Genomic DNA, 47971 nt, shown 5'->3' with positions numbered 1-47971 from the left:
GATATTAGGGTCTTTAATATCGAGTAGTTTTGTGATAAAATGTAATTGTTCCATATGATTCTTTCTAATGATGGTTTGGTCGCTTTTCATTATAGATCTTATGGGACTTTTTTCTACAACAAAATCGGCTCCATAATATCCATAGGGGATTTACCCACTACAAATATTATAGAGCCAAAAAAGTAAAAAGGGTAGTGAAACTCCTTGCTATACAGGGGATTAGCTACCTTTTGCTTGTTTTAGAAGTGCCAGTGTACTAGTCTAATTTCAGTATCATGTGAAATCAAAAAGAACATAAATTTCTGTTTCGGGAACATATAAATTATGGTTTTGTTTAGAAACTCTTCTATTGATTTCTTAGAATACAATAGTGCCTATAAGAACTGTTGAATTTCAAAGTATTTACTTGAACTATGATATGTCTGGAGTAGACTGTCAACAAAAGCTGCAGTATGATTGTTTTTGTCGCTTATATCTACAACCTCAAAACAGTAGCTTGAGCGGACTTTGTCAAACTTGGCTGAAACTTTCTATTTGCAGATAATGGTCTAGTTTGTTTTTTGAATGTTGATAAAGATAGAAAGGCAAGGCCATCTTGGCGGCAAAAGTGTCATCCTAGCTTGATTTACTGAATAAAATCCATTTCCTTTAGTGAAAATCGAAAAAACTTGTGTTATAATAAGGAAGATTAAAATGTGAAAAAAGGAGATTCCTAATGGGACGTAAATGGGCCAATATCGTAGCCAAGAAAACGGCTAAAGATGGAGCTAACTCTAAAGTATATGCAAAATTTGGTGTAGAAATCTATGTAGCAGCTAAGAAAGGTGATCCAGACCCAGAATCAAACACTGCTTTGAAATTCGTTATCGACCGTGCCAAACAAGCCCAAGTGCCAAAACACGTTATCGATAAAGCGATTGATAAAGCAAAAGGAAACACAGACGAAACCTTTACAGAAGGACGTTACGAAGGTTTTGGACCAAACGGTTCAATGCTAATCGTTGATACCTTGACTTCAAACGTCAACCGTACAGCGGCTAATGTCCGTGCAGCTTTTGGTAAAAATGGCGGAAACATGGGCGCTTCAGGTTCGGTTTCATACCTCTTCGATAACAAGGGTGTTATTGTATTTGCAGGTGAAGATGCGGACGCAGTCTTTGAGCAATTGTTAGAAGCAGATGTGGATGTGGATGATGTAGAAGCAGAAGAAGGAACAATCACTGTTTACACAGCTCCAACTGACCTTCATAAGGCTATCGTTGCCCTTCGTGAGTCAGGTATCGAAGAATTCCAAGTGACTGAATTGGAAATGATTCCTCAGTCAGAAGTAGAATTGTTAGGGGATGACCTTGAAACCTTTGAAAAACTTTACAGCGTTCTTGAGGACGACGAAGACGTACAAAAGATTTATACGAACGTAGACGGGTTCTAATTTAACCTAGAGAACATGATCCTAAGTGAAAAAATCACTTGGGATTTTTTAAATCAAAAAAATAGTTCTCTTGGAAACTTTCTTTCTTGACATCTCTTTTCAAAGTGGTAAAATAGTTCTCACGGAAACTTATTTAGTTCCTAGGAGAACTAAATGTGATGGTTAGAAAGGAGTTAGTATGGATAAACCGATGTTAGTCTTTAAGCGTTTTGGTCATCAGATTCACCTGATGGTGCAAAAGGAAGCCAAACGTTGTGGTATTGAATTTATGGGTGGGCCTCAAGGTCAGGTTGTTCGTTTTTTGGATAATCGTGAGAAAAACCAAGACTTGGTCTTGATTAAAGATATAGAGCAGGAACTCAATATTACCAAGTCTGTTGCTAGTAATTTGGTCAAGCGTATGGTGCAAAATGGTTTGGTGGAATTGGAGGCGAGTCCTAGCGATAAGCGGGCAAAATTTGTTCGTTTGACGGACAAAGCACGTTCTCAGATGCAAGAGGTTAAGGCCTTTTTTGAACGAATAGACAAGCAGTTGATGGAAGGCATTGATGAAGATGAATTACTGATTTTTGAGAAAGTCCTTGCTCAACTACAGGAAAATATCAAGAGAATAGGAGGAGATAATGAAGAAATTAGCCAAAAGAATTAGTAGAAAAGAATGGGGGATGATTTTACTAGCCATTCTCTTTACCTGCTTTTCGGTCTACCTAGAGTTGGAAGTACCGACCTATATCTCTAAAATCACTGATTTGCTTGGAACTCAGGGAACCAACTTGGATGAGTTATGGCAGCCAGCAGGTATGATGGTGGGAATGTCCTTTCTGGCCTTCTTGTCCGCAGTTGCAGTTGGATTTTTTGCGTCCAGAGTGGCCGCTTCTTATACTAGTAGGCTGAGAAGTGATATTTTTAACCGAGTTTTGGATTACTCGCAGACAGAGATTAAGAAATTCTCTATTCCCAGTCTCCTAACTCGTACCACCAATGACATTACTCAGGTTCAGATGTTGATTACCATGGGCTTGCAAGTAGTTACGCGTGGTCCGATTATGGCTATCTGGGCTATCGGGAAGATTTTAGGTCATTCAGAATACTGGCTCTGGGCCGTACTTGTGGCAGTGATTGTCAATGTTTTGATGACGACCGTTTTGATGACGCTAGCCTTCCCAAAACAGTCCTTGATTCAAAGTCTGACTGATAAACTGAACAGTATCACTCGTGAAAGTTTAACAGGTATTCGCGTTGTTCGTGCCTACAATGCTGAAAAGTACCAAGATGAAAAATTTGCAGCAGCAAATGATGAATTGACACGCTTGAATTTGTTTGTCAACCGTCTTATGGCTATTTTGAATCCTATCATGATGGGGATTTCAAGTGGTTTGAGTGTGGCGATTTACTGGATTGGAGCCTATGTAATCAACGATGCTGCTCCAACAGAGCGTCTGCCTCTCTTTAGTGACATGGTTGTTTTCATGTCTTATGCCATGCAGGTTGTCATGGGCTTCCTTCTCATGGGAGCACTTTTCATCGTTCTTCCCCGAACTCTGGTCTCTGCTAAGCGGATCAACCAGGTTTTAGATTTGCATTCTTCTATTCAAAACCCTGCTCAAGTGCAGCTGGCTGATGAAAACCTCAAAGGTCAGGTCGAGTTTAAGGATGTGACCTTCCGCTATGCGGCAAATTCGGAGGCGGTTATTGAGAATGTTAGCTTTAGAGCAGAAGCGGGTCAAACAGTGGCCTTTATTGGGTCAACTGGTTCTGGTAAATCAACTCTGGTCAATCTGATTCCACGTTTTTACGACGTATCAGTAGGGCAAATTCTGGTGGATGGTGTCAATGTTCAAGACTATGACTTGGAAGAGTTGCGCAACAAGGTTGGTTATATCCCTCAAAAAGCGGTTCTCTTTTCAGGCGATGTCAAGGGCAATTTAGATTTTGGACGCAGTCAAGAAACACCACTTAGTGAGAAAGCTATGTGGCAGGCTTTGGAGTTGGCCCAGTCTAAGAACTTTATCGAAGACAAGGAAGCTGGCTTAGAGTCAGAAGTGGCCCAAGGAGGAACCAACTTCTCAGGTGGTCAAAGACAGCGTCTGGCTATTGCGCGTGCCTTGGCTAGGAAGCCAGAAATCCTCATCTTTGATGACTCCTTCTCAGCCTTGGATTACAAGACAGACCGAGTTCTACGCCAAGAGCTAGCAGAGAAAACCAAGTCTATGACCAAGCTCATTGTCGCACAGCGTATTTCAACGATTATGGATGCAGATTTGATTTTGGTCTTGGATCAAGGAAAAGTCGCGGGACAAGGCACCCACAAGGAACTTCTAGCTAATAACGAAGTTTACCAAGAAATTGCCTATTCACAACTATCGAAGGAGGAATTGGAACATGGAAAATAAGAAAATGTCTCTCTGGAAACAGAGTAAACCCTATCTTGCAGGTCTCCAGTTTGCCCTTCTAATCGCCTCTCTAGCAACAATCGTATCCAATATCATTACTGTATATGGTCCAACCCGTATCAAGGAAATGACCAATATTATTGCCAGTGGTCTGGAAACAAGTGTGGATGTCGCTGCGGTTGCAGCTATTGGTGGTTTTTTGGCCGTGATTTATGTGATCGGACTTCTATCAAATTATTTACAGGCATTTCTGTTTACAACAGCTATTCAACGTTTTTCAGAGCGTTTGAGAAGAGCCATTGCAGAGAAAATCAATAGCCTACCATTGGGATATTTTGATGGACATTCTCAGGGGGATACCTTGTCTCGTGTAACCAATGACGTTGACACTGCAGCCCAGTCCCTCAATCAAAGTTTAGGAACAGTTCTCTCATCTAGTTTACTGGTCGTGGCGGTCTTAGTAACCATGTTTGGCATGAACTGGATTTTAGCCTTGGTGACGGTTGTTTCAACCCTTATTGGTTTTGCTTTCGTGTCTGTCTTTATGGGCAAATCACAGGGATTCTTTAAGAGTCAGCAACAGGATTTGGCAGCTGTAAATGGTTATGTGGAAGAAATGTACTCTGGTCATAATGTGGTGACCAGCTACAATGCTATCGAGAGAACGAAAGAAGAGTTTGCGAAATTAAACCATCGTCTGTATGACAGTATCTGGAAGTCTCAGTTTATTTCAGGGATTATGATGCCGATTATGGTGTTCATTGGGAACTTTAGCTATGCCTTAGTGATTATCGTTGGTGCAGCCTTAGCTCTGAATGGGCAGATTAGTATAGGGATTATCGTTGCCTTTATGGCCTACGTTCGTATCTTTTCTCAGCCTCTTTCACAAATTGCCCAAGGGATTACTAGTTTGCAGCAGGCTAGCGCAGCCATGAGACGTGTCTTTGAATTCCTAGCTGAAGAGGAAATGGAAGACGAATCCCATAAAGCAAGACAATTGAGCGATATGAAAGGTCAAGTAGTCTTTGATCGAGTCTCCTTTGGTTATACACCAGAGCGAACCATTATCCATGACTTTTCTGCGATTGCTCATGCAGGTCAAAAGGTTGCCATTGTCGGACCGACTGGGGCTGGTAAGACAACCATTGTCAATCTTTTGATGAAGTTCTATGAGATTGATAAGGGAAGTATCCGCATCGATGGTGTGGATACCAAAGAAATGAAGCGTTCGGAAGTACACGATGCCTTTTCAATGGTCTTGCAGGATACTTGGCTCTTTGAAGGAACCATTCGCGACAATCTTATCTATAACCAAAAGGGGATTAGTGATGAGCGCGTGATTGAAGCCAGCAAGGCTGTAGGGATTCACCACTTTATCATGACTCTACCAGATGGTTACGATACCGTCTTGGATGATACAGTGACCTTGTCTGTCGGGCAAAAACAACTCTTGACCATCGCTCGTGCTTTGCTGAAAGATGCACCGCTCCTAATCTTAGATGAGGCGACTTCTTCTGTTGATACCCGTACAGAGGAATTGATTCAGAAAGCTATGGATCGTTTGATGGAGGGAAGAACTTCCTTTGTCATCGCCCACCGCTTGTCAACCATCCGCAATGCTGACCTGATTCTTGTTATGAAAGATGGCAATATCATCGAGCAAGGAAGTCATGAGGAGCTAATGGCGCAAGCAGGCTTCTATGCTGACCTCTACAACAGTCAGTTTACAGAAGACGAAGCAGAAGAATAAATCGAAAGAAGGCTTGACGGCCTTCTTTTTCTGCACTATACTAGAAGACAAGTGCTTCCCTATAAGCAAAATTTGAGTAAATGATGAGAAAATATATGAAAAATTATCAAGAATGGTATGGCCACGTTGCTGGTAAGATTGAAAATAAGCCCTTTCTTCTGAGATTGTTAAGAATTTTCAATCAGTTCATGACAGTAGTTATGCCTATAGTTTATCTAACTTTATTAGCCACTACCTATCTCCAACAAGGATTTGGGAAACAGGTCTTGATGTATGTGTTTGTTCCTGCGGCAGGTTTTGTGATTTTGTCCTTTCTCCGTAAGAAAATCAATGCTCCTAGGCCTTATGAGGAATGGAATATTAATCCCTTGTTTGACAGAGATAGTCCTGGTCAGTCTATGCCCAGTCGTCATGTCTTTTCAGCAACCATTATCTCCATGGCTTGCTTACATGCTAGTCTATCGGTAGGTTTAATCTTGTTGATCTTATCAGCCATCCTCGGTCTAGTAAGAGTCCTAGGTGGTGTCCATTATCCCAAGGATGTCTTGATTGGTTATGCTTGCGGACTTGTGTGGGGTGTGCTTTTCTTTCTATTTTGACTTGTAAGTTAAGGTGATCTTAGAACCACTTACGGGTCTAAAGTAACCACTTGCTTTTTTGCTCTTGTTTTCTTATTTTACCTTTGATATAGTAGAGTCAGAAAGGAGATGGAATGAAGTTACGAATCGAAATTGACAGCAATTTAGAGGAAACTGAAATTGTCATCAAGGCAGCGACTTTGACGGATGAGATTGCGGATTTACAGCGCCTCTTGCAAGAGTCCAAGTCTCCTAGGTTGATTTTTTACAAGGGGACGGGTGAATACTACTTAGACTTGTCAGAAATTCTCTTCTTTGAGACGGAAGGTAGCAAGATTTATGCCCATACCCATAAAGATGCCTACGAGGTTCGGCTTAAACTCTATGAGTTGGAGTCTATCCTGCCCCGTTATTTCAGTCGAGTATCCAAGTCGACCATTACTAATATTCGGCAAATCTATTCGGTGGACAAGTCCTTTTCAGGAACGGGCACCATTTCCTTTTATCAGACCCACAAGGAGGTTCATGTCTCACGACATTACCAATCCCTCCTAAAAGAAAATCTAAGAAACATGAGGTAAGAACATGAAAAAGAAAGCATTTGGTATTGTGTTGCTTATTTTGGCGGCTTTAGTATTATTGCAGGGGAATTTTGGAATCCCTTCATTCGGTGGGCAAATTTGGCCCTTGCTTGGTATTGCATTTTTTGCCTATCAATCAGTTGGAGCTTTGTTGCGTCGTCACTTAACTTCAGCCTCTTTTACAGCTCTAGTAGCCTTAATGATTGCTAACCACTTTTATGGCATTTTACCAATTCCCAATCAGTCATTGTTCTGGGCAAGTATTTTAATCGTAATGGGTGTCAGCGCACTCACTCATTCTAACAGAACTTGGAATGGGAAAAAATGGTGGTATGATGGTAAAAAGACCATTCTTACAGATAAGGAAGTTGCTTTTGGGACTGGGACTTTCTACAAGCAAGAGCAAGAATTGGTAGAAGATCAAGTAGAAGTTGGTTTTGGCAATGCCAAGATATATTATGACAATGCAGAGATGTTGGGAGATAGCGCAACCTTGAAGATAGAAGTCGGTTTTGGGAATGCAGTTATCTATGTTCCTCAACATTGGGGAGTTGATTTAAAGGTAGAAACTTTCTGTGGCGTAGCCAAGGCAGATACTCCTCTAGCCCCAACCAGCAAAACCTTGATTATCCGTGGAGATGTGGCCTTTGGGAAGTTGGGAATTGTCTACGTTAAATAAAAAAATCTTCCAATTCCCTTGCAAAAATGAAGAAAGTGTGATAACATAGTACGGTATGTGGTGCTAGCACATCCGCTATATTAGATCTAATAGGAGGAAAACACAATGGCTAAAGTATGTTACTTTACAGGTCGTAAGACTGTATCAGGAAACAACCGTTCACACGCGATGAACCAAACAAAACGTGCCGTAAAACCAAACCTTCAAAAAGTTACTGTTCTTATCGATGGTAAACCTAAAAAAGTTTGGGCTTCAGCTCGTGCTTTGAAATCAGGTAAAGTTGAACGCGTTTAATAATAAAAGTAAAGGAGACCTTAGGGTCTTTTTTCTTTTATTACGGGTATAACATCATTTGAATAATAGAGTAAATATCCGCTGAGACAGTATTCTGCTTTTACACTTGGGCTGAAATATGATAAAATAGAGTATCAACTAGTTGAGGTAAAAAGGATGACTGTAAAAATTAATACAAAAGATGGTCAAATCGAACTAACAGATGAAGTGATTGCAACTATCGTAGGTGGTGCAACAACTGAGATTTTTGGTGTGGTCGGTATGGCTAGTAAAAATGCCCTCAAAGATAATTTCCAAGCCCTTCTAGGTAAGGAAAATTATTCCAAAGGTGTTGTTGTAAAGGCAGCCGAAGATGGCAGTATTGCAGTTGATGTATATACCGTGTTGAGCTACGGAACAAAGATTAGCGAAGTGTCAAAAAACATTCAAGAGCGTGTTCGTTTTAGTTTGGAAAACCAACTTGGAATTACTGCTCAGACTGTAAATGTCTACATTCAAAATATCAAAGTTGTAGGAGAATAACCGTGTCAAAAATTACTACTAGCTTATTTCAAGAAATGGTGCAGGCTGCATCAACTCGCTTGAATAAGCAAGCTGAATATGTCAATTCATTAAACGTCTTTCCAGTTCCAGATGGAGATACTGGAACAAACATGGGAATGACCATTGAAAATGGAGCTAAAGAAGTTGCAGACAAGCCAGCTTCTACTGTTGGAGAGGTAGCGAGCATTCTTGCCAAAGGTCTTTTGATGGGTGCGCGTGGGAACTCAGGAGTTATTACGTCTCAGCTTTTCCGTGGATTTTCACAAGCTATCAAGGATAAAGACGAGTTAACAGGTCAAGACTTGGCCCTTGCCTTCCAATCAGGTGTGGAAGTTGCTTATAAGGCCGTTATGAAACCAGTTGAAGGAACGATTTTGACAGTTTCTCGTGGGGCTGCTATCGGTGCTAAGAAAAAAGCTGAGCAAACAGATGACGCTGTTGAAGTCATGCGTGCAGCCTTGGAAGGTGCTAAAACAGCTCTAGCTAAAACACCAGACATGCTTCCAGTATTGAAAGAAGTTGGCGTTGTGGACTCAGGTGGTCAAGGATTGGTCTTTATCTACGAAGGTTTCCTTTCTGCCCTTACTGGCGAATATATTGCATCTGAGGACTTTGTAGCGACTCCTGCCAACATGAGTGAAATGATCAATGCAGAGCACCACAAGTCTGTAGCTGGTCATGTAGCGACTGAGGACATTACCTTTGGTTACTGTACTGAAATCATGGTAGCTCTTAAGCAAGGCCCAACCTATGCCAAAGATTTTGATTACGAAGAATTTCGTAACTACTTGAATGAGCTTGGAGATTCTCTCCTCGTTGTTAATGATGATGAAATCGTCAAAGTCCATGTCCATACAGAAGATCCAGGTCTTGTTATGCAAGAAGGTCTCAAATATGGTAGCTTGGTCAAGGTAAAAGTTGACAATATGCGTAACCAACACGAGGCACAGGTTGAGAAAGAAGCTGCTCAAGTTAGCAAGCCTGCTGAAGAAAAAGAGTATGCTCTGATTGCTGTGGTGGCTGGTAAAGGTCTAGCAGATATCTTCCGTTCTCAAGGTGTAGATTATGTTATCGAAGGCGGTCAAACTATGAACCCTTCAACAGAAGACTTTATCAAGGCTGTTGAACAGGTTAACGCTCGTAACATCATCTTCCTACCAAACAACAAGAACATCTTCATGGCAGCTCAATCTGCAGCAGAAGTTTTGGAGCAATCAGCAGTAGTGGTGGAAGCTCGTACTCTTCCTCAAGGTTTGACAAGTCTTCTTGCCTTTGATCCAAGCAAGTCAATCGAAGAAAACCAAGAGCGTATGACTGCTGCTCTTAGTGATGTCGTTAGCGGAAGCGTCACAACAGCCGTTCGTGATACAACCATTGATGGCTTAGAAATCCATGAAAATGACAATCTTGGTATGGTAGATGGGAAAATCCTCGTGTCAAACCCTGATATGCACCAAACCTTGACTGAAACCTTGAAACATATGTTGGATGAAGATAGTGAAATCGTAACCTTCTATGTCGGTGAAGACGGGAGCGAAGAACTTGCCAATGAAATTGCTCAAGAAATCGCAGAAGAATTCGAAGACGTTGAAGTTGAGATTCACCAAGGTCAACAACCAGTTTACCCATACCTATTTAGTGTGGAATAAGATTAATGAAGGACTGAGAAATCAGTTCTTTTTTTCTTTTTAAATAATGAAATCGGTATCTTTTAAATAAAAACCAAAATAACATTCATAAATAAACGTTAAAATAGAAAATTCAGAAAATTTCTTCTTTTGTCTTGAAAAATTTTGAAAAAGTGGTATGATAGTAACAAGTTATTTTTAAGAGGAAAGAAAGGGGAACAATGGAGAAAATCAGTTTAGAATCTCCTAAGACGGGGTCGGACCTAGTTTTGGAAACACTTCGTGATTTAGGAATTGATACCATCTTTGGTTATCCTGGTGGTGCGGTCTTGCCTTTTTATGATGCGATATATAATTTTAAAGGCATTCGCCACATTCTAGGGCGCCATGAGCAAGGTTGTCTGCATGAAGCTGAAGGTTATGCCAAATCAACTGGAAAGTTGGGTGTTGCCGTCGTCACTAGCGGACCGGGAGCAACCAATGCCATTACAGGGATTGCAGATGCCATGAGCGATAGCGTTCCCCTTTTGGTCTTTACAGGTCAGGTGGCGCGAGCAGGTATTGGGAAGGATGCCTTTCAGGAGGCAGACATCGTGGGAATTACCATGCCAATCACTAAGTACAATTACCAAGTTCGTGAGACAGCTGATATCCCTCGAATCATTACGGAAGCTGTCCATATCGCAACTACAGGTCGACCAGGCCCAGTTGTCATTGACCTACCTAAAGACGTATCTGCTTTAGAAACGGACTTCATCTATTTACCAGAAGTGAACCTACCAAGCTATCAACCGACTCTTGAGCCAAATGATATGCAAATCAAGAAAATCTTGAAGCAATTATCCAAGGCTAAAAAACCAGTCTTGCTAGCTGGTGGTGGGATTAGTTATGCTGAAGCAGCTACAGAATTAAATGAATTTGCAGAACGCTATCAAATTCCAGTGGTAACCAGTCTTTTGGGACAAGGAACGATTGCAACGAGTCATCCACTCTTCCTTGGAATGGGAGGCATGCACGGGTCATTCGCAGCTAATATTGCCATGACGGAAGCGGACTTTATGATTAGTATTGGTTGTCGTTTCGATGACCGCTTGACAGGAAATCCTAAGACCTTCGCTAAGAATGCTAAGGTTGCCCATATTGACATTGACCCAGCCGAGATTGGCAAGATTATCAGTGCAGATATTCCTGTAGTTGGAGATGCTAAGAAGGCCTTGCAAATGTTGCTGGCCGAACCAACAGTTCATAACAATACTGAAAAATGGATTGAAAAAGTCACTAAAGACAAGAACCGCGTTCGTTCTTATGATAAGAAAGAGCGTGTGGTTCAACCGCAAGCAGTTATTGAACGCATTGGTGAATTGACGAATGGGGATGCCATTGTGGTCACAGACGTTGGTCAACACCAAATGTGGACAGCTCAGTATTATCCCTACCAAAACGAACGTCAGTTAGTGACTTCAGGTGGTTTGGGAACCATGGGATTCGGAATTCCAGCAGCAATCGGTGCTAAAATTGCTAACCCAGATAAGGAAGTAGTCTTGTTTGTTGGGGATGGCGGGTTCCAAATGACTAACCAGGAATTGGCTATTTTGAACATTTACAAGGTGCCAATCAAGGTGGTTATGCTGAACAACCACTCACTTGGAATGGTTCGCCAATGGCAGGAATCCTTCTATGAAGGTAGAACATCTGAGTCGGTCTTTGATACCCTTCCTGATTTCCAACTGATGGCACAAGCTTATGGTATTAAAAACTATAAGTTTGACAATCCTGAGACCTTGGCTCAAGACCTTGAAGTCATCACTGAGGATGTTCCTATGCTAATCGAGGTAGATATTTCTCGTAAGGAACAGGTGCTACCAATGGTACCAGCTGGTAAGAGTAATCATGAGATGTTGGGGGTGAAGTTCCATGCGTAGAATGTTAACAGCAAAACTACAAAATCGTTCAGGAGTCCTCAATCGCTTTACTGGCGTTCTGTCTCGTCGTCAGGTTAATATTGAAAGCATCTCTGTTGGAGCAACAGAAGATCCGAATGTATCGCGTATCACCATTATTATTGATGTTGCTTCACATGATGAGGTGGAGCAAATTATCAAACAGCTCAATCGTCAGATTGATGTGATTCGCATTCGAGATATTACAGACAAGCCTCATTTGGAGCGCGAAGTGATTCTGGTTAAGATGTCAGCACCAGCTGAGAAACGAGCTGAGATTCTAGCGATTATTCAACCTTTCCGTGCAACGGTGGTAGACGTAGCACCAAGCTCGATTACCATTCAGATGACAGGAAATGCTGAAAAGAGTGAAGCTCTATTGCGAGTCATTCGACCATACGGTATTCGCAATATCGCTCGTACGGGTGCAACTGGATTTACCCGCGATTAAAAATCCAACTTAAATTTGTTAAACCAGCCTAAAAGGCAATAAATAATAGAAAAGAGAGAAAAACTATGGCAGTTCAAATGGAATACGAAAAAGATGTTAAAGTAGCAGCACTTGACGGTAAAAAAATCGCCGTTATCGGTTATGGTTCACAAGGACATGCGCATGCTCAAAACTTGCGTGACTCAGGTCGTGATGTCATCATCGGTGTACGTCCAGGTAAATCTTTTGACAAAGCAAAAGAAGATGGATTTGACACTTACACAGTAGCAGAAGCTACTAAATTGGCTGACGTTATCATGATTTTGGCACCAGACGAAATCCAACAAGAATTGTACGAAGTAGAAATCGCTCCAAACTTGGAAGCTGGAAATGCAGTTGGATTTGCCCATGGTTTCAACATTCACTTTGAATTTATCAAAGTTCCTGCAGATGTAGATGTCTTCATGTGTGCTCCTAAAGGACCAGGACACTTGGTACGTCGTACTTACGAAGAAGGATTTGGTGTTCCAGCTCTTTACGCAGTATACCAAGATGCAACAGGAAATGCTAAAAATATTGCTATGGACTGGTGTAAAGGTGTTGGAGCAGCTCGTGTAGGTCTTCTTGAAACAACATATAAAGAAGAAACTGAAGAAGATTTGTTTGGTGAACAAGCTGTACTTTGTGGTGGTTTGACTGCCCTTATCGAAGCAGGTTTCGAAGTCTTGACAGAAGCAGGTTACGCTCCAGAATTGGCTTACTTTGAAGTTCTTCACGAAATGAAATTGATCGTTGATTTGATCTACGAAGGTGGATTCAAGAAAATGCGTCAATCTATTTCAAACACTGCTGAATACGGTGACTATGTATCAGGTCCACGTGTAATCACTGAACAAGTTAAAGAAAATATGAAAGCTGTCTTGGCAGACATCCAAAATGGTAAATTTGCAAATGACTTTGTAAATGACTATAAAGCTGGACGTCCAAAATTGACTGCTTACCGTGAACAAGCAGCTAACCTTGAAATTGAAAAAGTTGGTGCAGAATTGCGTAAAGCAATGCCATTCGTTGGTAAAAACGACGATGATGCATTCAAAATCTATAACTAATTGATAGAAATTAAGGTGAAGGCGAGTTGGGGGACTAACTCGCTTTTATAATCAATTCATATCTCTTTTTAAGAGGATGGATTGCGATAGTATGAAATAGTCTAGGAGAAAAAGATGTTAAGTTCAAAAGATATCATCAAGGCTCATAAGGTCTTGAATGGTGTGGTCGTCAATACACCGCTTGATTATGACCATTATTTATCGGAGAAGTATGGTGCTAAGATTTATTTGAAAAAGGAAAATGCCCAGCGTGTTCGTTCTTTTAAAATTCGTGGTGCCTATTATGCTATTTCTCAGCTCAGCAAGGAAGAGCGTGAACGTGGGGTAGTCTGCGCTTCTGCGGGAAATCATGCGCAGGGAGTAGCCTATACTTGTAATGAAATGAAAATTCCTGCTACTATTTTTATGCCCATTACTACTCCGCAACAAAAGATTGGTCAAGTTCGCTTTTTTGGTGGGGATTTCGTGACCATTAAACTAGTTGGAGATACCTTTGATGCCTCAGCCAAAGCAGCTCAAGAATTTACAGTCTCTGAAAATCGTACCTTTATTGATCCTTTTGATGATGCCCATGTTCAAGCTGGTCAAGGGACAGTTGCTTATGAGATTTTAGAAGAAGCTCGAAAAGAATCGATTGATTTTGATGCTGTCTTGGTTCCTGTTGGTGGTGGCGGTCTCATTGCTGGGGTTTCTACCTATATCAAGGAAACAAGTCCAGAAATTGAAGTCATTGGAGTAGAGGCTAATGGAGCGCGTTCCATGAAGGCGGCCTTTGAAGCTGGTGGGCCAGTCAAACTCAAAGAAATTGACAAATTTGCGGATGGGATTGCTGTACAAAAGGTAGGTCAATTGACCTATGAAGCAACTCGTCAACATGTTCAAACCTTAGTAGGTGTCGATGAGGGATTGATTTCTGAAACCTTGATTGACCTTTACTCTAAGCAAGGGATTGTTGCAGAACCTGCTGGAGCGGCTAGTATTGCTTCTTTAGAAGTTTTAGCTGAATATATCAAGGGGAAAACCATTTGTTGTATCATTTCTGGAGGAAATAATGATATCAACCGTATGCCAGAAATGGAAGAACGTGCCTTGATTTATGATGGGATCAAGCATTACTTTGTGGTCAATTTTCCACAGCGTCCAGGTGCTCTGCGTGAGTTTGTAAATGATATCCTGGGGCCAAATGATGATATCACACGTTTTGAGTATATCAAACGAGCTAGCAAGGGAACAGGACCAGTATTAATTGGGATCGCTTTGGCAGATAAGCATGATTATGCAGGATTGATTCGTCGCATGGAAGGTTTTGATCCAGCTTATATTAACTTAAATGGGAATGAAACGCTCTATAATATGCTTGTCTGAGGACTAATAAAAAAATATCATATTATTTGCACAACTGATGTATAGGTGTTATAATGAGGGTGAAGAAAGGGGGCGATTCCTATGGACTTAGGAAATCTATCGTGCTATTTCTACTACAACTCACTATAGCACCTATTATTTTTGATTCTGTTTATATTAAGGCGCCAGAATTACTTACTATATAAGGAAATTTTTTGAAATCCCCAATTGTATAGATCTCTAATTTGAAATTTCTCTAAATATAATAGGAATCAGAAAAAATAATCAATGTTTATGAGATGGTTGTTAGGTGAGTCGGCTGAAAAAACTCGTGAGATAAACAATAGTGCTAGACATGAAATGGCAAGTGCTGCTGTTTTCAAATGACTAGCTGGGAAGCGGGTATGTAATCAGAAGGTGAAAGATTGGACAAAGTAAGTAGTACCGGTTGTAAAACGAATAAGATATAGATAAGGACAGGAAAGGAACCAAAGAAGGAGAAAGAAAAACGGAATGGTTTAGAGATAGTGTGGAGTGAAAGACTATCTTTAGTGGACTTGTTGATTTAAAAGGAATATATAGAATGAAATAGTAAATCCTGTCTATCCTATTGAGAAACTGGCATTCAGTATACATGAATATTTTTACAAGTTTAAAGTTTAATAATGCAATTGTTTTTTAGGAGCATACTAATGGGTTATAGTAAGCAAAAACCTATATATTATCGGCTTTAAAAAGGAAGTAAGAAGATTCTGGGTCATTTATTTTATTGAATATATGTTTTTTTATTGACAAAAGACATAAAAACGTATAGAATAATATAACGTAAAGAAGAAAATAGGAGAAGAACATGGCTAAGTCAAACTTTGAAAAAGTAGAAGCAGTTGTTGGCTGGGTTCGTGATAAGAAGATCACAGGCTACCGTATCTCTAAAGAAACGAATGCACGTGAAATGTCTATCATTGCTCTAGCGCAGGGTCGTGCAAAAGTAAAAAATATTTCATTTGAAACAGCTCTAGGTTTAATTGATTTCTATGAAAAAAATCATGAAAAATTTGAAGATTAATCTTTGGATAATGGCGGATTCTTAAATTGGGTCTGCCTTTTCATTTTTAGGACAGCAAAAAGACTGCACAATTGATGCAGCCTTTTCTTTTTATTTAAGATAACGTTGAAGAAATTCTTTTGTTCGGTTCTCTTTAGGATTGGTGAAGAGGTCTTCTGGTTTACCTTCTTCAGCAATAACCCCCTTATCCATAAAGATAACACGGTGTGAGACATCACGAGCGAATTCCATTTCATGGGTAACTACAATCATAGTCAAGCCTTCTTGGGCTAGTTCTTGCATGATTTTGAGGACCTCTCCAACCATTTCTGGATCGAGAGCTGATGTTGGTTCGTCAAAGAGAATAGCGTCAGGATTCATGGAGAGGGCGCGAGCGATGGCCACACGTTGTTTTTGACCACCTGAGAGTTGTTTTGGTTTGGCTTGCCAGTAGCGTTCACCCATGCCGACCTTTTCCAAGTTTTCTTTGGCAATCTTTTCAGCTTCTGTACGTTCACGTTTTAGGACAGTTGTTTGAGCGACGATTGTATTTTCAAGCACGTTGAGATTTTCAAAGAGGTTAAAGGATTGGAACACCATCCCCAACTTTTCACGGTATTGCGTGAGGTCATAGCCTTTTTCGAGGACGTTTTGTCCATGATAAAGGATTTGTCCATCAGTTGGCGTTTCAAGAAGGTTAATGGAGCGTAGGAAAGTTGATTTTCCGCTTCCAGAGCTTCCGATGATAGAGATGACTTCTCCCTTGTGGACAGTCAGAGAAATGTCTTTTAGCACTTCGTTTTGTCCATAGGATTTTTTGAGGTGTTTAATTTCAAGGATTGCTTGTGTCATTATTTCAAATCCTCCGTTTGCATTTGGTTAGCACCTGTAGTATAGGTATCCATGTCCATTCGGCGTTCAATGAAGCGTAGGATACGTGTTACGGTGAAGGTGAGGACAAAGTAAATCACGGCGATGATTGTAAATGTCTGGAAGTATTGATAGGTTTGCGTCGCCACGGTATTTCCTGAGAAATAAAGTTCGACAACAGAGATAACGTTCAATACAGATGTATCTTTGATATTGATGACAAATTCATTACCCGTTGCTGGTAGGATGTTACGAACTACCTGAGGGAGGACAATCTTACGCATGGTTTGATTATGAGTCATGCCAAGAGCAGTCGCGGCTTCAAATTGTCCTTTGTCAACTGCTAGGATACCACCACGAACGATTTCAGTCATGTAGGCTCCGGTGTTGATTGAAACGATGAAGATAGCAGCCAGTGTACGATCAAGGTTGATACCGAAAGCTTGGGCAGTTCCATAGTAGATAACCATCGATTGAACGATCATTGGCGTACCACGGAAAATTTCGATATAGACATTGAGAATCCAGCCGACTAGTTTTTGTAGGCCATAAATGGCTTTATTCTCAGATAGAGGAGCAGTACGGAAGACACCAATGGCAAGGCCGATAATGAGACCTATGATGGTTCCGACGATAGAGATTAAAAGAGTGATACCAGCACCACGCAAGAGTTGTTGCCAGTTTTCAGAAAGAATTTTAGCGACTTGGCTAAAGAAACTACTGCTAGTCTCTTCAGTTGTTGTAGCTTCGGCAGGCTGTTCCTTGATCATACGATCCATCAAGGCAACTTGGTCATCTTTCGAAATGGTTTCAATGCTGGCATTGATTTGGCTAATACGATTGTCATCTTTACGAAGTCCAATGGCAATAGCTGTATCTTCTTCTCCAGTTTTGAAACCTGGTTCTACTTGAACCATCTTGAACTTAGAGTTGGCAGCTTCAGCAGTCAGTGCTTCTGGGCGTTCAGAAACATAAGCATCGATGACACCAGCCTCAAGAGCTTGGCGCATTTGAGCGAAGTCTCCCATGGCAGTTTCTTTTTTAGCACCTGGGATTTGTGCAATCAAGTCGTAGAGGTAGACCCCTTGTTGAGAAGTGATTTTCGCACCGTTAAAGTCATCCAAAGATTTTGCATTTGCGTAGGCAGAATCTTTTTTGACTAGTAGGACAGGTTCGCTAGTGTAGTAACTACTTGAAAAGGCAATTTCTTGTTTGCGTTCTGCAGTTGGACTCATACCTGCGATAATCATGTCAATCTTACCAGAAGTAAGGGCAGGGACTAGACCTTCCCACTTGGTCTTAACAACCAAAGGTTCTTTACCTAAGTCCTTAGCGATTTTTTTAGCAATCTGGACATCGTATCCATTGGCATACTGGTTGGTTCCATCGATTTTGACAGCTCCGTTGCTATCATCATCCTGGGTCCAGTTAAAGGGAGCATATGCTGCTTCCATCCCGATGCGTAAATATTCATCAGCTTGAGCAACATTGACAAGTCCCAGCATCAGCAAGAGACTTGTGAAAATAGATAAGTATATTTTTCTCATGATTTCTCCTATTTCTAATCTATTAAAAAATAACTGTCTCCTATTTTATCGAAAAAAACTCTATTTTTCAATATGGGTAAGCCCTTACTTGAGAAAAAATGATATAATGATAGCAAAGATAAAAAGGGGGCTTGTTTGATGAAAAAAACTTTTTTCTTACTGGTGTTAGGCTTGTTTTGCCTTTTGCCACTCTCTGTTTTTGCCATTGATTTTAAGATAAACTCTTATCAAGGTGATTTGTATATTCATGCAGACAATACGGCAGAATTTAGACAGAAGATAGTTTATCAGTTTGAGGAGGACTTTAAGGGCCAAATCGTGGGACTTGGACGTGCTGGCAAGATGCCTAGCGGATTTGACATAGACCCTCATCCAAAGGTTCAGGCCTCGAAAAATGGTGCTGAACTAGCAGACGTTACTAGCGAAGTAATAGAAGGAGCAGATGGTTATACTGTCAAAGTTTATAATCCAGGTCAGGAGGGTGACACAGTTGAAGTTGACCTTGTCTGGAACTTAAAGAACTTGCTTTTTCTTTATGATGATATCGCTGAATTAAATTGGCAACCTCTGACAGATAGTTCAGGGGCTATTGGCAAGTTTGAATTTCATGTAAGGGGAGATAAGGGTGCTGAAAAACTCTTTTTCCACACAGGAAAACTTTTTAAAGAAGGAACGATTGAAAAGAGTAACCTTGATTATACGATTAGTTTAGACAATCTTCCGCCTAAGCGTGGAGTTGAATTGCATGCCTACTGGCCTCGAACTGATTTTGCTAGCGCTACGGATCAGGGCTTGAAAGGGAATCGTTTAGAAGAGTTTAATAAGATAGAAGGCTCGATTGTTAGAGAAAAAGATCAGAGTATGCAGCTCGTCACTTGGGTGTTTCCTTTGATACTTTCCATTTCCTTGTTATTGAGCGTCTGCTTCTATTTTATTTATAGAAGAAAGACCACTCCTTCAGTCAAATATGCCAAAAATCATCGTCTCTATGAGCCACCAATGGAATTAGAACCAATGGTTTTATCGGAGGCTGTTTACTCGACCTCCTTGGAGGAAGTGAGTCCCTTGGTCAAGGGGGCTGGAAAATTCACCTTTGATCAACTGATTCAAGCTACCTTGCTAGATGTGATAGACCGTGGGAATGTTTCTATCATTTCAGAAGGAGCTGCAGTTGGTTTGAGGCTGGTGAAAGAAGATGGCTTGTCAAGTTTTGAGATAGACTGTCTAAATCTGGCTTTTTCAGGCAAAAAAGAAGAAACTCTTTCCAATTTGTTTGCAGATTACAAGGTATCTGATAGTCTTTATCGTAGAGCAAAAGTCTCTGATGAAAAACGGATTCAAGCAAAGGGGCGTCAGCTCAAATCGTCTTTTGAAGAAGTATTGAAAGAGATGCAAGAAGGAGTGAGAAATCGAGTTACCTTCTGGGGGCTTCCGGATTATTATCGTCCCTTGACTGGCGGGGAAAAGGCCTTGCAGGTGGGGATGGGACTCTCCACTATCTTGCCCTTATTTATCGGATTTGGTTTGTTCTTGTACAGTTTAGACGTTCATGGCTATCTTTACCTCCCCTTGCCAATACTTGGTTTTCTAGGTTTGGTTTTGGCTGTTTTCTATTATTGGAAGCTTCGACTAGATAATCGTGATGGTGTTCTGAATGAAGCAGGAGCAGAAGCTTACTATCTCTGGACCAGCTTTGAAAATATGTTACGGGATATTGCGCGATTGGATCAGGCAGAGTTGGAAAGTATTGTAGTATGGAATCGCCTTTTGGTCTATGCGACCTTATTTGGCTATGCGGACAAGGTCAGTCATTTGATGAAGGTTCATCATATTCAAGTGGAAAATCCAGATATCAACCTCTATGTAGCTTATGGCTGGCATAGTATGTTTTATCATTCAAGCGCGCAAATGAGCCATTATGCTAGCATCGCAAATACAGCAAGTAATTATTCCGTATCTTCTGGAAGCGGAAGTTCTGGCGGTGGCTTCTCTGGAGGCGGAGGTGGCGGCAGTATCGGCGCCTTTTAAAGAGAGCTATCACTGGCTGAAAAAATATGCTATAATGGAAGATAGAAAAAAGGAGTAATCTATGTATCTTATTGAAATTTTAAAATCTATCTTCTTCGGGATTGTTGAAGGAATTACGGAATGGTTGCCCATTTCCAGTACAGGTCACTTGATTTTAGCAGAGGAATTTATCCAATACCAAAATCAAAATGAAGCCTTTATGTCCATGTTTAATGTCGTGATTCAGCTTGGTGCTATTTTAGCGGTTATGGTAATTTACTTTAACAAGCTCAATCCTTTTAAACCGACTAAGGACAAACAGGAAGTTCGTAAGACTTGGAGACTATGGTTGAAGGTTTTGATTGCGACCTTGCCTTTACTTGCCGTCTTTAAATTTGATGATTGGTTTGATACCCACTTCCATAATATGGTTTCTGTTGCTCTCATGTTGATTATCTATGGGATTGCCTTTATCTACTTGGAAAAGCGCAATAAAGCGCGTGCTATAGAGCCAAGTGTAACAGAGTTGGACAAACTTCCTTATACGACAGCATTCTATATCGGACTCTTCCAAGTTCTTGCCCTTTTACCAGGAACTAGCCGTTCTGGGGCAACGATTGTCGGTGGTTTGTTAAATGGAACCAGTCGTTCAGTTGTGACAGAATTTACCTTCTATCTTGGGATTCCTGTTATGTTTGGAGCCAGTGCCTTAAAGATTTTCAAATTTGTGAAAGCAGGACAGCTCTTGAGTTTTGGGCAATTGTTCTTGCTCTTGGTTGCGATGGGAGTCGCCTTTGCAGTCAGCATGGTCGCTATTCGTTTCTTGACAAGCTATGTGAAAAAACACGACTTCACCCTTTTTGGTAAATACCGTATCGTGCTTGGTAGTGTCTTGCTATTGTATAGCTTTGTCCGTTTATTTGTATAAGAAAAACCTTGAAGGGGTAACTCTTCAAGGTTTTATACTCTTCGAAAATCTCTTCAAACTGCATCAGCTATATCTGCAACCTCAAAACAGTGTTTTGAGCAGCCTGCGGCTAGCTTTCTAGTTTGCTCTTTGATTTTCATTGAGCGTTAAAATCCAGTCACGGTAATCCCCAACAGGCGGACATCTCTTTCTTTCTCGTCTAACTCTTCATAGAGTTGCAGGGCTATTTGGCTTATCTGACTAGCATCCTGCGTTTTTTGATCCAGACTTTTTCGTTTAGTCAGAGTTGAAAAGTCCTCGTAGCGGATTTTCAGAATGACAATTTTTCCAGCTTTTTCTTGTTGACTGAGATTGAGAGCGACTTTTTCTGATAGGAGAGCCAGCTCTTTTTTGATGTCTTCCTCGGCACGGAGAATCTTCCCGTAGGTTTTCTCCTTCCCGATTGATTTACGGATGCGATTGGATTTGACTGGGGAATTGTGAATACCACGAGCTTTTCGATAAAGGTCATAGCCCAGTCTGCCAAAGCGGTCTATTAGGGTCACTTCAGGAACTTCAAGTAGATCAGCGCCAGTAAAAACTCCCATTTGATGAAGTCTTTCCACCGTCTTTTTTCCTACTCCATGAAACTTGGAAATATCCATTTGTTTGAGGAAATCCTCAGCCTGGTCAGGTAGAATCACTGTTAGACCATGTGGCTTTTGATAATCGCTGGCCATTTTAGCTAAGAATTTGTTATAAGAAACGCCAGCAGAAGCAGTTAGATGGAGTTCTTGCCAGATATCCTCTTGAATGAGGCGAGCGATTTTGACCGCTGACTTGATACCGAGTTTATTTTCTGTTACATCCAAATAGGCTTCGTCAATGCTCATGGGTTCAATCAAATCTGTATAACGCTTAAAGATAGCTCGAATCTGGAGTCCCACAGCTTTGTATTTTTCATAATTCCCTGAGATAAAGACGGCCTGGGGACAACGCTCATAGGCTTCTTTAGAGCTCATGGCAGAATGGACACCAAAAGCTCGCGCCTCATAGCTACAAGTGGAAACGACACCACGCCCACCTGTTTGCCGAGGGTCGCTGCCGATAATGACAGGTTTTCCTCTGAGTTTAGGATTATCTCTGATTTCGACCGCAGCAAAAAAGGCATCCATGTCAATATGGATGATTTTTCTTGACAAATCATTTAATAAAGGAAAAATCAACATGTCTACTCCCCTTTTTACCGCTTATTTTCTTTTATTATACCCTTTTTTCTGAAAAAAAGAAAAAAGGCCTTATTTTTTTCAAAAATATAATACAGTTTGGGATAAAATATAGACTGTTTTAGAAAAGAAAGTGTAAAAATAGGGATTTATCACTTGTTGAAATCGGTTACTGTGTGGTATACTTGTCTCATGAATGTAACAGATGGATGTTACTAGAAAGAAAAAAGAGGACATTAACATGGTTGTTAAGACAGTTGTTGAAGCACAAGATATTTTTGACAAAGCTTGGGAAGGCTTCAAAGGCGTAGATTGGAAAGAAAAAGCAAGTGTATCACGCTTCGTACAAGCTAACTACACACCTTATGACGGAGACGAAAGCTTCCTTGCAGGACCAACAGAACGTTCACTTCACATCAAAAAAATTGTAGAAGAAACTAAGGCTCACTACGAAGAAACTCGTTTCCCAATGGACACTCGTCCAACTTCTATCGCTGACATTCCAGCAGGATTTATCGATAAAGAAAACGAAGTTATCTTTGGTATCCAAAATGACGAACTCTTCAAATTGAACTTCATGCCAAAAGGTGGTATCCGTATGGCTGAAACTACTTTGAAAGAAAATGGATACGAACCAGATCCAGCTGTTCACGAAATCTTCACTAAATACGTAACAACAGTTAACGACGGTATCTTCCGCGCTTACACTTCAAACATTCGTCGCGCTCGTCACGCACACACTGTAACTGGTCTTCCAGATGCATACTCACGCGGACGTATCATCGGTGTTTACGCACGTCTTGCACTTTACGGTGCAGACTACTTGATGCAAGAAAAAGTAAACGATTGGAATGCAATCGAAGAAATTGATGAAGAAACAATCCGTCTTCGTGAAGAAATCAACCTTCAATACCAAGCATTGCAACAAGTTGTTCGCTTGGGTGACCTTTACGGAGTTGATGTTCGCAAACCAGCTATGAACGTTAAAGAAGCTATCCAATGGGTTAACATCGCCTTCATGTCTGTCTGCCGTGTTATCAACGGTGCTGCTACATCTCTAGGTCGTGTGCCAATCGTATTGGACATCTTTGCAGAACGTGACCTTGCTCGTGGTACATTTACTGAATCAGAAATCCAAGAATTCGTTGATGATTTCGTTATGAAACTTCGTACAGTTAAATTTGCTCGTACAAAAGCTTACGACCAATTGTACTCAGGTGACCCAACTTTCATCACAACTTCTATGGCTGGTATGGGTAACGACGGTCGTCACCGTGTTACTAAGATGGACTACCGTTTCTTGAACACACTTGACAACATCGGTAACTCTCCAGAACCAAACTTGACAGTTCTTTGGACTGACAAATTGCCATACAACTTCCGTCGCTACTGTATGCACATGAGCCACAAACACTCTTCAATCCAATATGAAGGTGTTACAACAATGGCTAAAGACGGATATGGTGAAATGAGCTGTATCTCATGCTGTGTGTCTCCACTTGACCCAGAAAATGAAGAACAACGCCACAACATCCAGTACTTCGGTGCGCGTGTAAACGTATTGAAAGCCCTTCTTACTGGTTTGAACGGTGGTTACGACGATGTACACAAAGACTACAAAGTATTTGATATCGAACCAATCCGTGACGAAGTTCTTGAATTTGAATCAGTTAAAGCTAACTTTGAAAAATCTCTTGACTGGTTGACTGACACTTATGTAGATGCTTTGAACATCATCCACTACATGACTGATAAGTACAACTACGAAGCTGTTCAAATGGCCTTCTTGCCAACTAAACAACGTGCCAACATGGGATTCGGTATCTGTGGATTTGCCAACACTGTTGATACATTGTCAGCTATCAAATACGCTACAGTTAAACCAATCCGTGATGAAAATGGCTACATCTACGATTACGAAACAATCGGAGAATACCCACGTTGGGGTGAAGATGATCCTCGTTCAAACGAATTGGCAGAATGGTTGATCGAAGCTTACACAACTCGTCTACGTAGCCACAAACTTTACAAAGACGCAGAAGCTACTGTATCACTATTGACAATCACATCTAACGTTGCTTACTCTAAACAAACTGGTAACTCACCAGTCCACAAAGGTGTATACCTCAACGAAGATGGTTCTGTGAACTTGTCTAAACTTGAATTCTTCTCACCAGGTGCTAACCCATCTAATAAAGCTAAAGGTGGATGGTTGCAAAACTTGAACTCACTTTCTAGCCTTGACTTTAGTTATGCAGCTGATGGTATCTCATTGACTACGCAAGTATCACCTCGCGCTCTTGGTAAGACTCGTGACGAACAAGTTGATAACTTGGTAACAATCCTTGATGGTTACTTCGAAAACGGTGGACAACACGTTAACTTGAACGTTATGGACTTGAACGATGTTTACGAAAAGATCATGTCAGGTGAAGACGTTATCGTACGTATCTCTGGATACTGTGTAAACACTAAATACCTCACTCCAGAACAAAAAACTGAATTGACACAACGTGTCTTCCACGAAGTTCTTTCAATGGATGACGCATTGAGCTAATCAAGTTCTTAAATAATGAAAAGGAACCCTCGGTCAAACGACTGAGGGTTGTTTTTGGGTTCTGATACTCTTCGAAAATTTCTTCAAACCACGTCAGCTTTATCTGCAACCTCAAAGTGGTGCTTTGAGCAATCTGTGGCTAGCTTCCTAGTTTTCTCTTTGATTTTCCTTGAGTATTAAATATTTTAAGTCATTCTCTGAAGTGTCGTACTTGGTTAAAAAGAGTTGGTTGAGTTGAGGAAATAATTAAAAATAAAAATACCACACTTTGTAAGGAAACAAGGTGTGGTTGCATTTTATCTCTTAGACCAGGTTCTCTTCATAAAGAGAAGGAGGATTGGGTATATCTCCAAACGACCTGCAATCATAGCAAAGGAGAGGAGAATTTTTGAGATAGGGCTAAAGATTGAGAAACTAGATGTCGTTCCTAGAATAGGTCCGATATTATTGAAACAGCTAAAGACAGCGCTGGTAACGACCAGGAAATCATTGCTATCGAGGCTGACAATAAAGATAAGCGCTAGCAAAATCATTGAATAGATGACAAAGTACTTGAGAATCTTATGCTGGGTATCTTTGTCAATCACTGTTTTATTAACATGGAGAGTCAAAACACGGTGGGGCGATAGGATTGACAAAATTTGGTTTTTGGCAATTTTTGAAAGGATAAGGCCTCGAATAACCTTGAGTCCACCTGCGGTTGATCCAGCAGAACCACCAATTCCCATGAGGAGGAGAAGGATAAACTGGGAGAAGAGGGGCCAGTTGGTAATATCTCCGTAACCAAAACCAGTTGTCGTAATGATATTGGAAACTTGGAAGAAGGCCATTTCAAAACTCTTTGAAAATCCCGGGTAGAGGTAGAGAGTATTAAGGCTAATCAAGCCTGTAGAAACCAGAACAATGACCAAGTAAGCTCGAAGTTCTTCATCTCCAAAGAAGGCCTTGACGCGACGGAGCATGAGGTAGTAGTAGAAGTTGAAATTTACTCCAAAAACCAGAACTCCTATACTAACTAGATAGGTAATCAGTGAGCTGCCATAGTGAGCAATTCCATCGTTATAGACGGTAAAACCCCCTGTACCCGCAGTACCCATGGCAATGACAAAACTATCAAATAGGGGCATGCCAGCCAGATAATAGATGATGACAAAGAGGGAGAAGAGAGCCAGATAGAGGAGATAGAGAATCTGGGCAGTATTTTTGAGTTTGGATACAACCTTACCAAAGACGGGACCAGGAACCTCAGCCTTCATCACTTCTAGGTGGCTATTTTTGGCATTGTCCATAATAGCAAGTGCAAAAACAAGCACTCCCATCCCTCCAATCAAGTGGGTAAAACTTCGCCAGAAGAGGAGGGAACGGCTGAGAACTGAAACGTCGTTCAGAATAGTGGCTCCGGTAGTTGTAAAGCCAGAACTAATCTCAAAAAAGGCATCAATAACGCTGGGAATTTGCCCAGCAAAAACAAAGGGGAGACCACCAAAGAAAGACCAGAGGATCCAACAGAGGGCAACAATTAAGATTCCCTCCTTGGCATAAATCCGTTGATTTTTTGGTTTTTCCAAACTCCCTGAACCGCCTAGCAATACGAGAATCCCTATTGTTGAAAAGAGGGCTGTAAAAATTTGGCTAGATTCATGGTAATAGATAGCAACAGCCACAGGAACCAAAAGAAGAACAGCTTCAATCAGAAGTAACTTTGAAAGGAGATAACGAATCATACTTTTATTCATTTCTTACCTCGCGATCAAGTCATAAATCTTGGTGATGTTTGGCAACAAAGTTGTTACTAGGAGCTTATCTCCAACTTCTAACATATCCTCCCCAGTTGGGAAAATAGTCTTACCCTTTCGAATAATGGCTGCAATAAGAACCCCTTTTTTCAATTTCAGTTGAGAAAGAGGTTTGGCGGTCATCTTATTAGCTTCCTTGATATGGAATTGCAGGGTTTCGATTTGGCCATTGGCTAGATGGTGCATGGCTTGAAGGTCTGAATACTGGGCATTAACACGACCACGAATAAAGTGCATAATCGTATCTACAGCGATGCTTTTAGGTGTGATGATACTTGAAAAATCAGGTGCATTGATGATCTCGAGGAGACTGGTACGATTGACCTTGGTAATATTTTTCTGTACACCTACCCTGTCAAGAAACATAGAAGTAATCAGATTTTCCTCATCGACTCCTGTTAGAGTTGCAACGGCATCATAGTTTTGAGCACTTTCTTCCAGCAGGATATCTTTTGCGGTTCCATCTCCTTGAACGATGTAGAGATTTGGGAATTTCTCGCTAAAGAAGCTAGCGATTTCAGGATTGATTTCAATAACCTTGGTATCGATACGACTGTCTTTGAGAATACCTAGTAGATAATAGGCAATTCTACCTGCTCCAACGATGAGGAGGCTCTTCACGGCACGTGATTTGAAATAATTATGGAAGAGCATCATATCAACACGGTTACCAGTGACAAAGATTCTATCTTTATCCTGTATGGTCATGTCACCACTTGGGATGATAATTTGATGATCTCTTTCTATCGCACAGACAATGACATTGCCAAATTTTTTCCGAAAATCAGAAATGGGCATTTGGCAAAGACCACTGGTGGATTTGACGATAAATTCCATGAGGCTAACGCGTCCACCAGCAAAGCGTTCGACAGAGAGGGCGTTGGGGAAGTCAATGATATTAGCGATAGCGCGGGCAGCCAAGAGCTCAGGGTTAACGATAAGAGAAAAACCGAGAATATTCTTCTCTTTGAAATAAGAGTTAGAGTATTCAGGATTCCGCACCCGAACGATAGTCTCTTTAGCCCCCATTTTCTTGGCTAGAACGGCTGCAATCATGTTTACTTCATCGTACTCAGTCAGGGCGATAAAGATATCACAATCTTGGACACTGGCTTGCTCAAGGATGGTAAAATCAGCCCCGTTACCAAGGATACCTATGATATCAAAGCGATTGACAATATGATTGAGGACGGCTTCGTCTTGCTCAATCAGCAAAACATCGTGCTTTTCTGCAACCAAGGAGCGACAGAGGGCAAAACCAACTTTTCCCCCTCCGACAAGGATAATTTTCATAATAAAACCTACTTCTTCATTATGTAACTATCATACCTTTTTTCAAGAAAAAATGCACCTACTAGCTAATAACTAGGGTTTTTAGTAGGAAATTTGCTATAAGGTAAAACTATACCCTAACCAATTAAAATAGCTATTAGCGACTTTCTCTGAAATATGGTATGATAAAGGATATACAAGGAGATAAAATGAATAATAATTTACTAGTATTACAATCAGACTTTGGTCTGGTTGATGGTGCGGTATCGGCTATGATTGGAGTGGCTTTAGAAGAATCTCCAACCTTAAAAATTCATCACTTGACGCACGATATCACGCCTTATAATATTTTTGAGGGGAGTTACCGTCTCTTTCAGACGGTGGATTACTGGCCTGAGGGAACGACTTTTGTATCGGTTGTCGATCCAGGTGTCGGCTCGAAACGTAAGAGTGTGGTTGCCAAGACTGCAAAAAATCAATACATTGTCACGCCAGACAATGGAACGCTTTCTTTTATCAAGAAACACGTTGGCATTGTAGCTATTCGTGAGATTTCTGAAGTGGCCAATAGACGTCAAAATACAGAGCATTCTTATACATTTCACGGTCGTGATGTCTATGCCTATACTGGTGCTAAACTGGCCAGTGGTCACATTACTTTCGAGGAAGTGGGGCCAGAGCTTAGTGTGGATCAGATTGTAGAGCTTCCAGTCGTAGAGACTATCATAGAAGATCATCTGGTGAAGGGAGCTATTGATATTCTGGATGTGCGTTTTGGTTCGCTTTGGACCTCTATCACGCGAGAAGAATTTTACAAGCTGGAACCAGCATTCGGTGATCGTTTTGAAGTGACTATCTATCACGCTGATATGCTGGTTTATCAAAATCAGGTTGTTTATGGCAAATCATTTGCAGATGTGAGAATTGGGCAACCAATCCTTTACATCAACTCTCTCTATCGTTTAGGTCTGGCAATTAACCAAGGTTCTTTTGCTAAGGCTTATAATGTAGGTGTCGGTTCATCTTGGACCATTGAAATAAAGAAAATAGAATCATAAAATAGGAGAATATAGATGAAAAATCAATCAATTAAACAAGTTGTTGCTATCGGTGTTGGAGCTGCGCTCTTTGTTGTCATCGGGATGATCAGCATTCCGACACCTGTTCCAAATACAAGCATCCAGCTTCAGTATGCGGTACAGAGCCTCTTGTCTATCATTTTTGGCCCAGTAGTTGGTCTACTTGTTGGTTTAATTGGACATGCAGTGAAGGATTCTCTTGCTGGTTACGGTCTTTGGTGGACTTGGATCATTGCTAGTGGACTCTTTGGTCTAGCTGTAGGACTCTTTAGAAAATACATTCGAGTAACACAGGGTGTTTTTGAGTTGAAGGATATTTTCTTCTTTAACCTCATTCAGATTGTTGCAAATGCCCTTGTTTGGGGTGTTTTGGCACCACTTGGAGACGTTGTGATCTACCAAGAAGCAGCTGAAAAAGTATTTGCCCAAGGGATTGTCGCAGGTATTGCTAACGCTGTAACTATAGCTATCGCAGGTACCCTTCTCTTGCTAGCTTATTCACGTACACAGACTCGTTCAGGAAGTTTGAAAAAGGACTAATACTCTTCGAAAATCTCTTCAAACCACGTCAGCTTCGCCTTGCAGTAGGTATGGTTACTGACTTCGTCAGTCTTATCTACAACCTCAAAACGGTGTTTTGAGCTGACTTCGTCAGTCTTATCTACAACCTCAAAACGGTGTTTTGAGCTGACTTCGTCAGTCTTATCTACAACCTCAAAACGGTGTTTTGAGCAGCCTGCGGCTAGCTTTCTAGTTTGCTCTTTGATTTTCATTGAGTATAACATAAAGGAAAAGGCTGGGAAACCGGTCTTTTTCACTGTTTATAGACTAGTCAGGTAACCAGACTAGGATAGGAATCTTGTTGGCGCTAAGATTTTAAGAGAAGAGTCTGCAAGAAGGGGTTAATTTATGATAAAATAGAAGCCTAAGAAGCGAATGAAGAGAGTAAGATGAAAGAAGCTATAATTGAGTGGAAGGATTTCTCTTTCCAGTATGAAACGCAACAAGAACCGACCTTGCAAGGGGTGGACTTAACCATTTACAAAGGAGAGAAAGTCTTAATTGTTGGGCCATCTGGGTCAGGTAAGTCTACCTTGGGTCAGTGTTTGAATGGGATTATTCCTAATATTTATAAGGGTCAGACATCTGGAGAATTTTTGATAAAGGGGCAAGCAGCCTTCGATACGAGCATCTATGATAAATCTCATCTGGTCAGCACCGTTTTGCAGGATACAGATGGGCAGTTTATCGGTTTATCCGTGGCAGAGGATTTGGCGTTTGCTCTGGAAAATGATATGACAGCTTTAGATGAGATGAAAAGTCGCGTTCATAGATGGGCTGAAAAGTTGGACCTTATTTCTTTACTGAATCATCGTCCTCAGGATTTGTCAGGTGGACAAAAGCAGCGGGTCAGTCTGGCTGGTGTCTTGATTGATGAGAGTCCGATTCTCTTGTTTGATGAGCCACTTGCCAATCTTGATCCCGAGTCAGGTCAGGATATTATCGAATTGATTGACCAGATTCATAAGGAAGAGGGGACGACGACTCTTATTATCGAGCACCGTTTGGAGGATGTTCTACATCGACCTGTGGATCGGATTGTCTTGATAAACGATGGTCGTATCCTCTTTAATGGTAGCCCTGACCAGCTACTGGCGACTGATTTATTGACCCAAAATGGAATTCGAGAGCCCCTTTATCTCACTACTCTACGTCAATTAGGTGTGGATTTAGTCAAGGAAGAACAATTAGCAGATCTGGATAACTTGTCTATCTCAAAAGGTCAGATTCAGTTGCGGACGGAACTGGTAAAAGAAACCCCAGAATTGCAGTCACTCTTTAAATTAGAGGACGTGTCTTTTTCTTATGATGATAGACCGATTTTAAAATCCCTACATTTAGATATTAAAAAGGGCGAAAAGATTGCCATTGTCGGGAAAAATGGAGCAGGGAAATCAACTCTAGCCAAGGCCTTAAGTAGATTTATCCAGACAGAAGGTTCTTACCTTTGGGAAGGCCAGGATATCAAAGGAGATTCTGTTGCAGAACGGGCGGAACGAGTAGGCTATGTGCTGCAAAATCCTAATCAAATGATTTCAACCAATATGATTTTTGATGAGGTGGCTCTAGGGCTCCGTTTGCGAGGTGTGGACGAGCAGGAAATTGAAACGAGAGTCTATGAAACTTTGAAAATCTGTGGTCTCTATGAATTCCGTAATTGGCCTATTTCTGCCCTGTCATTTGGTCAGAAAAAACGTGTCACCATTGCTTCAATTTTGGTCTTGGGGGCTGAAATTATCCTCTTAGATGAACCAACTGCAGGTCAAGACCAGAAGAACTATACTGAGATTATGGAATTTCTTGAAGAACTGCATCAAAAAGGACATACCATTGTCATGATTACCCATGATATGCAATTGATGCTGGATTATTCTGATCGTGCTCTTGTCATGGTGGATGGGGAATTGATTGCCGATACTAATCCAGCTAGTCTGTTGAGTAATCCTGAGCTGTTAGTAAAAGCCAATCTAAAAGAAACCTCTATCTTTAACTTGGCCAAGAAATTAGATGTGGATCCACTTGCTTTAACGGCATTTTACAAAGAAAGGAGAGAAGGATGCAAGCTAAATTAATCGGTTACCAGCATAGAGATACTGTGATTCATCGCTTGTCAGGAGCTGGGGAACTCCTCTTTTTCATTCTCGTGTCATTGGCTGCCATGATTAGCTATGATACCAGACTGCTTGTTCTGATTGCCATCTTTTCGGTCTTTCTCCTCTATTTGTCAGAAATCCGCTTTAAAGATGTTTCCTTTGTAGCCGTTTTTGCGACGGTATTTGCTATTTTAAATGTCTTAATGGTCTATCTCTTTTCTCCCGAATATGGGGTTGGGCTTTACGGCGAGAGAAGTGTGATTTGGCAGGGAATCGGAGTCTACACTCTGACCAGTCAAGAGCTCTTTTACCTGCTAAATCTGGCCATTAAGTACCTTTGCACCATTCCTCTGGCTATTATCTTTTTAATGACGACTCATCCTAGTCAGTTTGCTTCTAGTTTAAATCAAATCGGTGTGCCTTATAAGATTGCCTATTCTGTCAGCCTGACCTTGCGCTATATTCCAGATTTGCAGGAAGAATTCTTTACTATCAAGATGTCTCAGGAAGCGCGTGGGATGGAATTATCCAAGAAAGCTTCTCTTATGCAACGAATCAAAGGCAATCTGCGTATTATTACTCCTCTGATTTTCAGCTCACTAGAACGCATTGACACCATCGCGACCGCCATGGAGCTTCGTCGCTTTGGAAAAGAGAAAAAGCGGGCTTGGTATAGTTACCAAGCCTTGAAAAAAGGAGACTATCTTACCTTGCTCTTGGCAGCCTTGTTTTTAGTAGCTAGTTTACTACTTATCTTGCAGAATCAGGGACGATTTTACAACCCTTGGAAATAGCTTGAAAAAATTGAAAAAATCAAGTCGTTTCTATTGACAATGATTCTGAAAGTGTTATACTAAGAAAGTAGTTTCGCTGATTTACTTCAAACCTGTTGTGAGGTAAGTTAACGATGCCTTAACCACGCTGTTTGCTGAGCTTGACTCCGGGCAGTGTGGCTATTTTTTTGCAATGGTGAAAGGAAGCAAGTCATGACAAATCACATTGTATTATTTGAGCCACAAATTCCACAAAATACAGGCAATATCGCGCGTACCTGCGCTGCAACCAATTCTCCCCTCCATATCATCAAGCCTATGGGCTTCCCTATTGATGACCGTAAGATGAAGCGAGCTGGGTTGGATTATTGGGATAAGCTGGAGATTTATTTTTACGACAGTTTGGAAGATTTCATGTCTCAGATGAAGGGCAAACTCTATCTGATTTCGAAATTCGCGGAAAAAGTCTATTCTGAGGTGGATTTATCGACTGACGAGGACTACTATTTTCTCTTTGGACGTGAAGATAAGGGCTTGCCTGAGGATTTTATGCGCGAACATCCTGAGAAAGCTCTTCGTATTCCTATGAATGATGAACACGTTCGCAGTCTCAATGTGTCTAATACCGTCTGCATGATTGTCTATGAGGCTCTCCGCCAGCAGAATTTTGCAGGTCTTGAGCTCGTTCATACCTATGAAGTGGATAAATTGAAATAAAAAATGAAAATGAAAATAAACAAAATGCTTGCGCTTGCAAGCGTTTTTTGTTATGATAAAAGAGTCTTCAGGGCAGGGTGTGATTCCCGACCGGCGGTAAATTTGACTAGCTATTTTAGCTTTCTCGTCGTTGTCTGGTCTCGATATACTTTAAGTATTATCTTCGACTGCGACGCCTAGATAAATCTAAAATATCTTAGCCAAATAAGTCCGCGAGCGCAAGCTGATGTGGTGAGATTCCACAACCGACAGTATAGTCTGGATGGGAGAAGACGAAAGAATAGCTTTGTCTGTTCTGATAGATTTATAGCTGAACTGTAACCGCTTGCTTGAATTTCCTTAATAGAGTGAGAGGGAACTTTTGGGATATAAAAAGTGAGAATAGATAGAGGAATCCTTTCTAACTTCTTCTGATTTTATAGAAAATTGGAGGAACCTGTTATGACAAACACACGTCGACTTTCGACCATTGCGATTTTATCAGCCATCTCATTTGTGCTGATGTACTTTGACTTTCCGCTTTTGCCAGCGGCGTCCTTCCTCAAGATCGAATTTAGTATCTTGCCAGTCCTTGTGGGTTTGGTGGTCATGGATTTGCCTGCTGCTCTAGGAATTCTCTTGCTTCGCTCGCTCTTGAAATTGCTTCTTAATAGTCAAGGAGTGAATACTTACATTGGTTTGCCGATGAATATCGTAGCTTTAGGAGTTTTTGTCATCGTATTTGCTTTGATTTGGAAAAAGGAACGGACAGCCCTTCGTTTCCTACTAGGCTCTCTAGCTGGGACTATTGGTTTAACCGTGGCTATGTTGGTTCTCAATTATGTTTATGCTGTTCCTTTGTACGCTAAGTTTGCTAACTTTGATATTGGAAAAATTTTGGGACTTTCCAACTACCTAATGACCATGGTATTACCTTTTAACTTGATTGAGGGAGTAATCTTTTCCGTTTCATTCTGGTTGTTGTATATTCTCTTGAAACCAACCTTAAAACATTATGAAAGATAAACAAACATTTTTAATGAAGGGCAGTTTTGCCCTTTTACTTTTCGTTATTCTTGGCTACATGGTCAAATTTTACCCTGAAACGCTGGTCGGTTTTGACCAACCGATACAGACTGCCGTTCGAGGAGACTTGCCAGATTACTTGACTATTCTTTTCCGAGCCATCACACGCCTGATTGATATCCCAGTGATTATCACTTGGGTTGTCATCGTAGCCTTTATCTTTTATCGTAAGCGGTGGAAGATAGAAAGTTTCTTCATGCTAGGGAATTTGGCTTTGGCTGGTCTTTTAATCGTGACCTTTAAAAATATCTACCAGCGCCCACGACCAGCTATTTTACACTTGGTTGAGGAGAAGGGATTTTCCTTCCCAAGCGGCCATTCTCTGGCTGTAACCTTGCTGGTCGGTTCTCTGATTGTCATTCTCAGTCAACGGATTAAAAATCCAGTCTGGAGAAAAATCGTGCAAATCGTCCTTGGTCTCTACCTAGTCAGTGTGCTGGTATCAAGGGTCTATCTGGGAGTTCACTATCCATCAGATGTCCTTGCCAGTCTCTGTGTGGGCTTGGGAGTCCTGTTTATCGAGTTTCCCTTCTATGACAAGCTCCGATTCCAATGGCGATTTAAAGGCAAGCAGAAGTGATGAAAAAGATAAAAAATTATACAAAGATAAGGATATAAAATATATATTTTAAACATGTTTTTGAAACTTGATGTACTTTAATAAATAAAGCAAGGAGGAATAAAGTGTGGACATGTTACTAGCGACACGCTTAAAAAACAAGAGAAAGGAATTAAAATTATCTCAAAAGGAATTGGCTAAGGGGATTTGTGAGCAAGGACAGATTAGCCGTATGGAGCAAGGTAAATACTCACCCGGGTCAGAATTACTCTTTCAGCTATCTAAGCGATTGAAGGTGAGCATGAATTATTTCTTTGAAGAGACTGAGGTTTCTAGCTTGGAAAATATTGATAAGTTTAAAGAACTATCTAAGAAGTTTTTGGATGAGAGGGAATATGAATCTCTCCATTACATATATGAACTAGAAAAATCTAAACGTGCTCGTTTATCTGCTAAAGATCAGATTTATTTAGACTGGATTGATACATTAGTTCAATTCCATTATCTGAATCATCAAACAGAGGCAGTTGCGAAATTGGAAAAAATACTGTTGTCTCTGAAAAAATCTGATTTTTACTATCTACAGCTGGGAAATACCTTGGCTAATTTTTATTTTGATATGGGGCAGGAAGACACATATCAGGAGCTCTATCAACTTTTAAAAGAGAATATCCAGTCATTATCTGTTCATCATTTGGAACAATTAGAATTGATGATTAAATTCCGATATAACTATTGTAGATATTTGTGGTTGAATGAACAAACATCTGAAGCTATAGAAGAGATTACAGAAACAATAGCTATTTGTAAAAGATATAATAGTAGTTATCGATTAGCAGATTTGTATTGTTTATTGGGAAATATAAGTGTGGGATTTGCTGAAAAGGATAGGATACTAGGTTTTTATCAAGTATCTTATCAGCTTTACAAGCACGAAGAGAACCAGAGAATGATGATGGAAATTGAGAAGGAAATGAAATTATTGGAAAGTGAAGATTAAGAAAAAGATTTGTATTTTTAGATAACTTAAATTCATATTTCAAAAAAAATAAGAAATCTACATAAAAATTATTGACAAACTAAAATTGATGTGTTAGAATATCGTCAATAGTTAAGGAGGTTTAGAAGATGAAAAGATTTCAAGTTGTCAAGCTATGTATATTAATTGCTTTATTGCTTCTATTTCTATTTAATGTGTTAAGTGGCTCTTTATCTGTAACAACTAGAGGAGTTGATCCAGGACCAGCATATGGAATTTCACTTTAAAGATATCCAACATATCGCTTCATAAACAGAATTGAGTTTTACTTTCAAAAATAAATCAGATTCTGATGGAGGATTTAGTCCTTAAGTGTTGTATTAGTGTATTGAGACTTCATTTATCTGGATGTTGAAGTTTTGCTTGTGAGATTTATCTAAAAAACTCTTTAACTATATTTATAAAGGCTTTATAGAATTTTCCTTTCCGGAAAAAGAATTCTAAATAAAATTAGGAGAATCACCATGGAAACATTGTCAAATCTTGAGATGTTACCAGTTGCACCTCTTCCTACGCAAGTTGAAAGATTATGCGACTTTACATGCTCGGTTACAGTCGGTTAGTCTTAAATGCTTTTAGAACCTCTTCTTATTGAAATGTTGATGTCTGCATATAAAATATTTCATAATTCTTTATAGTTTGACAGTTCATTTTTAAGAAGTTCAAGTTTAATAGGCGCTTTCATGTATTTAATCAATTGTAGATTATTTACGAAAGTTTAAGATAGTTTAATTATATAGGAGAGGTGGGTTAGTCTACTTCTCTTTCTTTATATACGAGGAGTAATTAATGGATGTTCTTGAGAATTCAATACAACAATTTGATTCTAAAGTTAAGTATGTTTCTTCTGACTGGGTTTATTTTGGCTATAATAAGAATTTATCAGATTCGGGATGGAAAATTCACATAAGTTCACAAATGAAAGATGCGGTTAGTATCTTTACACTAGTAGCATCTTTTTTACGCGAAATTGAATGTTCATTTAAAGTTGTTAAGGATATTGAAAGTTTAAAAAAGATTAACTCTCCACGAGAAACGTCACCTATAGCCAATAAATTTATGACAATTTATCCTGCAAATGATAAGCAAGCTCGTGAAATAATATTAGCGTTACGTGAGAAACTTGCTATATATTTTTCTCCAAGAATATTGTCTGATTTTCAATGTGGAAAACATTCACCGCTGCACTATAGATTTGGTTCATTTAAAAAAATACAAGAATATGACGAAAAAAATCACAAAATTATTTATTTGTTGAAAAACGAGGAGGGGAATTGGGTAGAAGATGTTCGTAAAAATTTTCCTGTGATACCTGATTGGAAGGAGGATCTTTTTACTCCAGAAGAGAAACAGGAGTTATTTGGAGAGATAGGGAGAATACCTGAGAATCATTTAATAAATAACTATAAATTTGAAATAATATTAAAAAAATCTAACAGAGGGAATGTATATAGAGCTAAAAAGAAAGATACTGGGGAAAAAGTTATTGTGAAACAAGTGCGCCCTTTTGTCAGCAACGATGTTGAGGGGAAGCATTTTGCTATCGCTGAGATAAAAAATGAAGCTAATATGTTGAAGATATTAGATTCTCAGCTTTATACGGCAAACTTTATAGATGAGTTTGAAGTTGATGGAGACTATTTTGTTGTTCAAAGTTTTATTGAAGGATATAGTTATTTTGATTTAATTGGGGAAGAAAGGTTTTCTTATAGAACAAAATTAAAATTAATAGATAATTTAATATCAATTGTTAATTCTATTCATAGTTTAGGATATAAGATTGTAGACTTATCGCCTACAAATTTTATTTATAGAGAAGATGGTTCTATATTTTTAATAGATTTAGAGAATGTATCTCTGATAAAAGATGTACGACGATATGTAAAACCCCCTTTTATGGTAAATCCAGATAATGACCTATCTGAGAGTTCGATTAATCAAGATTATTTTGCTGTAGCCATGACTAGTTTTGCTATTTTGGTTGGTAGAACATTAGCTTTTTCGCCGGGAGACAATCTGTACGATATTAGTTGTATTGATAAAATAAAACAAGCGTTACGAATCGCTAAAAATATGGAATATATATCAGAGAGTGTGTATTACTGGTTGATTTATCTGTTGAATTTAAGTGAAGCGAAAGAATCTACTAATATAATAAAGAAAATTAATGAAATTGAAATTTTGAATATTGATATGTCAGAGGTGGATTTTAATGTTAGTTGTTATGATTTTAAAAAGGAATCTGAGAAAATAGCACATTTTATTTTATCCCAAAATATTGATAGCACAGGTCGTCTTTTACCTTCAAATGAATTTGGAGAATTTGTTAACCCGATATCTTTTCAGCACGGACTGTCTGGTTATATAATATTTGTTACTCAATGTTTATCGTCTTCTGAACTGAAGTTAGTTAAGCAATGGGTTCAAAAGATAGAAATAACAAGAGATAGCAAGAGTTATCTGTATCAAAATTCATTGTATTTTGGTGCGTCAGGATTTTTATGGGCTTTAATATTATTGTTTGAAAGAACAGGTGATATTTTTTATAAAAATAAAGCTACTACTCTAGTAAGTGAAATATTGTTAGGTTATAATGATATTAGCGAACAGGATTTTGTTTTAGGAAAAGCAGGTGTTTTGCTATCTCTTATGAGGTATTATGAGTTGGAAGGAACCGCCTATCTTGAAGAATTTATCCATACTGCAATTTCTGAACTTCAAGAGGAAATCGGTCAGGATTTTTCACAATATAATTCCTTGTTTGATTATAGTTTTGCTCATGGAAAAGCAGGAATAGCATATGTTTTGAATGAATATAAAATTTTATTTGATAGTAAGAAATTTGATTCCATAATAAGTATTTTTACAGAAGAAATTGCAAAAATATTATCACAAGAAATTTTGAAAAATAAAAATAGTTACAATAATTTAGAGCTATCTTGGTGTGATGGACTATCAGGGTTGATTCTATATCTTTGTTTGGTCGAACCTCTAAAATACTCTAAGTTAATTTCGGAGGCTAGAGTGGTGATTCTTAACCACCACCTGAGTATGGAAACATGTTATTGCCATGGCATTGCTAGTCTGTTACAAACTTATGCGTATGTATTTGGAGATAAAGATAAGAATGATATAGTTCAGTTGCTTCTTACTAAGTCTTTTAGAAAGTATGATGAACTTCTTGTTTTTCAAAGTGAGAATCGAAATTACGATTATTTTGATTTTGGTATTGGAACTTTGGGAATATATTGGGCACTGTTAGAATTTCAATTTCCTTTTGAACTGAAGAAGGAGGCGATTCAATGAATACTTTTTTGACTAATAAAAGTTATCGAATGTTGCTGATTAATCAATGGGTTTCGTCATTTGGGGATACGCTGTTTTATATTTCCTTTATTTCGTATGTATCGGGATATAAATTTGCTTCATTAGCTGTTCTTTGTATAACAGTTTCGGAGACTTTGCCACAGATTTCTCAGTTGTTCACAGGTGTTATTGCCGATTTTCAAAAAAATCGTGTCGCAAAATATATTGCTATATTGGCAAGTAAGTTTCTGCTTTATACTCTATTGACACTGTTTGTAGCGGATAAGAACTTCTCTATGGGGATGGTTCTCCTTATTTGCGGAATCAATCTTTTATCAGATACCATGAGTTATTTTGCGGGTGCTATGATTTCTCCTTTGTATGTGAGGATTATCGGAGATGATATGACAGATGCTATGGGGTTTAGACAGGCAACTGCTGGTGTAGTTAATATTCTCAGCAACCTTATAGGTGGAGTTTTGATTGGGGTTATCAGTCTTCAGATGTTTGTAGGTTTGAATGCTTTGACCTTTCTTTTTGCACTGTTGGGTGTGGTGCTTATTCGTACTTCTTTGAGAGATATTGAGGGACAGATGGAGGTTGGTAAAAGATTAACCGCAAAATCTTTTGGAGAGCATTTCCTCCATTCAATGAAGATATTGTCAAGTTTTCCAGCAATCATCAAATTAATATTCATTGCAGCTATGAACCAAGTGATTTTAAGTATTATTACCCCTTTAACGACCTTGATGTTGATCCATCATCCATTTATCTTCCTTGACACTGGGCAATCCATTGCAGTCTTGTCCGTGGTTATTTTTTCAGGAACGATTGTGGGAAGTTTTCTGAGCGGAAGTATCTTAAAAAATATTCCCATAAAAATGATTGCTTACTTTGAAGAAATTATGCATCTCTGTATTCTCTTTTCTTGGTTGACCAATCAGTTTCTCCTTTTATTGGCAGTTGTCTTCTTATGCGCAGTTGCTGTAGGAATGATGGGACCTCGGATTTTCAACCTTGTATTTTCGATGGTTCCAGAGGAAGTTATGGGAACCATACAGTCAGTGCTTGGAGTGTTTAATGTTGTTGTACCAGGAATTCTTAGTATGCTCATCGTTGCATTAGCGAGTGCTACAAACCTAAAAACCACAGTGATTCCACTTTTTATTTTTGTGTTGACTGCCTTAGCGATTGTGAGAGCAATGAAAATAGAGTAATAGTAGTATGAACTATTGTCTCTTTTGTGGATGGGAGTCCTGTTTATCGAGTTTCCCTTCTATGACAAACTCCGCTTCCAATGGCGATTTAAAGGCAAGCAGAAGTGAGTATCAAATTCCTTTGAGGAGAAAGAAATGAAAGTCAATATAGCAGATCTTCATCCGACTCAACTATACTTATCAGAAAAGAAGTTGCAAGATATTCAGATGCTTTATCAGTCGGTAGAACTAAACAATGTTGATCCAATTAGTATTCTTGCCTTTGGAAATTGCTTGTTGATTACAGATGGGCATCATAGGGCTTATCAGGCTTTATTGGCAGGTTGGGATACGATTTCTGCTGAGTGGGATAGAGATGGTGGTGATGAACTATATCACCTCTATGCGCAAGCTTGTGAGGAAAGAAAGATTTACTCTGTTCTGGATTTAAAAAATCATATCTTAGCTCAAGATGAGTATGAAGCAAAATGGTATAACTGGTGTGATGGTTTTAATCAAGCAACAACTCTCTTATTGAAAAGGAAAGCTGATGAAACAGATTTTACAAATAGATAATGCACTACGTCTCGTTCCTTATTGTAAGGTCAATCATTGTGAGGAAGCTTTTGCTTGGTATCAGGATGTGAACTTGGTTTACCTCGTAGATGGGGTAAAGCTTCCTTACAGTCAAGAAACTTTGGAAGCCATGTATTCCTATTTGGATCAGCATGGTGAACTTTTTTGGATTGAAGTCAAGGAGAAGGGAGAATGGTTTCCAATTGGGGATGTTACACTATCTCAGGATAATCTCCCCATTGTGATTGGGAATTCAGCTTACCAACATCGAGGACTTGGAAAAAAGATTCTAAGTGCTTTGATTGAATTGGCTCGAGTAAAAGGATGGAAAGAATTGAGAGTCAAGGAAATCTACACCTACAATCATGCTTCTAGGAGGTGTTTCAAGTCGCTTGGATTTGTTGAAAATGGAGCAACAGAAAAAGGAACGAGTTTTGTATTGAAATTAGTCTAATCTAACTTGTTTTTTAACTAAAAATCTGATAAACTAAGTAGTAATTGAATAGGAATCTGCAAGACTAGTAACTCAAGGGAAGTATGACAGGGAGGAGAGCCGTGACTGCAAGCTCTCTATATGAAATCTGGGTGAATTCACTTGCGCATGGATTTAGAAATGAAGGTCTGACTTGTCAGATAAAAACGGATGGTACCGCGTGTCAACGCTCCGAGTGGAGTTTTTGGCATGTGGTTTTCTTTTTATCTACGAGAGACTGATGGAGGAATTATGTCAACTATTGAAGAACAATTAAAAGCGCTTCGCGAAGAAACGCTGGCTAGCTTGAAGCAGATTACTGCTGAAAATGAAAAAGAGATGCAAGATTTGCGTGTCTCTGTCCTTGGTAAAAAGGGTTCGCTCACTGAAATCCTCAAAGGGATGAAAGATGTTTCTGCTGAGATGCGTCCAATCATCGGGAAACACGTCAATGAAGCTCGTGATGTCTTGACAGCTGCTTTTGAAGAAACAGCTAAGCTCTTGGAAGAAAAGAAAGTTGCTGCACAATTAACTAGCGAGAGTATAGATGTGACGCTTCCAGGTCGCCCAGTTGCGACTGGTCACCGTCACGTTTTGACACAAACCAGTGAAGAAATCGAAGATATTTTCATTGGGATGGGTTACCAAGTCGTGGATGGTTTTGAAGTGGAGCAAGACTACTATAACTTTGAGCGTATGAACCTTCCCAAAGACCACCCAGCCCGTGATATGCAGGATACTTTCTATATCACAGAAGAGATCTTACTCCGTACTCATACATCTCCTGTGCAGGCGCGTGCCATGGATGCCCATGATTTCTCTAAAGGTCCTTTGAAAATGATCTCACCAGGGCGTGTCTTCCGTCGTGATACGGACGATGCAACCCACAGTCACCAGTTCCACCAAATCGAAGGCTTGGTTGTTGGGAAAAATATCTCTATGGCTGACCTTCAAGGAACCCTTCAGTTGATTGTGCAAAAAATGTTCGGTGAAGAGCGTCAGATCCGTTTGCGTCCCTCTTACTTCCCATTCACAGAGCCATCTGTTGAGGTGGATGTTTCTTGCTTCAAGTGTGGTGGAGAAGGCTGTAACGTATGTAAGAAAACAGGTTGGATCGAAATCATGGGTGCCGGTATGGTTCACCCACGTGTTCTTGAAATGAGTGGTATCGATGCGACTGTTTACTCTGGATTTGCCTTTGGTCTTGGTCAAGAGCGCGTAGCTATGCTCCGTTACGGAATCAACGATATCCGTGGCTTCTACCAAGGAGATGTCCGCTTCTCAGAACAGTTTAAATAATGATTAGAAAAGTAGAAATGCCAGATGTTGAGGTGTTGGCTAAAATAGCCAAACAAACCTTTCGTGAAACATTTGCTCATGATAATACGGAAGAGCAGTTACAGGAATACTTTGCAGAGGCTTATAGTCTGAGAGTTTTGTCAACTGAGTTGGAAAATCCAGAATCCGAAACCTATTTCATTATGCATGAAGAGGAGATAGCTGGTTTTCTCAAAGTCAACTGGGGAAGTGCTCAGACTGAGAGAGAATTAGAGGATGCTTTTGAAATTCAACGTCTCTATGTGCTACAAAAATTCCAAGGATTTGGATTCGGTAAGCAACTGTTTGAATTTGCTCTTGAACTTGCTACAAAAAATAGTTTTTCTTGGGCTTGGCTAGGTGTTTGGGAGCATAATACAAAAGCTCAAGTATTTTATAATCGATATGGTTTTGAAAAATTTAGCCAACATCATTTTATGGTTGGTCAAAAAGTAGATACAGATTGGTTACTGAAAAAGAAATTAAGGTAAGAAGATGATTCTTCTATTGAAATGATAGGAAAGGAAAAGAACTAGAGTGATAACTGTCATTCTGGAAAACTAAATTATGCTTGTATCTTATAAATGGTTAAAAGAATTGGTGGACATTGATGTGCCATCACAAGAGTTGGCTGAAAAAATGTCAACTACAGGGATCGAGGTAGAAGGTGTGGAATCACCAGCTGCTGGTCTCTCAAAAATTGTCGTCGGTGAGGTCGTGTCTTGCGAAGATGTGCCAGAAACTCACCTCCATGTTTGTCAGGTTAACGTTGGCGAAGAAGAAGCCCGTCAAATCGTTTGTGGTGCACCGAATGTACGTGCTGGGATCAAGGTCATGGTGGCACTTCCAGGAGCTCGCATCGCTGACAACTACAAAATCAAAAAAGGGAAAATCCGTGGCTTAGAGTCACTTGGAATGATCTGTTCACTTGGAGAATTAGGTATTTCTGACTCAGTTGTCCCGAAAGAATTCGCAGATGGGATCCAAATCTTGCCAGAAGATGCAGTTCCTGGAGATGAAGTCTTCTCATACCTAGATTTGGATGATGAAATCATCGAACTTTCCATTACACCAAACCGTGCAGACGCTCTTTCTATGCGTGGGGTGGCTCATGAAGTGGCAGCCATCTATGACAAGACAGTCAACTTTAAAGAATTTACTCTTTCAGAAACGGACCAAGCTGCAGCAGATGCCCTTTCTGTCAGCATTGACACAGATAAGGCGCCTTACTATGCCGCTCGTATCTTGGACAATGTGACTATCTCACCAAGTCCACAATGGTTGCAAAACCTTCTCATGAACGAAGGAATCCGTCCAATCAATAACGTTGTAGACGTGACAAACTACATTCTGCTCTACTTTGGTCAACCTATGCATGCCTTTGACTTGGATACCTTTGAAGGGAGTGACATCCGTGTGCGTGAAGCGCGTGCTGGTGAAAAATTGGTGACTTTAGATGGTGAAGAACGTGACTTGGACGTGAATGACTTAGTTATCACTGTCGCAGACAAGCCAGTAGCTCTTGCAGGTGTCATGGGTGGGCAAGCAACAGAAATCTCGGAAAAATCTAGTCGCGTTGTCCTTGAAGCTGCTGTCTTCAATGGCAAATCTATCCGTAAAACTAGCGGTCGCTTGAATCTTCGTTCTGAGTCATCTTCTCGCTTTGAAAAAGGCATCAATGTGGCAACAGTCAATGAAGCCCTTGATGCGGCGGCTAGCATGATTGCAGAACTTGCTGGTGCGACGGTTCGTAAGGGCTTCGTTTCAGCAGGTGAGCTTGATACTTCTGATGTGGAAGTTTCTTCTACCCTTGCAGACGCCAACCGTGTTCTTGGAACAGATCTTTCATACTCTGATGTTGAAGATGTCTTCCGTCGTCTTGGATTTGGTCTCTCTGGAAATGCAGATAGTTTTACAGTCAGCGTACCACGTCGTCGTTGGGACATCACCATTGAAGCAGACCTCTTTGAAGAAATCGCTCGTATCTATGGATATGACCGCTTGCCAACTAGTCTTCCAAAAGACGATGGAACAGCTGGTGAATTGACTACGACACAAAAACTTCGTCGTCAAGTTCGTACCATTGCTGAAGGGGCAGGTTTGACAGAAATCATTACCTACGCTCTGACAACGCCTGAAAAAGCAGTTGAGTTTACGGCTCAACCAAGTAACCTTACGGAACTTATGTGGCCAATGACAGTGGACCGTTCTGTCCTCCGTCAAAATATGATCTCAGGTATCCTAGATACAGTTGTTTACAACGTGGCTCGTAAGAATAAAAACTTGGCCCTTTATGAGATTGGGAAAGTTTTTGAACAAACTGGCAATCCAAAAGAAGAACTTCCAAATGAGATTAACAGCTTCGCCTTTGCCTTGACAGGCTTGGTTGCTGAAAAAGATTTCCAAACAGCAGCCGTTCCAGTTGATTTCTTCTATGCTAAAGGAATCCTTGAAGCCCTCTTTGCTCGTTTGGGACTAGAAGTGACTTATACAGCGACATCTGAAATTGCTAGTCTTCATCCAGGTCGTACAGCAGTCATTTCACTAGGTGACCAAGTTCTTGGTTTCCTTGGTCAAGTGCATCCAGTCACTGCTAAGGCCTACGATATTCCAGAAACTTATGTGGCAGAGCTCAACCTTTCAGCCATCGAAGCCGCCCTTCAACCAGCTGCTCCATTTGTGGAAATCACCAAATTCCCAGCAGTCAGCCGTGACGTTGCCCTTCTTCTCAAGGCAGAAGTGACTCACCAAGAAGTTGTGGACGCTATCCAAGCTGCCGGCGTGAAACGTTTGACAGATATCAAACTCTTTGACGTCTTCTCAGGTGAGAAATTGGGACTTGGTATGAAGTCAATGGCTTATAGCTTGACTTTCCAAAATCCAGAAGACAGCTTAACGGATGAAGAAGTCGCACGCTACATGGAAAAAATCCAAGCGTCTCTCGAAGAAAAAGTCAATGCAGAAGTACGTTAAGTTATTAGAGTTTGAAATAAAAATTTAGACTTAAACATAAAAAACGAATAAAACTAGTTTTCTGGAGAGTCAGAATTTTGTTTTATTCGGTTTTTTTGTTTTTAAATCTTAGGTCTTGTTAGTGTGAATGAAGTTGTTCTTATATACTTTCTTGATTTCGCTTTTATAACTGTTTAAGACTACAGTAGATTGAAATAAACTGCGAACAAATCTATTGGGGAATTCAACCAAGTTTATAGCAATGTTTTAGAAGTTTCAATGTGCTGTTTCAACTTCGGCATGAAATAAAATCTAAGTGTATTTTTATATCTCTGTCTAATAAATTAAAATACTTGATTTATTAGTATAACAATGATAAAATTAATCTGAAAACAGTGTCTGGGAGATAACTTTAGTTAATATATATATTGATCAGCATTGCCGTTTTCACTAGTTTAATAGATAATAAAGGAGTCTTTATAGATGGGAAAAAATCATTCTATGAGTCGAGTAGAACGCTCACGTCGTGAGAAGGTAACTCGTTACTCTGTCAGAAAAGTAAGTTTTGGTGCGGCCAGTGTGGCGGTCGCAGCATTTTTCATGTTTTTGGGAAATGGTGCAGTGTATGCAGCAGAACCAAATGTAACAGCAACAGATCCTGCCCTAGCAGCTACTCCAGCAAATAATCAGTTGGATGAAAATTCTGGTGCCAGTGACTCGACTGCTCCGAAAGCTCAAGCAGACACAACTACTCCAACACCTGCTGATGCTACTCCAGCGCCAGTAGTATCATCTACTACTTCAGCAATAGAAGAAAAATCAGCAGAAAAAAACACTGAGGCATCATCTGCAGAAGCAAATAGCGTAGAAAACAAACAACAAACAACAGTGAAAGCTGAAGAGCCATCTACGACATCAGTAGCAACAACAAAACCTGCAGAAGAAACTGCAACAACAGAAAGCAGCAAGCCAAAAGTACGTAAAAGACGTGCTGCAGCCCCTGCCTCACCAGCGACTGCAGCTGATGCCGATACAGATGCAAATCAAGTTTTTGAAGCTCCAGAAGATGGTGCAAGTGTAGACTATTTGGCGGCTAAATTAAAAGCTTTGCCTGAAACAGTAGAGAATGAGAAAAAACTTGCTAACATAGACCAAGTTGGTGCTACCAAAAGTATAAATCCAGGTGAAGTGAGTGAATTGGATGAATTTGGTGGTTGGAAGGCAGTCAATGGCGGAAAATTCGGTGTTGCAAGAAAGACAGATAACGGGGTATTTTCTATTGAGACTGTGAATACGGTTCGAACTCAAAATGGGAAAGATAAGACGTGGTTGAATGAATCTTCTTTTGAACGCTCAAAGAATTATGCACTATTCCTGGGGTTGGTGAGGACTAAAGCGACAGAACAAGAAGAAGTTGATGATCGTAGTAAGTATACGCAAGAAGGGGACTATAGTAATAAAGGGAAAGGGGTGACAAAATACAAGGGAATTGAAAAAACGTTTAAAAACTATTCACCCGAGACAGGTTCTGATGTTACTGTGTCTTTCTATACTGGTATTACAGGAGATATTGATGGTAATAAAGCTGGTTATAAGGTTGAGGTAATAGCAAAAACAGATGAGGGAAATGAAACTATAATTTATAATCAATCTTTTTATCCACAAAATGAAATTAGTGATGAAAATAAAATAGTTAAAAAACTTAATTTGGGAGGAGATGCCGTATTAGAAACTATTAGATCCAAAACTGAAGATAAGAAAAACGAATTGACTAAGAAATTGGGAGAGGATTCAAATAAGAGAAGATTAGGAACTTCTCATGGAACTTTTACTAGTAAAAATATTAGCTTAGCTTCTGGTGTAACAGAGTATACTGTGCGTATTAGTGCAGCGGATAATAAAAAATTGGGGATGGGATTTCAAGTTCCATGGAGGCAGTATGCTCTACCAGTTGTTGGAACAGGGTTTAGAGTTACTCAGGATACTAGGAAAGTAGCTAAGGACTTAGCTAAAAAAGTTTATGATGAATTAGCCAGACAAAAAGAAAAAGACACAAAATGGTCTACTCCTGAAACCAAGGCTGATTATGAAGAAAAATTGAACAAAATTAAGGAGAATTTGGATATTACATCTACTACTGCTAATTACAAAACAGTAGTGGAAGAGGCTCTAGAAAAACGGAAACAGCTGGACGAAGAGCAGCAAATAAAAAACAAAGCTAAGGAAGCAGTAGATGCAGCATTAGCAGAAAAAGCAAAAGCAATCGAAGCTAACGACAAACTTACAGATGCAGAAAAAACAGCAGCTAAAGAAGAAGCTAAGAAAGCAGCAGACGAAG

41 protein-coding genes, 1 pseudogene and 1 riboswitch are annotated in these 47971 nt (G+C 39.9%); of the genes and pseudogenes, 36 read left to right on the top strand and 6 right to left on the bottom strand.

The window, feature by feature from the left end:
• The first annotated feature begins 715 nt into the window (after nt 1-715).
• The 15 genes from K4Z77_RS07435 (at nt 716) to K4Z77_RS07365 (ending at nt 15767) form a co-directional block, all read left to right on the top strand.
• Nucleotides 716-1432 (top strand): YebC/PmpR family DNA-binding transcriptional regulator, encoded by a 717-nt coding sequence (locus K4Z77_RS07435; protein ID WP_224218927.1) that lies wholly within the window; start codon nt 716-718, stop codon nt 1430-1432.
• Nucleotides 1433-1610: 178 nt separating this feature from the next.
• On the top strand, nt 1611-2081 hold the full coding sequence (locus K4Z77_RS07430) for a MarR family winged helix-turn-helix transcriptional regulator (protein ID WP_224218926.1): 471 nt from the start codon (nt 1611-1613) through the stop codon (nt 2079-2081).
• Nucleotides 2056-3825, top strand: coding sequence for an ABC transporter ATP-binding protein (locus K4Z77_RS07425; RefSeq protein ID WP_224218925.1), 1770 nt, complete (start codon nt 2056-2058; stop codon nt 3823-3825). The genes K4Z77_RS07430 and K4Z77_RS07425 overlap by 26 nt, the downstream gene beginning before the upstream one ends.
• Entirely contained in the window at nt 3815-5575 is a 1761-nt protein-coding gene (locus K4Z77_RS07420) for an ABC transporter ATP-binding protein (RefSeq protein ID WP_224218924.1), read from the top strand. The genes K4Z77_RS07425 and K4Z77_RS07420 overlap by 11 nt, the downstream gene beginning before the upstream one ends.
• A 95-nt stretch (nt 5576-5670) precedes the next feature.
• Nucleotides 5671-6174 carry a phosphatase PAP2 family protein gene (locus K4Z77_RS07415; RefSeq protein ID WP_224218923.1) on the top strand — a complete coding sequence of 168 codons (504 nt, stop codon included), beginning with the start codon at nt 5671-5673 and terminating at the stop codon, nt 6172-6174.
• A 113-nt stretch (nt 6175-6287) separates the two neighbouring features.
• A complete protein-coding gene (locus tag K4Z77_RS07410) occupies nt 6288-6734 on the top strand; it encodes a LytTR family DNA-binding domain-containing protein (protein WP_045612311.1) in 447 nt (148 codons plus the stop codon).
• 4 nt (nt 6735-6738) lie between these two features.
• Nucleotides 6739-7413, top strand: coding sequence for a LiaF transmembrane domain-containing protein (locus K4Z77_RS07405; protein WP_049500863.1), 675 nt, complete (start codon nt 6739-6741; stop codon nt 7411-7413).
• A gap of 105 nt (nt 7414-7518) precedes the next feature.
• Nucleotides 7519-7707, top strand: coding sequence for a 50S ribosomal protein L28 (gene rpmB, locus K4Z77_RS07400; RefSeq protein ID WP_001140948.1), 189 nt, complete (start codon nt 7519-7521; stop codon nt 7705-7707).
• Nucleotides 7708-7863: 156 nt separating this feature from the next.
• A complete protein-coding gene (locus K4Z77_RS07395; protein ID WP_033680760.1) occupies nt 7864-8229 on the top strand; it encodes an Asp23/Gls24 family envelope stress response protein in 366 nt (121 codons plus the stop codon).
• A gap of 2 nt (nt 8230-8231) precedes the next feature.
• Nucleotides 8232-9899 carry a DAK2 domain-containing protein gene (locus K4Z77_RS07390; RefSeq protein ID WP_224218922.1) on the top strand — a complete coding sequence of 556 codons (1668 nt, stop codon included), beginning with the start codon at nt 8232-8234 and terminating at the stop codon, nt 9897-9899.
• A gap of 200 nt (nt 9900-10099) precedes the next feature.
• Nucleotides 10100-11800, top strand: coding sequence for an acetolactate synthase large subunit (locus K4Z77_RS07385; RefSeq protein ID WP_224218921.1), 1701 nt, complete (start codon nt 10100-10102; stop codon nt 11798-11800).
• Nucleotides 11793-12269 carry an acetolactate synthase small subunit gene (ilvN, locus tag K4Z77_RS07380; protein WP_001253803.1) on the top strand — a complete coding sequence of 159 codons (477 nt, stop codon included), beginning with the start codon at nt 11793-11795 and terminating at the stop codon, nt 12267-12269. The genes K4Z77_RS07385 and ilvN overlap by 8 nt, the downstream gene beginning before the upstream one ends.
• Nucleotides 12270-12334: 65 nt before the next feature.
• Nucleotides 12335-13357 (top strand): ketol-acid reductoisomerase, encoded by a 1023-nt coding sequence (gene ilvC, locus K4Z77_RS07375; protein WP_224218920.1) that lies wholly within the window; start codon nt 12335-12337, stop codon nt 13355-13357.
• A 114-nt stretch (nt 13358-13471) separates the two neighbouring features.
• Nucleotides 13472-14722: a threonine ammonia-lyase IlvA gene (gene ilvA, locus K4Z77_RS07370; RefSeq protein WP_000952975.1), complete on the top strand. Its 1251-nt coding sequence runs from the start codon at nt 13472-13474 to the stop codon at nt 14720-14722.
• An 829-nt stretch (nt 14723-15551) separates the two neighbouring features.
• Complete coding sequence (locus K4Z77_RS07365; RefSeq protein WP_001130031.1) at nt 15552-15767, top strand: capsule biosynthesis transcriptional regulator; 216 nt, start codon at nt 15552-15554, stop codon at nt 15765-15767.
• Nucleotides 15768-15857: 90 nt separating this feature from the next.
• Here the strand turns inward: K4Z77_RS07365 and K4Z77_RS07360 are convergent, their stop codons facing one another.
• Together K4Z77_RS07360 and K4Z77_RS07355 are read right to left on the bottom strand one after the other, a co-directional pair.
• A complete protein-coding gene (locus K4Z77_RS07360; RefSeq protein WP_224218919.1) occupies nt 15858-16598 on the bottom strand; it encodes an amino acid ABC transporter ATP-binding protein in 741 nt (246 codons plus the stop codon).
• The gene (locus K4Z77_RS07355) at nt 16598-18163 is read right to left on the bottom strand and encodes an ABC transporter substrate-binding protein/permease (RefSeq protein WP_173276297.1); all 1566 of its coding nucleotides are present in this window, start codon (nt 18161-18163) and stop codon (nt 16598-16600) included. The genes K4Z77_RS07360 and K4Z77_RS07355 overlap by 1 nt, the downstream gene beginning before the upstream one ends.
• A 138-nt stretch (nt 18164-18301) precedes the next feature.
• On the opposite strand from K4Z77_RS07355, the gene K4Z77_RS07350 reads away from it, so the two are divergent.
• Nucleotides 18302-20191, top strand: coding sequence for a DUF2207 family protein (locus K4Z77_RS07350; protein WP_224218918.1), 1890 nt, complete (start codon nt 18302-18304; stop codon nt 20189-20191).
• 61 nt (nt 20192-20252) lie between these two features.
• A complete protein-coding gene (locus K4Z77_RS07345) occupies nt 20253-21098 on the top strand; it encodes an undecaprenyl-diphosphate phosphatase (protein WP_224218917.1) in 846 nt (281 codons plus the stop codon).
• Nucleotides 21099-21244: 146 nt separating this feature from the next.
• On the opposite strand, the gene dinB is transcribed toward K4Z77_RS07345, so the two are convergent.
• Nucleotides 21245-22306, bottom strand: a complete 1062-nt coding sequence (gene dinB, locus K4Z77_RS07340) for a DNA polymerase IV (RefSeq protein WP_224218916.1) — start codon at nt 22304-22306, stop codon at nt 21245-21247.
• A gap of 238 nt (nt 22307-22544) precedes the next feature.
• On the opposite strand from dinB, the gene pflB reads away from it, so the two are divergent.
• Complete coding sequence (pflB, locus tag K4Z77_RS07335; RefSeq protein WP_049532477.1) at nt 22545-24860, top strand: formate C-acetyltransferase; 2316 nt, start codon at nt 22545-22547, stop codon at nt 24858-24860.
• Between the two features lie 296 nt (nt 24861-25156).
• Here the strand turns inward: pflB and K4Z77_RS07330 are convergent, their stop codons facing one another.
• Both K4Z77_RS07330 and trkA read right to left on the bottom strand, forming a co-directional pair.
• Nucleotides 25157-26596, bottom strand: a complete 1440-nt coding sequence (locus tag K4Z77_RS07330; RefSeq protein ID WP_224218915.1) for a TrkH family potassium uptake protein — start codon at nt 26594-26596, stop codon at nt 25157-25159.
• A 3-nt stretch (nt 26597-26599) separates the two neighbouring features.
• Entirely contained in the window at nt 26600-27949 is a 1350-nt protein-coding gene (trkA, locus tag K4Z77_RS07325) for a Trk system potassium transporter TrkA (protein ID WP_224218914.1), read from the bottom strand.
• A 188-nt stretch (nt 27950-28137) separates the two neighbouring features.
• Between trkA and K4Z77_RS07320 the strand changes: the two genes are divergently transcribed.
• Complete coding sequence (locus K4Z77_RS07320; protein WP_045605043.1) at nt 28138-28986, top strand: SAM hydrolase/SAM-dependent halogenase family protein; 849 nt, start codon at nt 28138-28140, stop codon at nt 28984-28986.
• A 15-nt stretch (nt 28987-29001) separates the two neighbouring features.
• Nucleotides 29002-29547: an ECF-type riboflavin transporter substrate-binding protein gene (locus tag K4Z77_RS07315; protein ID WP_224218913.1), complete on the top strand. Its 546-nt coding sequence runs from the start codon at nt 29002-29004 to the stop codon at nt 29545-29547.
• Here K4Z77_RS07315 and K4Z77_RS07310 read toward each other — a convergent pair.
• Entirely contained in the window at nt 29544-29780 is a 237-nt protein-coding gene (locus tag K4Z77_RS07310; protein WP_224218912.1) for a hypothetical protein, read from the bottom strand. The two genes, K4Z77_RS07315 and K4Z77_RS07310, sit on opposite strands and share 4 nt — an antisense overlap.
• Before the next feature lie 177 nt (nt 29781-29957).
• Between K4Z77_RS07310 and K4Z77_RS07305 the strand changes: the two genes are divergently transcribed.
• From K4Z77_RS07305 to K4Z77_RS07230, 16 genes and pseudogenes are all read left to right on the top strand, one after another.
• Nucleotides 29958-31640, top strand: coding sequence for an ABC transporter ATP-binding protein (locus K4Z77_RS07305; RefSeq protein WP_224218911.1), 1683 nt, complete (start codon nt 29958-29960; stop codon nt 31638-31640).
• The gene (locus tag K4Z77_RS07300; RefSeq protein WP_224218910.1) at nt 31625-32455 is read left to right on the top strand and encodes an energy-coupling factor transporter transmembrane component T family protein; all 831 of its coding nucleotides are present in this window, start codon (nt 31625-31627) and stop codon (nt 32453-32455) included. The genes K4Z77_RS07305 and K4Z77_RS07300 overlap by 16 nt, the downstream gene beginning before the upstream one ends.
• Before the next feature lie 192 nt (nt 32456-32647).
• Nucleotides 32648-33151: a tRNA (cytidine(34)-2'-O)-methyltransferase gene (locus K4Z77_RS07295; RefSeq protein ID WP_172928053.1), complete on the top strand. Its 504-nt coding sequence runs from the start codon at nt 32648-32650 to the stop codon at nt 33149-33151.
• 59 nt (nt 33152-33210) lie between these two features.
• Nucleotides 33211-33429, top strand: a riboswitch (FMN riboswitch).
• 163 nt (nt 33430-33592) lie between these two features.
• A complete protein-coding gene (locus K4Z77_RS07290; protein WP_224218909.1) occupies nt 33593-34156 on the top strand; it encodes an ECF transporter S component in 564 nt (187 codons plus the stop codon).
• Entirely contained in the window at nt 34146-34796 is a 651-nt protein-coding gene (locus tag K4Z77_RS07285) for a phosphatase PAP2 family protein (protein ID WP_000653438.1), read from the top strand. The genes K4Z77_RS07290 and K4Z77_RS07285 overlap by 11 nt, the downstream gene beginning before the upstream one ends.
• 106 nt (nt 34797-34902) lie before the next feature.
• Nucleotides 34903-35775: a helix-turn-helix domain-containing protein gene (locus tag K4Z77_RS07280; protein WP_004237388.1), complete on the top strand. Its 873-nt coding sequence runs from the start codon at nt 34903-34905 to the stop codon at nt 35773-35775.
• A 128-nt stretch (nt 35776-35903) separates the two neighbouring features.
• On the top strand, nt 35904-36041 hold the full coding sequence (locus K4Z77_RS07275) for a hypothetical protein (protein WP_160313022.1): 138 nt from the start codon (nt 35904-35906) through the stop codon (nt 36039-36041).
• A gap of 562 nt (nt 36042-36603) precedes the next feature.
• Entirely contained in the window at nt 36604-39120 is a 2517-nt protein-coding gene (locus tag K4Z77_RS07270) for a class III lanthionine synthetase LanKC N-terminal domain-containing protein (protein WP_224218908.1), read from the top strand.
• Nucleotides 39117-40337, top strand: a complete 1221-nt coding sequence (locus K4Z77_RS07265) for an MFS transporter (protein ID WP_001091364.1) — start codon at nt 39117-39119, stop codon at nt 40335-40337. Before K4Z77_RS07270 ends, K4Z77_RS07265 begins: the two co-directional genes overlap by 4 nt.
• A gap of 30 nt (nt 40338-40367) precedes the next feature.
• Nucleotides 40368-40445: pseudogene (locus K4Z77_RS07260) on the top strand (phosphatase PAP2 family protein); the annotation flags it as partial.
• A gap of 27 nt (nt 40446-40472) precedes the next feature.
• On the top strand, nt 40473-40892 hold the full coding sequence (locus tag K4Z77_RS07255; RefSeq protein ID WP_049521070.1) for a chromosome partitioning protein ParB: 420 nt from the start codon (nt 40473-40475) through the stop codon (nt 40890-40892).
• The gene (locus K4Z77_RS07250; protein ID WP_224218907.1) at nt 40867-41346 is read left to right on the top strand and encodes a GNAT family N-acetyltransferase; all 480 of its coding nucleotides are present in this window, start codon (nt 40867-40869) and stop codon (nt 41344-41346) included. Before K4Z77_RS07255 ends, K4Z77_RS07250 begins: the two co-directional genes overlap by 26 nt.
• A 270-nt stretch (nt 41347-41616) precedes the next feature.
• The gene (gene pheS, locus K4Z77_RS07245) at nt 41617-42663 is read left to right on the top strand and encodes a phenylalanine--tRNA ligase subunit alpha (RefSeq protein WP_033678364.1); all 1047 of its coding nucleotides are present in this window, start codon (nt 41617-41619) and stop codon (nt 42661-42663) included.
• Complete coding sequence (locus K4Z77_RS07240; protein ID WP_224218906.1) at nt 42663-43172, top strand: GNAT family N-acetyltransferase; 510 nt, start codon at nt 42663-42665, stop codon at nt 43170-43172. Before pheS ends, K4Z77_RS07240 begins: the two co-directional genes overlap by 1 nt.
• 76 nt (nt 43173-43248) lie before the next feature.
• Nucleotides 43249-45654 (top strand): phenylalanine--tRNA ligase subunit beta, encoded by a 2406-nt coding sequence (gene pheT / locus K4Z77_RS07235; protein ID WP_224218905.1) that lies wholly within the window; start codon nt 43249-43251, stop codon nt 45652-45654.
• A gap of 462 nt (nt 45655-46116) precedes the next feature.
• The coding region (locus K4Z77_RS07230) for a YSIRK-type signal peptide-containing protein (protein ID WP_224218904.1) at nt 46117-47971 on the top strand (1855 nt) is incomplete at its 3' end.

The sequence above is a fragment of the Streptococcus mitis subsp. hohhotensis genome (genome assembly GCF_020089495.2).
Lineage (GTDB): Bacteria > Bacillota > Bacilli > Lactobacillales > Streptococcaceae > Streptococcus > Streptococcus hohhotensis.
The sequence above is the reverse complement of the archived record's forward strand: the minus strand, read 5'-3'. Positions and strand labels throughout refer to the sequence as shown.

Excerpts from the sequence above, each read along its gene's own strand:
- K4Z77_RS07435 (WP_224218927.1), top strand. The coding sequence starts at position 716 with ATGGGACGTAAATGGGCCAATATCGTAGCCAAGAAAACGGCTAAAGAT.
- K4Z77_RS07430 (WP_224218926.1), top strand. The coding sequence starts at position 1,611 with ATGGATAAACCGATGTTAGTCTTTAAGCGTTTTGGTCATCAGATTCAC.
- K4Z77_RS07425 (WP_224218925.1), top strand. The coding sequence starts at position 2,056 with ATGAAGAAATTAGCCAAAAGAATTAGTAGAAAAGAATGGGGGATGATT.
- K4Z77_RS07420 (WP_224218924.1), top strand. The coding sequence starts at position 3,815 with ATGGAAAATAAGAAAATGTCTCTCTGGAAACAGAGTAAACCCTATCTT.
- K4Z77_RS07415 (WP_224218923.1), top strand. The coding sequence starts at position 5,671 with ATGAAAAATTATCAAGAATGGTATGGCCACGTTGCTGGTAAGATTGAA.
- K4Z77_RS07410 (WP_045612311.1), top strand. The coding sequence starts at position 6,288 with ATGAAGTTACGAATCGAAATTGACAGCAATTTAGAGGAAACTGAAATT.
- K4Z77_RS07405 (WP_049500863.1), top strand. The coding sequence starts at position 6,739 with ATGAAAAAGAAAGCATTTGGTATTGTGTTGCTTATTTTGGCGGCTTTA.
- rpmB (WP_001140948.1), top strand. The coding sequence starts at position 7,519 with ATGGCTAAAGTATGTTACTTTACAGGTCGTAAGACTGTATCAGGAAAC.
- K4Z77_RS07395 (WP_033680760.1), top strand. The coding sequence starts at position 7,864 with ATGACTGTAAAAATTAATACAAAAGATGGTCAAATCGAACTAACAGAT.
- K4Z77_RS07385 (WP_224218921.1), top strand. The coding sequence starts at position 10,100 with ATGGAGAAAATCAGTTTAGAATCTCCTAAGACGGGGTCGGACCTAGTT.
- ilvN (WP_001253803.1), top strand. The coding sequence starts at position 11,793 with ATGCGTAGAATGTTAACAGCAAAACTACAAAATCGTTCAGGAGTCCTC.
- ilvC (WP_224218920.1), top strand. The coding sequence starts at position 12,335 with ATGGCAGTTCAAATGGAATACGAAAAAGATGTTAAAGTAGCAGCACTT.
- ilvA (WP_000952975.1), top strand. The coding sequence starts at position 13,472 with ATGTTAAGTTCAAAAGATATCATCAAGGCTCATAAGGTCTTGAATGGT.
- K4Z77_RS07365 (WP_001130031.1), top strand. The coding sequence starts at position 15,552 with ATGGCTAAGTCAAACTTTGAAAAAGTAGAAGCAGTTGTTGGCTGGGTT.
- K4Z77_RS07360 (WP_224218919.1), bottom strand. The coding sequence starts at position 16,598 with ATGACACAAGCAATCCTTGAAATTAAACACCTCAAAAAATCCTATGGA.
- K4Z77_RS07355 (WP_173276297.1), bottom strand. The coding sequence starts at position 18,163 with ATGAGAAAAATATACTTATCTATTTTCACAAGTCTCTTGCTGATGCTG.
- K4Z77_RS07350 (WP_224218918.1), top strand. The coding sequence starts at position 18,302 with ATGAAAAAAACTTTTTTCTTACTGGTGTTAGGCTTGTTTTGCCTTTTG.
- K4Z77_RS07345 (WP_224218917.1), top strand. The coding sequence starts at position 20,253 with ATGTATCTTATTGAAATTTTAAAATCTATCTTCTTCGGGATTGTTGAA.
- dinB (WP_224218916.1), bottom strand. The coding sequence starts at position 22,306 with ATGTTGATTTTTCCTTTATTAAATGATTTGTCAAGAAAAATCATCCAT.
- pflB (WP_049532477.1), top strand. The coding sequence starts at position 22,545 with ATGGTTGTTAAGACAGTTGTTGAAGCACAAGATATTTTTGACAAAGCT.
- K4Z77_RS07330 (WP_224218915.1), bottom strand. The coding sequence starts at position 26,596 with ATGAATAAAAGTATGATTCGTTATCTCCTTTCAAAGTTACTTCTGATT.
- trkA (WP_224218914.1), bottom strand. The coding sequence starts at position 27,949 with ATGAAAATTATCCTTGTCGGAGGGGGAAAAGTTGGTTTTGCCCTCTGT.
- K4Z77_RS07320 (WP_045605043.1), top strand. The coding sequence starts at position 28,138 with ATGAATAATAATTTACTAGTATTACAATCAGACTTTGGTCTGGTTGAT.
- K4Z77_RS07315 (WP_224218913.1), top strand. The coding sequence starts at position 29,002 with ATGAAAAATCAATCAATTAAACAAGTTGTTGCTATCGGTGTTGGAGCT.
- K4Z77_RS07310 (WP_224218912.1), bottom strand. The coding sequence starts at position 29,780 with ATGAAAATCAAAGAGCAAACTAGAAAGCTAGCCGCAGGCTGCTCAAAA.
- K4Z77_RS07305 (WP_224218911.1), top strand. The coding sequence starts at position 29,958 with ATGAAAGAAGCTATAATTGAGTGGAAGGATTTCTCTTTCCAGTATGAA.
- K4Z77_RS07300 (WP_224218910.1), top strand. The coding sequence starts at position 31,625 with ATGCAAGCTAAATTAATCGGTTACCAGCATAGAGATACTGTGATTCAT.
- K4Z77_RS07295 (WP_172928053.1), top strand. The coding sequence starts at position 32,648 with ATGACAAATCACATTGTATTATTTGAGCCACAAATTCCACAAAATACA.
- K4Z77_RS07290 (WP_224218909.1), top strand. The coding sequence starts at position 33,593 with ATGACAAACACACGTCGACTTTCGACCATTGCGATTTTATCAGCCATC.
- K4Z77_RS07285 (WP_000653438.1), top strand. The coding sequence starts at position 34,146 with ATGAAAGATAAACAAACATTTTTAATGAAGGGCAGTTTTGCCCTTTTA.
- K4Z77_RS07275 (WP_160313022.1), top strand. The coding sequence starts at position 35,904 with ATGAAAAGATTTCAAGTTGTCAAGCTATGTATATTAATTGCTTTATTG.
- K4Z77_RS07270 (WP_224218908.1), top strand. The coding sequence starts at position 36,604 with ATGGATGTTCTTGAGAATTCAATACAACAATTTGATTCTAAAGTTAAG.
- K4Z77_RS07265 (WP_001091364.1), top strand. The coding sequence starts at position 39,117 with ATGAATACTTTTTTGACTAATAAAAGTTATCGAATGTTGCTGATTAAT.
- K4Z77_RS07255 (WP_049521070.1), top strand. The coding sequence starts at position 40,473 with ATGAAAGTCAATATAGCAGATCTTCATCCGACTCAACTATACTTATCA.
- K4Z77_RS07250 (WP_224218907.1), top strand. The coding sequence starts at position 40,867 with ATGAAACAGATTTTACAAATAGATAATGCACTACGTCTCGTTCCTTAT.
- pheS (WP_033678364.1), top strand. The coding sequence starts at position 41,617 with ATGTCAACTATTGAAGAACAATTAAAAGCGCTTCGCGAAGAAACGCTG.
- K4Z77_RS07240 (WP_224218906.1), top strand. The coding sequence starts at position 42,663 with ATGATTAGAAAAGTAGAAATGCCAGATGTTGAGGTGTTGGCTAAAATA.
- pheT (WP_224218905.1), top strand. The coding sequence starts at position 43,249 with ATGCTTGTATCTTATAAATGGTTAAAAGAATTGGTGGACATTGATGTG.